Origin of the sequence: Salmonella enterica subsp. arizonae (assembly GCF_008692845.1) — a bacterium.
GTDB classification, from domain to species: Bacteria; Pseudomonadota; Gammaproteobacteria; order Enterobacterales; family Enterobacteriaceae; genus Salmonella; species Salmonella arizonae.
The window spans coordinates 1-57,671 of sequence record NZ_VXJW01000005.1; the positions used below are offsets into that span (position 1 = coordinate 1).

Genomic DNA, 57,671 nt, shown 5'->3' on the forward strand with positions numbered 1-57,671 from the left:
CCGGACATGCTGAGCTTTTTGCGTGGTGGTGTGGTGAGTGGTCATGTTATTGCCTCAGGGGATAGACATGACCACGATGCTACAGGGCTGAAAAAATTTGAAAATGTGAGTTCACCGGAACGTTACGGAACGTTACCGTTATCATTGCCTATTAATTAATAGTGGGTTGATAGGTGTTAGGGTGATGCCACTGGCATCACCCTTTTGCCTATTAGTTGGTGGGGATTGATAGGTCTTAATATGATGTCAGTGGCATCAAAGCGGTTTCCTCACCTCAGCGTAAGGTTAACAACCAGCCTGCTTTCGTCTGGCGTCTTGGCGGTTCCAGTCATCAGTAATGAGTTGTTATATTTTGAGAGCTTTCATCGGTTGATTTTCAATCTTTCGGCGCAGAGAATCCTTATAAAATGGAAGGATAAGGATTCCGCATGTTTCGACTTTACCGGTCTCATGATTTAACACGGCAATTAGACCCTGAGGATTTTCAATACATTCTCACGCCAGCAGGCTCGCTGAGAGAGGCGTGTATACATTATGATCTATCTTATGAAGCGAACGGTCACAGTCTCACTTTTGGTCTTCCCAAAGAAAAATACAGCATATCCCCACATCAACGACCGTATGAGCGGAGGCATCGCAGCTACGCAGATCCCATTTATGATGAGGTAGAGCACGAGCTGCAAATTGGTTGGCTTGTTGGTGTGGATACCTCCAGGCGCTGGAGCAGCGACAGGAATCCATTTTACATTGACGACAACGGCGATCTGATTTTTACCCCTACAGCTTCATCGTGGCATGCATGGTATAAGGACGAAATCACGAGCGCCTACCAGCACGCAATTGCCGATCGGCAAGGCAGGAAGCCTGTCCCCACTCAACGTATACACCACGATTATTTCGCTCCAACAACCGTACCGGCGGGGAAGACACTGAACAGTAAAGCTGTTGGACGCCTGCTAGCCGCCGGCGGTGTATATAACGGCAACATTGAAGGGTTTCATGAAACCGCGCAGCAGCTTGGTGGGGATGCTCCAGCGGGTTACGATCAAGTCATGAACAACAAAGGGCTAATCATTGCGGGTGCCTCCGTTGCGGCAGGATTGACAATGGGCAGGTTAAACCCTCTCAGTGAACTAGATGAAATATCGAGTCTGAGTAAAATACCAACTTTTGAAAGCCCATATGTAAAAGGTTTCACATCTGAGAGCGGTACGTTAGTGAACGCCGAACACGCCGTTATCGACCCGAAAAAACTCGCGGCTTATGCTTTAGATTCAACACATCCTACAGGTGGGCACAAAGCAAGGGTGTTTGAGTCAGCGCTGGGATACAACCCAACTAATGCGGATGTTTTAGCAGCAAGAATTCAGGAAGGCGTATTATCGGCCCCAGCAAAAGTGTTACAGGCCAATAATTACGGTCAAACAATGGCTGTCGATATGCCCATTTTAGGAGTCAACGGTGAAACAGTGATCGTGCGTACAGGCTGGATGTATGAAACAGATGCGCTAGTTCCTCGCCTGACAACCATATTCGTTAAATGAGAAAACAAAAATGAAAAGAGCCGAATTAGACGTTGTGGTTTTAGGTGAGGATTTGCCGGATGAAGGGCTGGCTAAAGGGACGGTGGGTACGATTGTTATGGTTTTTGATACCCCAACACTGGGCTATCTTGTTGAGTTTTGCGACGAGAAAGGAAGAACAATAGCAATGCCTGCTTTGCTACCCGCTCAGTTAAAGAGTTATTTCACTCCTGGTATCCTCAAAACACTGCTGGTTGACAATAATTATCCGGTAGCCAACCCAGTAGACCCAGATGTAATGGCGGACCTGATGCGCGAAGCAGCCCCTGCAGAATGGGATGCTCAGAAGAGAAGGGTTTATGAGGATATCCAGCGCCTGATGATCAACCGGCTGGACTACTCTGATATGTTCAAAATCATGGATGGGCTTGAGTACAATGGTTTGACTCTGTACAGCATGGTGCAAGCGGAAAACGGCGAGCCAATATGGTCGAATATCTACATCCGCAACTTTGAAACACGCGACAACGATATTTATGTCGATCCGAACCTCTCTGACAAGATACTGATTGGTGAAGATGGCATGTCCGTGTTTGCCTACAGTTTCACAGATGACTGTTTTGAGATCCGCGATAAAGCATCAACGGATTACGTCATTGAGTCACACGCCTACTTCAGCGAATTGTTATCCGCGCTAGTTGATACGGTGAACTGAAGATACTGCACTTCGGCGTGACGCCTTAATGCTGCTATGGTTCGCCATCCCATCCAGGCTGGGAAACCGTTTTTATGAAGTGGCATCATCGTGGTTTCCATATCGATGTCGTGTATCTGGATAGTTTAAATTATTTCGTTTTTAGGTACTAAAAGTACCTGTATTGTCATTTTTTTAAACTATGCAGCTGAAAAGCATGAAGGCATCGACTTTTACAGCTTGTAGGGTGTAATGTCTAAAAACAGCCTGCAAGCTGTAAAACATCAAAAATGGGGTACTGCTTATCCATTAATTCATACTGACAACGCCGGGCATCCCAAATCAAGCATCTGGAAATATGTCGATAAAATGCATTTTTTTAAACATATGGCCGAAATATGTTTATGGCATCGACACGTTCCGACCATATGTCGATAAAAACGGTTTTTATAAACATATGAGCAGGAATCGATAAAGCCGCCACAGTATCAGGCATTCCCCTGACATTGCGCCCGAATCTCCGCAACCAACTTACTGATATCCCGTTTTTTACGCGGCTCAACCGGTATTTTCGGCTCTGAAACCACAGGCAGTACAAACTCCGGTACCGTCACTTTGCCGCGCCGATACTGATTAAACTCACCGTCCTGCGCTTTGCGCAGCGTCGCCAGCAGATAGGCTAACGGGTTTTGTATGCCGCCACGGGCAACGCGATGGGCTGCATCATCAAGCACTTCCTGGCGCAGTGGGGGCGGCAGGTTCTGCATGACCTGCAAGACCAGCTGTTTTTCAGGATGGGTTAACGGAATTTCAGGTGGCCAGTTCGGTGGCGAGCTGTTCACGCGCGCGGTAGTACTATTACAAAGATCTGTAGATACAGTACGTACAGAAGCCTGGCCCTGATTTGAGACTAAGCCGCCAGGTCCCGGTTTCCGGCTTAGTCTCGATTCGGTACCAGGTGAAATTTTGCCTGGTACCGTATTGAGACCGGACGTTTCTGGCTTAGTCTTCTCAGGAGACTGGCGCTGCTGCCAGCGGGCGCGTTCTTCCAGCACCTCTATACGCGATGCTAAATAACGCAGGCTGGTATCCTGGCGAATGTCGTACAGAATGCCTTGCGCAGTGGCGCGGATGGCCTTGTTTTCATGTCGCGAGCACTGCTCCAGCAGATGAAGATAGCTGGCATCGAAACGCACGGCATCCAGCACGCTCAGCGGTTCATCGTGCAGCGCATAGACATTCCCCAGGATACGCCCGGATACCCGATCCCGCGCCTTATGGCACAGGCTGAGCCAGCGCGTCAGGCGCAGCATCAACAATGCCCGGCTGACGGTACTGCGCGAGGCTTTTTCATCATGCGGGCGGTTAGATAGCTGCACCTGCAATTCGCTGTAGGAGGGGAACACCGCGCCGCCGTTGTCCTGCGCCTGCATTCGGATCACCTGCCAGGCGAATTTATCTCTGGGCGATAACAGCGGATCCTGCAAAAGGCGACGCGGAACCGTGTCATGTTGTTTGCCCATAAACAGTAGGCTATCGGAAGCGGCTGTCGGATCCTTTTGCATCCGTTGCTGGAGTTTGTCGCCGGTCATAGCGATCAGCGCCTGGATATACGGTGTCATGATCTTCCCCTCGGTCACTCAGCTTTTTTCCCACTGGCGGATCAGATTCCAGACTACGGTCAGCGAGAGCGAACGTTCCTGTGCCAGCAGCATCATGGCTTCCAGTGCCGGTATAGAGTCGATGTTGTCCACTTTGATCTCCTGCCAGCGATTCCAGAGCGCGGCTTCCTCTTCTTCGCCGGGAACCTGGTTGCGCCCCTGACGAACGTGGATCCCCATCAGCCGACGGCGGGCGCTGATTTCAGCAGTCGATATCCCGAAGTAGTGGCTGATTAACGCTATTGAGCCGCCAAGCTGCACCGCCTGGCTGACCAGTTGCTGGAATTTTTGTTCCTGGCGTACCTGAACCAGCATTTTGCGCAGCACGTCATGGTTGATGGTGATTTTTAGGAACTGCGCCGAGGTGTTGCCCATGTGCATTAGCTCTTCAAAGGTCAGGGCGTTAAGTTCGTTTAACTCTTCGCGGTCAAAGCCCAGCGCTTCGCAACAGCGCACATTGCCGTCCTTCAGGGCTTGTATCACCTGTGACAAAACGGCCTGATTAATCGTCGGCAGCATGTTGTGCCTCCTGCTGTAATTCTTTGATTCGGCGGACAATACGGATCAGCCGGAATGCTTTAATAAGAAATTCATCGCTGAAGAAGAAGCCGTCTGCATCACGTTGAAAAAAGAGCCCAGGCGTCAGTGCAGAGGCCAGATCTTCCGTTAGCGGGATCTCGTTGAGCGCCGCCAGCAGCGCCCAGCAGGCGCGTGACTGTGGCCGGGTGAACATGGGGTGATCTGATGCGAATGGCATCACCTGGAAGCCAATGCCATTTATGTCGGCGTCAGAAATCACCCGATCATCGATGGCGTAATGTTCCGCCAGATCCCACGCCAGACGATCGCTGGCCGATCGTAAGGACTCCGTGGTGTCCCACAGTTGTGGGATGCGCCAGATATCCGTAACGGGTTCGGTCCCTTCACACAAGAGCGATGGCGCTTCTTCTGGTTCAGGCAGAGGGACTGGCGCGCCAACGTCCTCTTCCTCTGTTTCAGGTTTACGCCTGCGCGTTATCGGGAGCGGTTCGGGGTCTTCCGGTGGAATATAGGGCGGCGGCTCTGGCGTGGGGCCGAGCACGGCCTGGCGTTTTTGCTCAGAAGGATCAACGTCCAGCAACAGCAGGTTGTAGTCAACGTTTAGCTCCTGGCTCATCAGCCCCAGCAGCTCATCCTGCACCCGCTCGATGGCAAAGTCTTCAGGCTGGTCGTTGAACAGCGACAGCGCAGAGGAAAAGAGATTATCAAAGGAACCGACGTCTTCGGCGGAATGACGCTGCCAGAGATGTAATGATGCCGCCCGCAATGACAGCAGTTTTTCCACCTGCGAGCGGCCCATCCCGGCGTACAGTACTTCGGGGATACAGGGCAGCAGGTACTCCAGCGCCTGTTCCATTCGGCTGATGTGTGACTGGTTGATCGGATAACCGTCGTTCTTCAGATGCTCTGCCAGCTCTCGTTGCGAAAGCTGACACTCTTCCACCTGCTGGTACAGCTCCCGCGCCTTGTTGATCCCTAGCGCCCGCTCGATGAAGCTGAGTTTGCCGTGCATATCGTTTTCCGCCAGATGGCCGATCAGGCAGCGCAGTTCGCCCAGCATGGGTTGATCGGATGTACCGGCCCACGGCTTGTACAGACACTGAATGCGCCAGAACCGCTCGTCATGCGTTTCGCGCCACAGTTCGTTGAGGATCGACAGGCGGGTATTGCCGCCGTTGGCGATGATGAACCACTCCTGATCGGGACGACGGGTGATCGGCGGCGGCGTGTCCAGCCCGCGACGACGGATCGATTCCTTGATGTCGTCATAGTTGGGGTTGCGCATCAACCGGGGGTTGAGATCGTAAGGGCGAAGCTGCTCCAGCGTGACGATCATCGAGGTTTCCATCTGCGGATCGGCAAATCGCTCATCGGGCGATCTTCCTCGATCGAAATTGCCCTGTAGCAGGCGGGACTGGAGTTCCGTCGAAGTCAGCTTGTTGTTCATGACTCCACTCCCTGGTGGCTGAGCGATTCGAAGCGGGTTTGATCGCTGATAAATCGGGTTCGCACCGTGCCTGTCGGGCCGTTGCGCTGTTTGCTGACAATCACTTCGGCAATGCCCCGATCCAGCGTGTTGGGATCGTACAGCTCGTCGCGATAGAGGAATAAGATCACGTCGGCATCCTGCTCAATAGAGCCGGAATCGCGCAGATCGGCATTGCAGGGGCGCTTGTTAAGGCGTGATTCCAGCGCCCGGTTAAGCTGCGACAGTGCCAGCACCGGGCAGTGTAGTTCCTTAGCCAGCGCTTTCAGCGAGCGGGAGATCGTCGAGATCTCCTGATTGCGATTTTCCGCGCCACCGCAGCGCATCAGTTGCAGATAATCAACCACGATCAGCGAGGGAATTCCATGCTGGCGCATCGATCGTCTGGCCCGACTGCGTAGCAGGGATGGGGTGAGGATCCCGGAATCGTCGAGCAGCAGGCGATCTTTCCATTCTGTCATCAGAACGTTGGCGCTGAGGCCAATCTGCTGCCAGTCGTCATCACCGAGATCGCCGCTGCGTAGCCGGGTTTGCGAGACGCGGCCAATCAGAGAAACCAGCCGCAGCAGTAGTTACTCCGACGACATTTCCATGCTGTAGATTTGTACTGGCTGGGTGGGGCGCAGCATTAGCGCGTTGACACACAGCGTCAGGGCGAAGGCGGTTTTGCCGACCGAGGGACGAGCGGCGGCGATAATCAGATCGGCAGGCTGGAAGCCACAGGTCAGGGCGTCGAGCTGTTCCAGGCCGGAAGGCGTGCCGCTGAGGCTACCGCGTTCTGCCTCGTAGCGTTGGGCGATGCCTGCCAGCACGTTGTCAAAGCAGGCGCTGATGTCGGTCAGGCCGCCATCCTGATACGACTGCGCAATGGCAAACAGCTTTTGTTCGGCGAAGGCCAGCACATCGGCCACATAGTTGCGCGGCTGGCCTGCCATATCGCTCAGTTCATTGCCCAGTAACATCAACTGGCGCAGCTCGCCGTAGCTGGCAATATATTGCGCGTAGGGAATGATATTGGCGGCGCTGGGCGTGTTTTTAGAAAGCTCCGCCAGATAGGCGAAGCCGCCCACCTGTTCGAGCTGCTCCTGCTGTTCCAGCGATTCGCTCAGGGTGATCAGGTCGATGGGGTTTCCCTGTTCGACCAGGGTCTGCATATGGCTATAGATAGTGCGGTGCGCGGAGATAAAGAAATCCTGTGCGGAAATCTGCGTGGCGACGTCATCCCAGCGATCGTTATCCAGCATCAGTCCGCCGAGTACCGATTGTTCCGCTTCGACAGAGTGGGGCGGCTGTGGCCGTTTGCGCTTATTCATCGCGATTTCCCTCCTGACAGGCCAGAAAGGCTTCCCACAGGCGGGTTTGCTGATGCGGTGGCAGCAGCAATAGCGGTAAATCGCTGGAGTAGAGTGGTTTATTGCGGGACCAGCCGATTTCAAACAGCGGCCAGTCTCTTGGGGTAGTCTCCGAGCCGGAGTTATCACGCAGCTCGTCTTCATCCTCCAGATTGTAGCAGTCCACTTTTTCCGGTGGGATATGCCAGAGTAGCGACATTAACACCGGTAGGGTTTCCCGCGCCTCTTCACGATCGGCGGCTTCAAAGTACACGAGTACTTCGTCATCTTTCTCAAAGGGGCGTTGGGCGTAATAAGAGCAAAATGCCCGCCAGATTTTCCGTTTCATGCGATGCCCTCCCTATTCAGGGATGGCAGAGCGATAAGTTGCGGAAACAGCTCCTCGGCCAGCGAGCGCATAGTTTCGGCAGCGCAGGGGGTTGTGCGTCCTTTCGGTCTGGCAGCATCCAGCCGATGCACCGGCATGCCCAGCGATGCCGCCCGGCGGTAAGCCACGCTGGCGTAAACCGGGGTCATCAGGATGTCGGTAGGAACCAGCAGTTCCTGCTCCTGTTGTTTATGCTGCAATACCTGGAGCAGGTTGTGGTGGATCTCGCGAGCGTCGTTGGTGTGGTCGAGTTTATTAATCACAGCCTTCAGTGGCGGTAATGGGATGCCGTAGCGGGTAAAGGGCTGGAGATCCTGATACATTTGCAGCGTACCGCGCAGGAACTCGCGTGCGGAGAGCATTTCCGGCAGCACTGGAGAGACCACCAGATCGCTTGCCAGCAGGACCATTTCCAGCGCGATAGTGCGTGCGCCGATGGTATCGATCAGGATGATGTCGTAGCCGGGGATCTGGCGTACCAGATGGCGCAGACGGATCACACCGTCCGGCGCGGCCTGAAGCAGGTTCATCAGTTCGCCGCGCGGATCGTTGGAGATGATGATATCCAGTCCGGGAATGGTGGTGTGTGAGATGATGATGGCTGGATCCAGCTCGTTCTGCGCGATAAGCTCGTAAATCCCGCCAGGGGCTTCGTTATCAAGAGGGTAATAGCTGCTGAGCGTCGGCTGGCGGATATCGGCGTCAATCATCAGGACTTTCAACCCCTGATCGGCCAGGTAGCCGCCGAGGTTCGCCGTATCGGTGGTTTTCGCCACGCCGCCTTTGGTGGAAAGAATAGCGGCAATGAGTGTTGGTAAATCAGGTGCATCTGCGTTTTTCATAACCAGTGCCTTTTTCGTTGTTTGAAAAGGACTTCACTGTAAAAACGCTGATTTGTTAGTAGGTTAAGTTACCCGATCGCTTTGATTCAAAATCAACCGTAGAAATACGTGCCGGTTCGAGTCCGGCCTTCGCACCAAAAGCATGTAAATAGACGTCAATTGACGTCTTTTTTATGCCCAAAATCCGTGCCACACAAGGCTTTATCCGCTTTTTCCCTCAACTGAAGTCAACCTAACTCAACCCACATCAACAAGCTTGTGAGTATACTAATGAGTATATTTGCCGATTCGATATTGCTTGTATACTCACGAGATACCAATCGAAGGAGGACCATTATGGCCCTAACGGATACTAAAGTTCGTTCTGCGAAACCTGAGGAGAAAGAGTATTCACTTGTTGACGGCGACGGCATGTTCTTACTTGTAAAGCCTAACGGTTCCAGGTATTGGCGATTTCGTTTCCGTTTTGGTGGTAAACAGCATTTGATGGCGTTCGGCGTTTATCCGGATGTTTCGCTGGCGGATGCCAGGAAGAAAAGGGAAGAGGCCAGAAGGTTGGTAGCTGCTGGTATCGATCCTCGTGAGCATAAACGTGCTGTGAAAGAAGAGCAGGCGAAAGAGATTATTACTTTCGAGAAGGTTGCCAGAGAGTGGCTCGTGACCAACCAAAAATGGTCGGAAGATCATGCTAATCGCGTAAAAAAGAGCCTGGAGGATAATATCTTCCCGGCAATTGGTACTCGCAATATTGCTGAACTGGGTACCCGCGATCTGTTAATTCCCATCAAAGCCGTAGAGACATCTGGACGTCTTGAGGTGGCTTCCCGTCTTCAACAGCGCACCACGGCCATCATGCGTTATGCAGTGCAAAGCGGGGTAATTGATTACAACCCGGCGCAGGAGATGGCGGGGGCGGTAGCTTCCAGTAATCGGCAGCATCGTCCGGCGCTGGAGTTAAAGCGCATCCCTGAGTTACTTGAGAAAATAGACGGCTATATCGGCAGGCCGCTGACCCGCTGGGCAACGGAACTCACTCTGCTTATCTTTATTCGCTCCAGTGAGCTGCGTTTTGCTCGCTGGTCAGAGATCGATTTTGAAACGTCAATGTGGACCATCCCGCCTGAGCGAGAGCCTATTCCCGGCGTGAAACATTCTCAGCGAGGATCAAAGATGCGTACACCTCATCTGGTGCCGCTTTCAAAGCAAGCGCTGGCGATCCTGAAGCAAATAAAACAGTTCTGCGGCGAACATGAACTCATTTTTATTGGCGATCACGATCCGCGTAAGCCCATGAGTGAAAACACCGTGAACAGTGCGCTAAGGGTGATGGGATATGATACTAAGGTTGAGGTTTGCGGCCACGGTTTCCGCACAATGGCCTGTAGTTCGTTAATTGAGTCAGGACTATGGTCGAAGGATGCGGTGGAAAGGCAGATGAGCCATATGGAACACAATTCGGTGAGGGCGGCGTATATCCATAAAGCGGAACATCTGGATGAGCGCAAGTTGATGTTGCAGTGGTGGGCTGATTTTTTGGATGCGAATCGGGATAAAGGGATTACGCCGTTTGACTATGCGAAGATCAACCGGGGGAATGGCGTATGAGTTGTTTTACATATTTGTTTAATTTGATTCATTCGTCCAGTCTTATAGTTAAGGCTAGTAGGTGACTTCTTCAAATTGTATTACTAGTAAGAGCACCGCATTCACTTGTATCATCGGTAAGAACGATCCACGAGATCTTTAACAAAGTAGATGGTTAGTCAGATTTCTGAATTTTGTACTCAATTAACCCTCAATGCTCTTATATAACGGTTAAGAATTAAACTCGGTTGTCAATAGTGTGAGCCTCTTCAGGAAATTAAAACGTACTATCAACGTATCTCTAGGGGTACCTGAAAAGTACCCCTCACCCTTTATTCAGGTTACTCTGAAATTGACCTTGCGATTAAATATTTTTACTGTTTTGGTTAGGTTTTTTTCGTTCTGCTCTCAATTTTTTAATAATGGTGACTGTTGAAAAAAATGTTTTTTGAGAGAGTGTTACGCATTTTATTAAGATACGCTTTATAAATCTAAATGCTGTCAAAATAATAAATTTAATTCTATGCTTTTCAGATGTGACACGATTGTCTACATTGCCTATTTTTGTCATTACATTAGCAATTTTTCCACCAATAAAAATAGACATAGCAATAAACCACATCCATCTATAATGAGGGGCGTTTTTACTTAAGGATAAACGAGCTTGTTTTTTCAATAAAACTTGGCGGTACATTAACAATGATGTAATTACACATTCATTGGCGACAGCGAAACGGTCTGACATGCCTGTTTTAAATTTTCCCTCTTGAATGGCATTACAGTACGCTGGGGGGGGGGAGTCTGGCACCATCGAGAAGGTGGTGGCAATTGTGTTATTGTTTTTGAAAGAGCCTTATTTGGACATAGTTTTTTATTGTAGTCTTGAAATTCCTGTCTGATTTTATCCGGAGATACTTGATTGTTATAGTACTCAGGGATTTTGTAGAAGGTATCAATATTTTCAGGTATTACATATTCAATCACAGATGATTTTGTACCGGCAATGTTTTCTAGTGTTTCTTGAATGTACGATGCCCACTGACAAGATGACATTTCGGAAAGCCTGTTATTATCACACATGTGGCTATAGTCTTTCACCTGAACAAGAAGATATTTTGCTGCATCATTAATGTCCGTAATTGTTTCCTCATATGCTGTTTTACCGACAGCAACCTCTCTATCTGACACCCAAAAAATACCGTTACCAACTGCTGTCAGAATGAGAAAAATATCTGTCCACTGTCTGAATTTCTCTCCTGTAGAAAAAATATCACAAATGATTACGGCTATGATCCAGCCACACAATAGCCCAATGAATGAAGTGGCACACTGAATTTGGCCACCTGAACAGAGGTGATATGCTCACCTCAGAACAACACAGGTGCTCCCATGAAAAAAAGAAATTTCAGCGCAGAGTTTAAACGCGAATCCGCTCAACTGGTTGTTGACCAGAACTACACGGTGGCAGATGCCGCCAAAGCTATGGATGCCGGCCTTTCCACAATGACAAGATGGGTCAAACAACTGCGTGATGAGCGTCAGGGCAAAACACCAAAAGCCTCTCCGATGACACCAGAACAAATCGAAATACGCGAGCAGAAGAAAAAGCTACAACGCAATGAAATGGAAAACGAAATATTAAAAAACTGTCCATGGGGGAAACCCCGTCCTGAGTCTCAGAAACTCCCCGGAAAAGTTGGCAGGCTAATTTAGCGAAGGAAGCAGCCGTCGGCCTTTTGGTGGTATGACCCCGTAAAAAAACATGGTTCAGGGACTGTGGCGGATCCGACAGTGGTGACTTTGTTCCCGTTCAGGAAGGTGATTTCTCCGTCGTCCCCTCCTTCGTTCATCGAAAAATGAGCAAGGAGATTTCCATGAAAAAATCCTCCCGAATGTCTGTTATCCATCCTCATGCTGCTGGCGTTGATATTGGCGCTGAATTCCACGTTGTCGCCGTTCCACCGGATGCTGACGCCGCGCCGGTCAGAACTTTTCAACGTTTCACTGCCGACCTTCACCGGATGTCCGATTGGCTCAAAACCTGTCACATTACGACCATTGCCATGGAGTCCACAGGCGTTTACTGGTTGCCTGCTTTTGAGATCCCTGAAGCTGCGGGTTTCAATGTGATCCTTGTTAATGCCAGAGATGCAAAAAATGTTCCCGGTCGCAAGACTGATGTCAATGACGCACAGTGGCTGCAGAAGCTGCATTCATTTGGCCTTCTCCGGGCCAGTTTCAGACCTGAACACGACATTTCCGTACTCAGGTCTTATTTGAGACAACGGGAACGCCTGACTGAATACCGGGCTGCGCATATCCAGCATATGCAGAAGGCGTTGATGCAGATGAATGTTCAATTGCATCATGCCGTATCGGATATTACTGGCGTTACCGGTCTTTCAATCGTCAGAGCTATTGTCAGTGGTGAGCGCGATCCTTCAGTATTGATCCAGTATCGTGATGTCAGATGTAAAAAGACGCCAGAGGTTCTTCAACAGGCACTGACAGGGAACTGGCAGCCTGAACATCTTTTTGCACCTGAACAGTCGGTGGCATTTTTCGATTTTTACCAGGAAAAAATCCGTGAGTGTGATGATCAAATCGAAACTTCATTATTGCAGCTCAGCACCGGAACTGAAGAGCCTGAAGGAGTATTGCCCTCCGCCAGACATCGTACAAAACAGCCCAATCAGCTTTCCTTTGATGTCAGACCATTACTCTGGAAAATTACCGGAGCAGACCTGACACAGATACATGGGTTTGGTCCTTATCTGGCACTAAAATTCGTTGCCGAATGCGGTACTGACATGAATCGCTGGCCGGATGCGAGCCATTTTACCTCGTGGCTGTGTTTGTCCCCGGGGAATAAGATCTCCGGTGGAAAAGTACTGTCCTCGAAAACACGGCGTTCATCCAGTCGAATTGCTGCTGCACTAAGACTGGCAGCCACAACAATTGGCCGGAGTGATACCGCGCTGGGTGCTTTTTATCGTCGATTATCATCCCGTATCGGGAAAGCAAAAGCAGTCACTGCAACGGCAAGAAAACTGGCAATACTGTTCTACAATGCCCTTAAATATGGTCAGAAATATGTCGATCCTGGCGCGGATTATTATGAAGAGCGCTACCGTAATCGCGTACTCGACGGGCTTAAACGAAGGGCAAAATCACTGGGTTACTCTCTCCAGCAAGATCCTGAGTTATGCGTGTGAACCGGGAGTTTCTCAGGAAAGCCACGGCGTACTTCGCAAAGCTGTCCGACTGAGGTACGCCTTTATCCGTGACAACAGCAGTTGCTGGCCTGTTCGTCTGCTCTGTCGGGTGCTGAATGTTCATCCCAGTGGCTTTTACGCCTGGCTTCAGCAGCCGCATTCTCAGCGCCACCAGGTAGATCGGAGACTGACGGGACAGATCAAACAGTTCTGGCTGGAGTCCGGTTGCGTTTATGGTTATCGCAAGATCCATCTGGACTTGCGGGACAGCGGGCAACAGTGCGGAGTGAACAGAGTCTGGCGACTGCGGGATAAAGGCTCAGGTCGGGTACCGGAGCCCGCGGGCACGCAAAGACGAGGCCTGTATCGTATCGCCCAACAGGCTCCAGCGACAGTTCAATCCGGATGCGCCGAATGAGCGTTGGGTAAAGGACATAACCTACATCAGGACTCACGAGGGCTGGCTGTATCTGGCCGTGGTTGTTGACCTGTTCTCACGTAAAATTATCGGCTGGTCAATGCAATCCCGGATGACAAAGGACGTTGTCCTGAACGCACTGCTGATGGCTGTATGGAGGGGTAATCCGCAAAGAAAGTTGCTGGTTCACTCGGACCAGGGCAGTCAGTACACAAGCCATGAGTGGCAGTCATTCCTGAAATCACACGGTCTGGAAGGGAGTATGAGCCGTCGCGGTAACTGTCACGATAACGCGGTTGCAGAAAGCTTTTTCCAGTTACTGAAACGTGAGCGGATAAAGAAAAAGATCTACGGAACGCGGGAAGAAGCCCGCAGCGATATTTTTGATTACATCGAAATGTTTTATAACAGTAAGCGTCGGCATGGTTCGAGTAATCAGATGTCACCAACAGAATATGAAAACCAGTATTATCAACGGCTCGGAAGTGTCTGGATTATCCGTGGCGATTCAAGCCAATTAAAACAGAAGAGTGTAGTAGAGGTCTATATCTATTCCAGACATCCGGTGTCCGCGTTGGGAATGGGTAAATCGTCAGATGAGGTTGAGGTATACATAGAATAACTGTTTGTATGATAAAGGTTTATCAACCCATGGCAACAGAGCGAATGTTGTTGTCATTAAACGGCTTATTGATTTTGTCTGTCAGGATGATTTTGCGGTTGAGTAAGTATGATAATGGGTAAAATAATAGAATCGTTCTCAATTCATTAATGGTATCTAACGTTTTATCTGACAAGAAGACTCCGGCCTCATCGTCATAAATATGCAAGGTTCTTTACTTTGTCTATCATCTGTATTGAATATAAATACCCACTCAGCACGATTAAAAAATCAGAAAAAATTACCTATTGTTGAGCTGATGTTAACGCCTGAACCGCTGAAGTAGAGTAATGTGGCACTATTTAGCGTAATATCCGTTATGTTGCAGGGGGAGGAATGCATACCTTTAGACCATACTCACTAAGGCATAGCGACCTGTTATATGAAGATATTCCGTTAGAAATACGAGAGCAGATTATTTTGTTGATTATTAATACGTTAGGGAGTTGTTCCTCTTTTTATGACATGACATTATACTGTTATCATAACAGTCATTCTGACGAAGTTTATCGAAGAATATGTAAGACTCTGCGCAAAGAGTACGGCTTATTCACCCTCTATGAGCATTCAACGTCATATCTGGATGAAATTAGTAATTTGTTGTTAAAAACAGATGATAAAAGAAAACATATTGATACAGTTGAGCTTGCTTTTAAATATATAGATACCTATCTTCGGGCCTATGAAATCACGCTTGGGTTAGAGCCAGATAAGGCGATTAGTGATTTAAATAATATATTTCATGAGCATAATTTAAAATATCGATTTGAAAATAATAGAATAGTAAGATTACGCAGAATAAAACGACTTAAAAATATACGTTATTATTTGTATTCCCCTGGGGAGTATGGCTTTGTCGAATACGATCTTATGGAGGCGTACAATCGCCTGATGCTTAATGATTTTGCTCGCGTCGTAAGTGAATGCCACGCTGTCTTCAGAAGAGTTCTAATCAGAATTCATGAGAAAAAGGGTATTTTATATCACGAGAAAGATAATCTAAATACACTCATGGCAAGTCTGATGGCGAGAGACGTTATCTCTGCTGAATATGAGCGTAAATTTCAATTTTTAAGTAACGTGTTGGAGTCAGAAATATTTCCACTAATTGCTCAAGAAAAGTCGCATCATCACTACGTAATGATGCTCCGAATCTCTGAAGAGTTGGCCTGTAGTATCTATTATCTTACTGAGCGGAGTATATTTTTCCTTACCCAGCAGGCTGAAGAAGATGATGTTGTACCATAATAATTATCACGCTGTCGCTTAGAGCTTAGCCCATCAGGCTATTTTATTTGCCAGTTTGGCCCAAGGCTGTGTTCAACATGCTCACGTACTACGTGTATGCTCTGGTTTTTCCACACTGTCCATGTCCAGCCTGCCTGCAACAATTACGTCTGATGAACCAGGCGGCTAAGTCAGAATGTATTATCTCTAATTAAACTTGTTCAGTCGTCTGATTTTTTTGTCTTGCTGTCGGCTTTTTTAGTGGTGAGATGTTTAATGTAATAATAAGCGGTACAGTGCGATTATTGATTTTTTAGCCTGTATATCGTCTGTGTCGCATTTGCTCATGGGGATTGGGTTAGGGAGAGAGAAGAATGAGTACTATTTTAAAGCCTTTTTTACTGGCGATAACGTTGATGTTAACTTTAATAAGGCCTGGATTTGCAACAGAGGACGGAGCGATAACCATGGTTAAAACATACAGCGCTTATGACTATCCGCAGACCCGGTTGCGGTTGATGAAAGCTGTCGCTGATAATGGTCTGGTGTTATTTGGGGAATTTGACCATGCCAGAGCGGCACAAAATGTTAACCTGAAAATGCCGCCGACAACGGTTCTGGTTTTTGGTAATCCTAAAGGCGGAACTCCTCTAATGCTGGCGCATCCCGAACTGGCGCTGGATTTACCGTTTCGGGTTCTTATTCGTCAGCAAGCCGATGGGCGAACGTTAGTTAGTTATCATCCGGCCGAAACGCTGCAGCGTTATGGTCTTGATGCCGCAGCCATACAGGCTTTGAAAAAGCTGGAAAAGCTCGTAGAAAAAAGTATCCACTAAAGGTGAAAAGCCGGTCTCAATCGGGCGATGTGTTTGCACTGATGAGGTCGCGAATAAATGTAGTCACCAGGTCCATTACCTGATGGGATAGGGCTGCATCAAAGGTTGCGCTATCAGCATCGCAAAAGCCGTGCCGCGCATCGTACATTTTACACCGCACCCGTGGGAGCTTTTCCAACGCCTGACGCATGGCGAGGGGATCAAACGCTGGCTCATAGCGCGCGATAATAACCAGCGTCGGGCAGCGAGGCGCAAGATGGGTGTACTGGCGTATACGGGAACCGTAATAGCAAATTACGCCATCGCATAACCCACTGGCCGCGCTTAGCCATGCGAGCGTGGCGCCGACGCTATATCCAACGACGATCAGCGTCTCGTACTGCACTCTGAGATCATTGAGTAACGTGGTAACGACGGCGGAATCAAAACCAATCTTTTCTGAAAAGTGATGGTAAGCCTCCTCCTGTTGCTCATAGCGAAAAGGGGTATGGTGAGGAAACAGCGAGGGGGTATAGACGTCGAATCCGCGTGTCATCCATTCATGGCCTGCGCGCTGGATATGAGCGTTAATCCCATAAATTTCATGCAGAATAATCGCTGCCCGGCGATTGCGGATCGACAGACTGGAGGCGTTGCTGGCTCCGGAAATACCTGGGACGAAACACACAGTGTTTTTTATCATAATGCGTTCTGGATACAAAGGGGACAGGCTGGATTCTCGCCGATCACGTTATGTCAGGTGCTTTGTGCCTGTCAATGTACAAGCACATTTGGTGGTCTTTTTTGTGGTTGATAAATTATTTATTGGTAAACCAATAATGATTTTCATATTCAGGCGACGAGGTTAAAGATATATCATCAGTAAGAGTTGTCTGTTATTTTTATATTTATCTGGTTTCGCTGGCAAAACCAGGCGGATGACAGTTTTTTTGGTTAACCAGTTTCGCGTTTTTGGTATGCTAAGCGTGCTATCCTTCTTTACAAATGCTATAGTCTGACACTGGGAAATCGCATCGGACGGGCACGAGCAATATGAAATCAAACACTTCTCAGCAAAGACCCTATCAGGAAGTGGGCGCCATGATACGCGATCTGATTGTTCAGACGCCGTATCGCCCCGGGGAGCGCCTGCCGCCGGAGCGAGAGCTCGCTGAGAGGCTCAATGTGACGCGCACCGTCGTGCGTGAAGCGCTAATCATGCTGGAGATTAAAGGTCTGGTTGAAGTTCGGCGCGGCGCCGGAATTTACGTGCTCGACAGTGTGGGTGATGACGGAATTGGAGAGGCTGACGTAAATCACTGTAATGACGCCGGGCCGTTTGAACTGTTGCAGGCGCGTCAGTTACTGGAAAGTAATATTGCTGAATTTGCCGCTCTGCAGGCCACTCGTGAAGACATCATTAAAATGCGCCAGGCGCTACAACTGGAAGAGCGAGAGCTAGCTTCCAGCGCGCCCGGCGGCTCAGAAAACGGTGATATGCAGTTTCATCTGGCCATAGCTGAAGCGACCCATAACAGTATGTTGGTAGAACTCTTCCGCCAGTCCTGGCAATGGCGTGAAAATAACCCGATGTGGCTCCAGCTTCACAGCCATCTGGGCGATACGCTTTACCGTAAAGAGTGGCTGGTAGATCATAAACAGATCCTCGCGGCGTTAATTAAAAAAGACGCCCGCGCAGCGAAGCTGGCGATGTGGCAGCATCTGGAAAACGTAAAACAGCGTCTGCTGGAGTTTTCCAATGTTGATGATATTTACTTTGACGGCTACCTGTTTGAGTCATGGCCGTTGGACAACGTGGACGCCTGATTATACCTGGAAAAACGTTGGCAGACGAAGTCAACGCTTCACTTCCTGTAGCGTCTTTTACGTGACTTCATGCAGCCCGCCAGCTGCTTTTTTCAGCAATTCCATTAGTTCTCCCTTATTATCAATAAATTTTGCTCGCCGTTCGTGTATTGGTGCGATCAACTCTTGCAGACAAGTCTCCAGGTCATTTTTACAAACACGATCGCCTGACCCGCCTTGTTGATAATATGCTTTCATCACCACGACTTTGGTTTTATCCGGATGGAACGCATCCAGCCACGTAAAGACAACGTTACTTCTATTTTTCCCGAATCGCTAATTAATGGCCGAGGTGCAGCGCGCCGGTGGGACGATCATCTGTCAGAATTTTGGGAAAGACGTCCCGAAACAAAGTAGCTGCCGAAAGGCGGCTACTTAAAGAGGAATATTGATCCGTTCCGCCTTCAGGAAGGCAGACGCCGGCGGAGATGACGTTGCGTAGCATTGGAGCGTTTTATGTTCATGTCAGCTAACGTATCACGACTAAATGTAAGGGTAAAGCGGCTGATGTATTGTCCAGGCGCAAAATCATATGGCCTTACCATAGAACGTGCCGCTTACTCTGGAAGGTGACTTTATAAATTGCCGCCGAATTATGTGACGCTGAAACGCGCATTTTTGATGCAAATCATTTATTACTGTGATAACTCAGCGCGGGATAAAAGCATTAAATATATTCACATGCTAAATATGTTCTATTGGAATGGTTGTTATTGATATTATAAAAGCCTAAAAAATCCATTAATGTGAAAAGGAATAAGAATTGTCTATATTCTGCTTCTGTATAATTAAGAAATTTCTCACATAAAAATAAGAGATGATATTGATATTTGTTTTTTGATATGGTTCTTATAATAGTTATGGTTATTCATAAAACGATGTTCGAATGCCAGACGTAATAGATTTTACGTCAGTCACGCTATTGCAAAATGGATTGTTTATGGCAGAAGGTATTTAGCAAGAATCCAGTCTTATCAGATCGTTGGACATTTAACCTGGTATGTAGGGATACCAGCGAGATGACTGGAAAATGGAACGTTTTTTCATTGTTGGCGTTCTGTCCTTGTCAGCCTGCTTTGCCGCCTGATAATCACGGAGGGGGGATGGACGCCATCTATTTAAAACTGGACGGTATTGAAGGCGAAAGCTTGACCAAAGGTTTCGAAAAACAAATAAGACTTATTGCTTACAACCACAGCCAGGCGAAGTGGGAATCCGGCGAAGCGAGAGGAACATATATTGGTGGATTGACGCTGACGAAGCCTATCGATCTTGCGACGCCAGGGCTCTATGAGCACTATCGTAACGGGAAAACGGTGAAAGAAGGCGTGCTGACATTATGCCGTAATGATAAGGGCGCAATGCAGCCATTCATTATTTATACGCTCACCAATGTGCGGATTTTACGCATGAGCAATCATGGCCATACCGAAGACAGCGCCACGGAAACCGTGGATTTGGTTTATAGCCATATTCGTTGGGATATACCCGCATTAGCGCCAAAAAGCAAAACACGGCTGCCACTTCACCGACAGGAATTGTGGAGATAAGGACAAAACAGGCTAGCGGGTTCACTGTGGGGCCTCTCGCGTGACGAAGCAACGTTTAGCGTCTTGCAAAGGCAGGTTAGCGCTCGTATAGCTAATTGAGTACTTAAAAATGCCATAACGCGTGATCCTGACACCCGCTATGATTTTTACGCATAGCCGCTAATAAAACGGCATTTTTTATATACACATCAAGTTGATAGTGTGTTTCTGACCTTGACGTAAATAAGCGGGAAAAGCGATGAAACACACCATTGGGATACTGGGGGGAATGGGACCTGCGGCAACGGCGGATATGTTGGAGAAATTTGTTGAATTGCGACATGCCAGTTGTGATCAACAGCACATCCCGCTTATTGTCAGCTCTATTCCTGATATTCCCGATCGTACTGCATATCTGTTATCCGGCGGGCCTTCGCCATACCGTTATCTGGAGCGTTATCTGCATATGCTGGAAGATGCCGGGGCGGAGTGTATCGTTATCCCGTGTAACACTGCGCATTATTGGTTTGATGATTTACAGAACGTTGCGAAAGCGCGAATGATCAGCATTCTGGACGCTACCCTGGAAGACATTCCGCCATCGGCGCGGCATGTTGGGCTGCTGGCGACAAATGCGACGCTGGCGACTGGGTTATATCAAAAGAAAGCTCAGGCGCATGGGTTGACGTTAATTCAGCCGGAAGACGCGGGACAGGCGCTGGTGATGCAGGCTATTTATACGCTTAAACGCGGCGATAAACCTGCGGCGCAAGCGCTGTTGCTGCCGCAAATCGATAGCCTTGTTGCCCGCGGCGTTCAGGCAATTATTATGGGCTGTACCGAAATCCCGCTAATTGTGGCCGGATATGAAGATGCGGTAGCGTGCCCGATGATTGACTCCACGGCGTCGCTGGTGCGCGCGGCGATTCGCTGGTATGAGTCCTGGCCGGACACTCGCGCCACTGTGGCCGGGGAACAACGCCTTTCCGCCTGATGGTCTACAGCGCGGCCTGAAGCCCACGCAGGTCGCGCCAAAACGTTTCGGCCACCTGGCTCATGCGGGTATTCATGCGATAGGCATAGGCCTGAATCGGGATAACCAGCTCGTCGGCATCAAGCACAATCAGGCGTCCGTCGGTAATCTCCTGACGGATAGCATACTCAGGCAACCAGGCGATTCCGCAGCCGTCCATCACAACCTGTTTTAATAATTCACTCATCGAAGAGACGAAAAACGTACTGAAACTCAGTTCAGCATGGCGAGTCAGAGTACGATTTATCAGCCGGCCCATATAGGAGTTCTGGCTGTAATTGAGCAGCGGAAAGTGCGGCTGCTCAAGCGTATAGCGCGGCTCGCCCTGTTCACTGCTGGCGCAGACGGGAAACAGTCGCGACTCAAACAGGCGGATATTATCAAACGGCGTCTGTTGCAGATTTTCATCGTGATAAGAAAAGATAAAATCGCTTTGCCCCTCACGTAACATATCTACCGCCTGGTCGACATCTATCGCCTCAACGGAGTAGGTAAACTGTGTGGGCATCTGCTTAACGATGGTCGGCAACAGGCCGAGGGAGAGCGAGTGGGCGGCGGCAATTTTGATTTTATGCAGCGTATAATCGCTGCCGCCGCGCAGTTCGGTCAGATTACTTTCCAACTGCTGTAATAGGTGGCGAACCTGGGAATGAAATATTTTACCCTGCTCGGAAAGCTGTAGCGGCGAGACCTGCCGGTTAAACAGTTCAACGCCAACGGCATGTTCCAGGGCGCGAATACGCCGGCTAAAGGCGGGTTGCGATACGTTGCGGATAATAGCGGCCTGAGAGAAATTGCGACACTTCTCCAGCGTCAGAAAATCATACAGCCATTTTGTCTCAATATTGTGCAAACCTGCTCCAGTTACATCCATTTACCGTTATCCTGTCAGCCGCCCGAAGGGGCATTCTACGTCCATTCGGGCGGCTGACAACTGCTTATCCCGTCCTCTTTCAGAATGCCGTGACGGGGCAGCCTGAAGTTAGCGGGAATTACGCTGGCTCAAAGGTACCTTTCACGCAGGCTTTACCCTCATTGACCATGCGTTTGCCGCGCGCATACACCTGTTCAATGCGTAAATCTGCGCTAAAGACGAGCAGATCTGCATCGTTACCGGGACGAATCTCGCCTTTTCCGTCCAGACTGAGGAAAGCGGCTACGCTGGTCGTCAGCGGGCGCAGCGCATCGGTCAGGCTGAATCCGTAGCGGTTAACCAGCGTCTGCAACGTCTCCAGCAAACTTTCGAAGCCAGCGACGCCGATACCGGTCAGATTTCCGGCTGCGTCAAACAGCGGCTGGCTGCCGTTGCCATCCGAACTAAGCGTAAGCCGGGAAAGCGGGACGCCGGCTTTTACCGCTCTGACAATGCCCTCCGCCGGCGCGACGGGATCCGGAATACTGGTGGTAATGTCGATTACGCCACCTTTAAGCGCGAACGCCAGCGCCTGTTCGAAAAGAGACTCGCTACGGTTGACGTGGGTAGGCAGCAGTTTACCGATCGGCACGTCGCTGTTTTCCAGGATGTCATACAGCGGCTGTAACCCTTTTTTGCTGCTACCCATATGAAAAACGCTGACACCGGGTTTACCGCCCAGCAGGCCGCCAACGCGTGACTCTGCGGCCATGCTAGCGAGTTGATTACCCGCGGGCGCGGCGGAACGGTGGTCGGAGACCGCGCATTTCACACCGATGACGCGATCGATAAGCGCGACGTCTTTTTCTACCGAGCCGGTAATGGTCGGCGACGGAACGTGATAAGCGCCCGTTAACATCCAGGCGGTGATCCCTTCCTCATTTAATGCTCGCGTTTTAGCTAACAGCGAAGCGGGATGACGGCTGACGGAGTCGGTGCCAAGCAGGCCGATAACCGTTGTGATACCGGCTTCCGTCAGACGGCTCAGGGAGACTTCCGGCGTCCGCGTTGTCGGTCCCGCTTCGCCGCCGCCGCCGATTAAATGAACATGTTGGTCGATAAAGCCCGGACACAGCATACGACCGCTAAGATTGATAACCGTACAGTTCGGTACGATATCGCCGGGGATATCAGCGTCGACGGCAATAATTTTGCCGTTCGCGAGTAGAACATCGCAGATGCCCCGTTCTTCTGGCGCAAACAGGCGCGCTCCCTGCAGCAGCGTAAATTCCGCCGCGGATAAATCAGGCATAATAACTCCTTGACTCAAACAATAAGCTGCATGACCCAGATAGACAGTAGCGCATTGATGGCGCAGACTGCGATAATATGCGGGTAATATTTGGCATTGACTTCGGCAGTACCGAGGCAGCGGCCGACATTCTGTACCGGGTTTCCCATCAGGTAAATGGCTGGCAGCAGCACGGTAACATCGTGGCCGCTCAGCGCGCCGGCAGTAGCCAGACTGGCAGCTACGCCAACGGCGCCGCCCATACTCATCAGCGAGGCCAGAAGCACCGTAGCCGCTTCACCAGGAAGCCCCCACAGCGCCATCACGGGCTGGCAGATATGGCCTACCCAGTCGAGCAGACCGGTAATTTTCAGCGCCTGAATAATGACAAACGCCATGACCACATTGGGTAACAGGTTGGTCGTGGCGATAGTAAAACCGCGACGTGCGCCATCGATAAACATATCCATGACATTTTTACGTACCTGAGTCGTCATGCTTGGGCTCCTTGCGCAGGGTGACGGCGTTCTTCGATGTTAATCCAGATGCGCAAAAGGTTTGCGCCGATAAATTTGAATAGCAGAATAACCACCAGAGGAATGATGACTGACGTTCCCAGAAAGGCGAATACCGCGACGCCGGAGGAGAAATAGTTGGTGATGATAGCGCTGCCGCTGGTCTGCCAGGCGGCGAAAATCACTTTATCACGTTCTGTGATTTCGCCTTCCTGCGCCAGCTCTTTGGTCATGCCCGCCGCCGCGTCGGTATTTTGCAGGTTGGCGATCAGCGCCAGCGAGCAAATGCCGGGAATACCAAGCAACGGTTTCAGAATCGGCGTCATCAACTGCTGTGCAGCCCGCAGACCGCCCATTCCATCCGTAATCGCGATAATACCCAAAGAAAGGATGACCGACGGCGCCAGCTCCAGCGCAAAAAGGAAGCCGTCTTTTGCGCCCGCTCCGCCCGCGCCGCGAAAGGTCTGCGTACCGGTCACATGACCGAATGACCCGTTGAGTACGGTAAAATCAAAAACGCGCCACCAGCCATCGCTTCCGGAAAACACGCCGGAAAAGAAAATGATAGTGAGAAAAAACGCCAGATATCCCTTTACTCCGGCTTTTTCTGTATCAAGCGGCATGGCCGCCTCGTCCACTTGTTGCGCCATAGCGATCCCCGAATTTTTTTGATGATGTGTTGGTTGTGGCCACAGGCCAAAAAGCCCGAAACAGAAAGACCTTATCAGTCATGTGGGTAAGGGCAAAATGCAAGTATGTATCGTGCTATGCGTTTTTTGCATAGTAGCGCACTAAGTCACCCTCATCGGATCTGCTGTCGGAGCGGGGGAGCTGAGGACGGTATAACGCGAGGTAAAAAAGCGAAAGAAACGGATGTTGACGCAGGCCAGATCAGGGGGCAGAAAAAAGGGTAATAGATTTGACGTTAGTCAAATTTACGTCACTTAATTATTTTTGCTAAAAAACAGGCATTCTTAACCGAAATTTTACTTTTAACTATAATTTTTTACACCTGACGCCGTATTGCTGCAACCAGCCAATGGCCGCTAATTTGCCAGTTTGCCACCAAAAAGCATATGGGCAGGTGATAAAAAAGCGAATAATTGAATTAATTTCATTATGTAATTTATTTATATTGATTATGATTAAAGGAGGAAGATGAACATAATGGGATATATAAGCTAATATCTAGTTTGATGCCATTAAAAACCATAAAATAATTATGGTTGTTAATGTCATCTTCACATGAAATAACGCGTTGAGAATTTTTAACGGCACGGCATCGCGCAGTAAATAGCGTTAAAGATATCACCCGTTGCTGATAGCGTGAGTTTAATAAACCGTTTATTCACGTATCACAATCCGTTTTTGTTTCACTTGCTGCGCCGCGCTGATCAGCGCGGCAAAAAAGAGTGCCGCAGCGCCGCAAAGCGTGGCGTTGATAATTGCCGACGCGCCATTGCCTGACAGACTGGCGGCTAGCGGACCGAGAATTTGCCCAATGCCATACGTTAGCGTAACCAGACCTAACAGATTGATATTACCCGGCGCGCTGAGCTGCCGGGCAAGTGGCATAACCAGCGAGGTTGTACCCATAAATGTGGCGCCAAAACCAATACTGCTCAGTATTAACAGCAATAATGAGCCGCTGGCGAGAGACAGCAGCACGCAGGCGCTCTGGATCAACAGATTTGCGGTCAGGCATGGCAGGACGCCCCAGCGTTTTGCCGACCACAGCCAGCCAAAGCAGCCGGGAATGATCGCCAGGCCGACCAACGACCAAAGGTGCGCCGTGAGCAGCGGAGAACCCGCGCTTTTCGCCATCAGAGGTAAATAGGTGGCGACAATGATGTAGCCGAATCCGGCGAGACCGTACAGTAGCGCCAGTTGCCACCAGAGCATTGGCTGATTTTCGATTCTTGCTAAAGGCGCGGGCGGCAGTGCATGAGCGCGGGGCGGAATCAACATCGCCACGATTGACAGCAATATACCGGCGAGCGCCCCGGCCCCCAGCCATAGCGAATGGGCCGAAAGCGCATAACGTAGACCGCCAGTGACATATTCATTACCCAGTACAATCCCGGCTCCGACGCCGGAAAAGAGGGCGGCGATAACAAACGGGTGGCGGGTATGATGCAACACAATCATCGATCCAAAAATCATCATTCCAGCGCTCGCGACGCCAGCCAGAAAACGCACCAACATGACGGCGGCGGGTTGGGTAAATATCGCCATGGTCAGAATAAGCATACCGGTGGCGGCTGCCGAAGCCAGCAGCATGGGGCGTAGACGAGAGGGGAGATGAAAAAGGCCAAAGGAAAACAGTAAGCTTCCCGCCAGATACCCTGCATAATTGGCGCTGGCAATCCAGGAGAGCTGATTAAACGTTAGCTGCTTTTCCGCCAGCATTACCGGCAGCATGGGGGTATACAGAAAGCGGCCAATTCCCATCCCCAGCATTAATACCATCATACCGAAAAGCGCTGTAAAAACTGGATGACGAGGTGAAGCGCTCTGACCCTGAAACATGGTTTTTCTCGTTGCTAAATTAAGGCAGGAATGCCGGATTAGTGCTAAAGATGATAACAAAAAGTAAAATTAATGTTTATTTTTTGAAAAAAATAAAGTGAAAAGCAGGGCGAATAACGGATTATATTGAGGGTTAAGGGCATTAAGTGCCCACCGCGTGCGTTAACTTGGGCGAGAATGATAATGTGATCTGCGTCTTCTCTACCTTAAAGACTGACCAGTGCAGGTATTTGTGACAGTAAATATAACCCTAGCCCAATAGCGCCGCCGACCAGCGTGCCGTTCACACGGATAAACTGCAAATCTTTACCGATATTCAGCTCAATTTGCTGCGACATATCGCGCGCATCCCAGCCTTTTACGGTATCGCTGATATGTCGAGTCAGGAAGACGGCGAATTCCGGCGCGACCCGATGCGCGGCCTGTTCCAGATGGCCATTAAGCGATGCGCGTAACGCATCGTCGGCGATCAGCGTCTCGCCGAACCATTGTCCGGCATGGGCGATGCGTTGCTTCACCTTCGAGTCTTCGGCGTTGATATCTGTCTTTAACCACTGGCGTAGGTCCGCCCAGATCTCGCCGAGATAACGGTTAAACGCCTCATCTTCTTTCAGGTAGCTTTTGATGTGTTCTGCCCGTGCGGACATTTCCGGATCATGTTTAAGTTTATCGATCAGCTTATACGTAGCGCGATCGAAGGCATAACGAATCTGATGCGCGCGGTCGTGGCTGATATCATCCAGCAGAGAATTCACCGCGTCGGAAACCAGTTCAGCGCTGTGTTCTCCCAGCCATTCGGTCGGCAGAATCTTCGCCTTTAACGGATGCTCAGTTTCCAGCCAGCGTACGATTTGTCTGGCGATAAATGTTCGTGAGCTGTCACGCTGTAACAGGGCGATAAGCTGGGCGATCAGCGTATCGAGTAACACCTGGTGACGATCGTTTTTGGTCATGCTTTCCAGCATCAGGGCGCTGGTGCCGGAAAGATCCACTTTATCAATCGCCTTATGTACCGCTCGCTTGAGCAGCCGCTGAATACGGGCGTCATCGGTCAGTTCCAGAAAGCCGCTCATAATTTGCAGCAGATGCTGCCCGACCCGGCTGGCGTTGTCCGGCTGGCTGAACCAGTTTCCGATAAGCAGCGCGGGTTCATGGCGGCGGATTAGCGCGATCAGCGACTGCGTATCAAGGAACTTTTCCTGCACAAATTGCCCAAGATTTTCGCCGATGCGGTCTTTATTACGGGGAATAATCGCCGTATGTCGCGAAATAAATGGAATGGGAATACGGCGGAACAGCGCCACCACGGCAAACCAGTCCGCCAGCGCGCCAACCATCGCCGCTTCGGCAATGGCTTTCACGCCCAGCACCCAAAAATTGGGCGGCAGGAAAAGTGTGGTCACAAACGTCGCGGCGGCTATCAGCAACAGTGAGAGCGCCAGGCGTTTGGCGCGTTTGAGTTCGGCGATTTTATTCATAGGGTTAAGGATAGAGCCAGACAGAAGGAACGTGCAAAAAACATCAGATTATCCTGTGCCGGATAAGCCTCTATCCGGCAGAGTGTTTACTTCTCAGCGGCCAGTTCTGCTGCCTCATGCTGGCGCACGCGCTGTAATAATGTCGCCAGGGTGAAGACCACAATCACCCCGGCCACCGCCGCCAGCAGGTGAAACGGCAGTCTCCCGCCGTGAAACCACAGCCAGCGGCCAACTTCGACCGACACTGCCATCACCGTCAGAATCACCATGTTCAGCGAGGCCGAAACTGTCCCTTTTGGCAAGTTATTGGAGAAAAGCGTGAAGCGAAACAGCGTCGGGAAAATCATTCCAATGCCGAACGCGTACAGGCTGGTGCCCAGCACAGACCAAAGCCAGACGTGCGGCAGAAGAAGATTACCGAGGAGCAATGTCGCCAGCCCGCTTAACTGGATTGGTACGGCGCGCCAGATAAAACGCGGGCGGGTCGGGTCTTTCACCAGGCGCACAACGATCATATTGGCCACGATTACCGCGCCGAATACGGGCACCTGCGCCCAGGCGAATTGCGAAGTACTCATCCCGCCGGCATCGATCAGGATCACCGGCGACACCGCCACCCAGCTCATCATCGGGATGTAGCTCAACGACAGCGTCGCCGCCCCGGTGAGAAAAATCGGGTTGCGAAACACATTACGAAAATCGCGCAGTACGCTCACCGCGCTGAACGGCACCGCGCCGCGTTGAACCGTTTCTGGCATCGCCAGCAGCAGGCCGCACAACGCCAACAGTCCCATCACCGCAATAATACCGAACAGCACCTTCCAGTGAACGAAGTGCATCAGCGCGGCGCCGGAGAGCGGGCCGATAACCGGAGCGACCAGCACAATGGAGGTAATAATCGCCATCAGCTTAATGGCTTTAGTTTGACCGAAGGCCTCCTGTACCGTGACGTAGCCGACCGTTGCGATAAAGCAAATGCTGGTGCCCTGCACAAAACGGGCAACCAGAAACTGCGTCATTGAGGTCGTCAACAGCGTTGCCGCGCAGGCGAGAGTAAAAATTAATGCGCCTGCAATCAGCACTGGCCGGCGGCCAATCCTGTCGGATAGCGGCCCCAGAAGCCATTGTAACGCCATTCCACCCGCCAGATAGAGGCTTACCGAGGCCGGCGCAAGGCTGACATCGGCATTAAAATCGCGCACGACGTTAATAATGCCAGGCTGAATCAGATCCGTCGTCAGATAGGCGGCAAAATCGTACAAAATCAGCGCCATCGGGAAAAATAACGTTGTGGCGCGTTGGGAGAAAAACTGAAGAATCCGTTGCATAAAAAATGCACTCCGTGTCGGAGAACCCCATGATGGGAACAGCGAAACTCAATACCGTCATCGTGACGTCAGGCAGGCGATGGATATAGCGGCTGCGGATGTACTGAATTTCATGTAATCAAAAACGCTGCCGGTGAAAACACAGACAGGAGGAGACGCGTTCTGAACCTCGTCAGAACGTGTGGCGATTACAGATAACAATCAGCACATCACACCTCGGGAAATTTACGTAGCACAGAAAATATACACATTAAGTGTAATTAAATTTTGATGTTAATCAAAAGAGTTTGCCCGGTTAACAAAGATAAAGGCAGGGCGCGCAGACTGGCGTTTTGCGTGTTCAGTTCCGAAAATGCATGTGCATTACAGATAACAGGATTTATCTTCCGTCGCGCCTCGCAATGCTGAAAAGGTACGGATGAGAAAGGAATTTTCAGGAGGTAGAGTCGCAGCATCCTGGCTTGGGGTGACGGAGCGCCATGAAAAAATCGACGACCTCAACACCGCATGATGCGGTGTTTAAAACCTTTTTGCGCCACCCGGAAACCGCCCGCGATTTTATGGAGATTCATCTGCCGGTGTCGTTACGCCAGCTTTGCGACCTGGGGACGCTAAAGCTGGAGCCCGGCAGTTTTATTGAAAAAATCTGCGAGCCTATTATTCCGATGTGCTTTGGTCGCTGAAAACGCGCGAGGGCGACGGTTATATCTACGTCGTGATTGAACATCAGAGCACGCCGGATGCGCATATGGCGTTTCGGCTGATGCGGTATGCGATGGCGGCAATGCAACAGCATCTGAGGCGGGGCATAAGCATCTTCCGCTGGTGGTGCCGATGCTGTTTTATCACGGTGTTGATAGCCCGTATCCTTTTTCGCTGTGCTGGCTGGATGAGTTTGCGAACCCGGAAGTGGCAAGAAGACTCTATGCCGCCGCCTTTCCGCTGGTCGATATTACGGTGGTATCGGATGATGACATTATGCAGCACCGCCGCATTGCGCTGCTGGAGCTCATCCAAAAACATATCCGCCAGCGCGACCTGCAGGGACTGGTTGAACGGATTGCTTCGCTGTTAGTTACTGGTTGCGCTAATGACAGGCAGCTTAAAGCGCTGTTTAATTATCTTATGATTCAGCACGGACACACGCCTCGTTTCACCACGTTTATTCGTGATGTGGTAGGGCATGTCCCGCACACTAAGGAGAGACTGATGACGCTGATAGAGAGGATCCGCGCAGCGGATCGCAGAAAAGGGGAACGGCAAGGAAGACAGGTCGGTCTGGAGGAAGGATTAGAAAAAGGGCTGGAAAAAGGTCAGCACGTTGCCGCATTGCGTATCGCCAGACAGATGCTGGTGGACGGACTTGACCGCGAGACTGTCCAGCGGTTCACCGGCCTTACGGCTGAAGAGCTTCAGGATGTTAGCCATTAACGCGGTTCCAGTCTGAATGTTGCAGGCCCGGTGCCCACCGGGCAACGCTCTCTATAACTATCGCTGATAACCGCACGAATATACCGAACTTTACCGATAGCCCCAGCCATCTCTACTACCCTTATTGTTCTAAGCGGCATTTATGGCTGCCTTAATGACGATAACAAGGAGACATGTGATATGGCTTACCAGACAGTGAATCCTGCCAACAATCAGCTCATTAAAGAGTACCCCCCGCACACGGACGCGGATATTGAAGCCGCGCTGCAAAAAGCCGACGCGCTCTACCGATCCGACTGGTCAAAAGGAGACATTGACCAACGTCTGCCGGTACTGCATAAGTTGGCTGACTTGATCGACAGCCGTGTCGAAGAACTGGCAAAAATCGCCAGCCAGGAGATGGGTAAGCTCATCGAACAGAGCCGTGGCGAAGTCAAACTGTGCGCGCAGATTGCACGCTATTATGCGGATAACGCGAAGCAGTTTCTTGCTCCAGTGCCTTATAAAACGGTGTTTGGCGACGCGTGGGTAGAACATCATCCGATTGGCGTCATTATGGCCGTTGAACCATGGAACTTCCCGTACTATCAGCTAATGCGCGTGCTGGCGCCGAACCTGGCCGCCGGTAATCCGGTGCTGGCGAAACATGCCAGCATCGTTCCGCACTGCGCCGAGACGTTTGCCCACTTGGTACGGGAAGCCGGCGCGCCGGACGGCGCGTGGACCAACTTGTTTATTTCCTCCGATCAAGTAGCCAACATCATCTCTGACCCGCGCGTGCAGGGTGCGGCGTTGACTGGATCTGAAAAAGCGGGGGGCGCCGTGGCGGCGCAGGCGGCGAAACACATTAAAAAAGCGACGCTGGAACTGGGCGGTAACGATGTGTTCGTCGTCCTGGATGATGCCGATATTGAGAAGGCGGTGAAAATTGGCGTGCAGGCGCGGCTCACTAATGCGGGGCAGGTGTGTACGGCGGCGAAGCGCTTTATCCTGCATGAGAAAATTGCCGATCGGTTCCTTAGCCAGTTTACCGAGGCGTTCAGCAAGGTGAAGATGGGCGATCAGATGGATGCCGCTACCGAACTGGGGCCATTGTCGTCGAAAGATGCGCTGGAAACATTGACCAGACAGGTGAATGAGGCGGTAAAAAACGGCGCGACACTGCACTTTGGTGGCAAGCCGCTGGAAAGCAAAGGCAACTTCTTTGCGCCGACCATTCTGACCCAGATTACCCGTGATAACCCGGCGTATTTTGAAGAGTTCTTTGGCCCGGTGGCGCAGATTTATGTGGTGAAAGACGATGACGAGGCGATAAAACTCGCCAACGACTCTCACTATGGCCTCGGCGGCGCGGTATTTAGTCAGGATATCGAACGTGCGAAACGCATGGCCTCACGGATTGAAACCGGGATGGTTTATATCAACTGGCTGACCGACACCGCAGCGGAGCTGCCGTTCGGCGGCGTTAAGCGTTCGGGCTTCGGACGCGAGCTATCGGATCTGGGGATTAAGGAGTTTGTGAACCAGAAGCTGGTAGTGGTGCGCCGCTAATCCCTGTTGCCCCCTCTGAAAACGGGAGGGGCCTGGCTTTTTGCAGCGAAGGACGCGGATCTTAAATCAAAACGAAATAAGCGAACAAAACACCCTAAATCGCCCTCCTTATTTATCCACGTTGCACTAACCGTGCTTTTGATCCCGATATTGTTTGTACAGACATTCATGATGCCCGCATTTTCTGTTCTATGCGGAGGCTGGTATGGAATTTTATGAGAACCGCCCCAGACAACCATTTATTGGCTTTGTGCAGCTCAGACGGGCGCTAAAAAGGTGGTGGCTGCGTAAGCGGGCCTGTCAGGCGCTGCGACGATTGAGTGACGAGCAGTTAAGGGATATTGGGTTGGAAAGGAAGGATGTGGAATAACAGATAAGAGTCAGTAAAACTGGAAAGGCTGGATAATCTTATCTTAACCTCTCCAGTAGGCGGGTATCCTGGAACGCTAATTTTCCTGCCAGGCTTTCTCGATCAGCAGTTTGGCTTTATCCAGATCGTGTTCGTTACGCACAATCAATTCGACGTCGCCGGTTCCCCAGTGGCCAATGTTTGTGACGTCCCGGCTAAATCCTTCTTCAAGCTGGATATGCTGTGGATTGATTTTCAGCCACAGGCGTAGGTGTGGGTCGGTAACGGGATAAACGGCCACGCACAGAAAGTTACGAATGAGGCGGAAGGCGTCATAGAGCTTAAGCTCTTTAAACTGAACCTCATCACTGAGTGAGAGCACATAGCTTTTTAGCTGTTCATATAATGAAAGCAGCGCGGGTGAGGCCGAAGAGAGCTGTTCGCGCTGCGTGCGGGTATGGCGCTTACCGTTACCGCTGGTCGGGCCGTCCACAGTGATGTGCTGAGGGCTATTTTCGACCACGGCGTTAACTAGTTCCAGCATTAACAGGTCGTCGGCAAAAAGCTTGTAGCGAATTAGGTTGATATTGCGGTTGATTTGCTGAACGGCATGTTCGTCGTATTTATTAAAATCGGCGGCAATACAGATTAACCGTGTGCCGGACCAGTCGATGGCTTTGGCCGCGGTTTTACTTATTCTCTCCATCACCTGCAACTGAAATTCCGCTTTATGATCGAGCAGCCAGTCGAGATAAAACAGCCCCTGATTAATGACGTTTTCATTGCTGTGGCGCTTATATTCAATAATTACCGGGCAGTTATTTTCATCGAGGCCGAGGGAATCAATTCGCCCACGATGGGTTTTACCCGTGCGGTATTCGGTATCGAGAAAGCGGACGCCGAGAAATGTTTCCATATGGGATTCGATCAGCGTTTGCAGATCTTTTTCAATGACCGCAGCTTTGCCCGGCAGTTCTTGTACTTTCCCGGCGCCGTAGCGGAAAAGCTGGATATCGCTCATGGATCCCTCCTGAATTTTCTGCGCACTATCATACGTTATGTGAAAAGAGATAAAAGCGGAAATCGGGCTTTTGGAGGTGAGATATGTTATAAGCCCGACAGCAGGTGGTTACCGGGCTGCGGGCCGTAGGTCGGATAAGCGTTAGCGCCATCCGACGCTGTTACAGCAGTTTGCGCGTCTTACAGAAGAAAAGTCTAGCTGAAAATCAATGAAAATAAGCCGCTGGATGAGAGGTGATATTATATTTGGTGATGAGAATAAAGCGGCTATTTAGCCGCTTTATTGGTGTCCGAGAGCGGGTTAATTTATGGCGGCGTCGGCATTATAAGAAGGAAAGGGTTCGAATGATGCAGACCCTATTCATCTGCCCGGACAACGTTGACCACCGTATAAAGCTGCCCCTCATCGATTTAACTTGTGATGAACTGCCACACAATCCAGCTGCCAAAGGCGATCAGAATGCCGCCGGCGGCGCGTTCAATTTTCCAGACAAGATTACCCAGACGACGTTGAATTTGCGGCAGGGCGATAAGCGTTATCAGCAGCAGATCCCAGAGTAACACTACGCTGGTCATCCAGATTCCGCATATGGCCTGCTGTGTCACGGTCACGTTTGGGGCCAGCAGGGCGGTCATTAGCGCCAGATAAAACAGAGCATTTTTCGGATTCAGCAGTGATGAGCCTGGCCCCAGCAATAGCTGTTTTGCCAGTGACGGACATGCCGATGCGGCGTGCCGCCGCCACCCCAGCGGCCCGGCACGGCTTTTCAACAATTGACGGCCCACCCATAGCAGGTAGGCGGCACCGAACAGTTCGATGATGGTCAAGAGCAGCGGCGTCTGACGCAGTAGCCCTGACCCAATCACCACCAGCAGAATGTAGAGCCCATTTCCCGCCGCAATGCCGAGGCACAGCCCAACGCTGCCGCGTAGCCGGTAGCGTATGGCGTAACCGACCAGTAAAAAGAAGTCTGGCCCTGGGCTGAGCAGCGCCATAAAATGCGCCAGTGCGGGAAATGCCGTGGGAAATAGCGTTGTAACCTGTTCCATAGCAACCTCTGTGATGATACTGAGGTCAGCCTATACCTGCTGATGCGCTATTTATTGTCGGATATTGATCTGTTCCGCGCGTACTGACGCGGCGTCGCCGCCGTGTAGCTGACGAAGGTTTTGTGAAAATGACTTTGATCGGCGAAACCAGTCTGGTAGGCGACATCGGCAATACAGTCCCCGGCACGCAATCGGTGTCGGGCATACTCAATGCGGGCCATATTGATAAAGCTGGCAGGAGTCAGGCCGGTATCCTGCTTAAAGGTGCGAATCAGGGTCTCCTTACGGAGCGCGAACTCCTGCGCCAGAGTGTCCAGCGTCGGTGGTTCCTGAAGGTTGTTGGATAAACGGGAGAACAACTGGCGGCTGGTGGCGCGCGGTGGCTTTGCATCGGTGCTTTGTAGCGGCAGGGCGTGCAGCATGTGGATGATAAGCGCCGGAAGTTCGGTGGTTTGTTGCTGGATAATAGACGTTATAATCTGCTGATAAAGCTGGAAAAGCTGTGGGTCCTGCAACTGTGGCTGCGCGGTATGCAGGCGGCTATCCGCCGGCAAATGGTGAAGCTGTGCCAGGCACCAGTCGGCATTGAGATACAGCATATGATAGCTGCGTGGTCGCCCGTTGCGCGGGTTACAACTGTGTGGAGATTGCGGGAGATCAGGATCAGCTCGCCGGGGCGTAACAGATACTCTTGCCCGTTGCTGATGCAACGGGTTTCCCCAGCGATGATCGCGCCCAGCGACAGTTGCGGGTGGCTGTGACGCTTATAAGCCTGACGGCTTTCACTGGTAGTACGCAGCTCCAGCCACGGCAGTTGTGGAGAATATCTCGGATAAGAGGCATAAAGTCTCCTGTGCGGTCCCCGGTTTTTCTGCGCCCGTTTACTTTCGCAGCCCCGCAAACGCCGATCTGATTTCCGCTTCCGGCAACTGAATCCCGATAAACACCAGCGTACTGCGCGGCTGTTCATCGCCCCACGGTCTGTCCCAGTCCGCGCTGTACAGGCGCTGCACGCCCTGGAACAGCAGGCGGTTGGGTTCGCCGTCGATCCACAGCATCCCTTTGTAACGCAGCAGTTTATCCGCCGATTCCAGCAGCAGATTCTCCATCACGCGCGACACGTCGCTGATATCGACCGGGTAATCCAGCTCTACCACAATCGATGACACATCATTCTGTTTATCGGCAATAAAGTGGAAGCGCGGTTGGCTTGCCAGCACGTTCTCTTCCAGCATAAAGCCGCTGGTATTAAATAATTTATTCAGGTCGATATCACCGTGTACCACGGTGTAAACCGGGGCGCGGGCGTTGATGCGCGCCAGCCGCTCGCGCAGTTTTTCGCTGTCGCCTGCGACGTCGGTTTTGGTCAACAGGATACGGTCGGCGTAGCCTACCTGCGACTGCGCGATGGTGAACTGGTTCATCTGCTCGTTAGCGTGTACCGCATCGACCAGCGCAATCACCCCATCCAACAAGTAGCGTTCGCATAGCATATCGTGAGAGAAAAACGTCTGGATAATCGGACCGGGGTCAGCCATGCCGGTACACTCAATCACCAGACGGTCGAAGTCAATGTCACCGCGATCGCGGCTGTCGAGCAGGTCTAACAGCGCATCTTCCAGCTCGTTGGAGCGGGTGCAGCAGATGCAGCCGTTGGTCAGGGTTTTGATCTGCGTGGCGCGGTCGCCAATCAGTTGGTCGTCAACGGAGACTTCGCCAAATTCATTTTCGATAACGGCGATTTTAAAACCGTGTTGTTCGTTAAGAATGTGGCGCAGCAGGGTGGTTTTGCCGGCGCCAAGAAAACCGGTAAGTAGGGTAACTGCAATCGGGGTCATAGTCTCTCCATTAACAACAGCGCATACCGCCTTTTCCATCGCCGCCGTAGCGTGCTTGCTGGCGTTCGCGAAAGAACGCTTCATAGGTCATGTACGGCTTGTCGGGATGGTTGGTTTTCATGTGCTCGACATAGTTGTCGTAGTCCGGAATACCAATCAACATTTTTGCCGCCTGGCCGAGATATTTTTTTGCCTGGCCTAACGTATCAAACATTGCTTCATACCTGTAATGATTAAAGCCGGATGACGGCTAGCGCCTTATCCGGCCTACATTAATACACATTCAGTAGGCCGGATAAGCGTAGCGCCATCCGGCAAGAGGTTAGTGGTGTGATGAGATCTTCACGCCGCCTTCCGGCACGGGTACATACGGTGTTTCTTTGTCGGTACGTTTATCGCTGTTGCGTACCGTCATCCAAGTGGTGAAACCGTAGAAGATAATACTGTAGACCACGACCAGGAACAGAATACTCAAACCTGCGTTGGTGTAGTTGTTCACCACGATATGGTTCATGTTGGCAATCTGTTCGGCGGTCAGATTGGCGCCGTTGGCAATCTTCTCTTTATACAGGTTTGCCATGTAGAAGAAACCTTCCATCTGTGGATTGGCGCTGAACAGTTTCAGGCCCAGCGCCCAGGTGGTGCAGATCAGCAGCCATACCGCCGGGATCACCGTCACCCAGATGTATTTGGTGCGCTGCATTTTGATCAGTACCACGGTGCTGAGCACCAGCGCCACGGCGGCCAGCATCTGGTTAGAGATACCGAATAGCGGCCACAGGCTCTTCACGCCGCCCAGCGGGTCGACCACGCCCTGATACAGCAGATAGCCCCACAGACCGACGCAGCCGGCAGTACCGATGATACCCGCGACCAGAGAGTCGGTTTTTTTCAGGAACGGGACGAAGTTACCCAGCAAATCTTGCAACATAAAGCGGCCGGAACGGGTGCCCGCATCCAGCGCGGTCAGGATAAACAGCGCTTCGAACAGAATACCGAAGTGATACCAGAAGCCCATGTCGGCCATCGGCAGCACTTTGTGGAATACATGCGCGATACCCACGGCCAGTGTCGGCGCGCCGCCTGCGCGGTTCAGGACTGACGGCTCGCCGATATCTTTCGCGGTTTGCAGGATTTGTTCCGGGGAAATCACAAAACCCCAGGAGCTGACGGTCGCCGCCGCATGTGCGGTGACATCTTTCAACTGCGCCATAATTAGCGGCGCGTTCTCGCCGCCCATCTCATGTAGGTTTGGCATGGTAATGCCCAAGCCCGCAGGCGGGGTGTTCATCGCAAAGTAGAGACCAGGCTCAATGATCGAGGCCGCCACCAGCGCCATCACCGCAACAAAGGACTCCATCAGCATCGCGCCGTAGCCGATAAAACGCGCATCGGTCTCACAGGCCAGCAGTTTCGGCGTGGTGCCGGAAGAGATCAGCGCGTGGAAGCCAGATACGGCGCCACAGGCGATGGTGATGAACAGGAACGGGAACAGAGCGCCTTTCCACAGCGGGCCGGTACCGTCGACATACTGCGTCAACGCCGGCATTTTCAGTTCCGGGTTGAGGATCACAATCCCCAGCGCCAGGCCAACAATCACGCCGATTTTCAGGAAGGTGGCGAGATAGTCACGCGGGGCGAGGATCAGCCATACCGGCAGCAGCGCGGAAACAAATGCGTAGCCGATTAGCGCGAAGGTAATGGTGGTGTCTTTAAAGGTCAGCGCCGGACCCCAGTACGGGTCGTGGGCAATCACGCCGCCGAAGTAGATAGACGCTACCAGCAGCACGATACCAATGACCGACACTTCCCCTACGCGTCCCGGACGGATAAATCGCATATAGATGCCCATAAACAGCGCGATCGGCACAGTTGAGCAAACGGTGAAGACACCCCACGGGCTTTCGGCCAGCGCTTTCACCACAATCAGCGCCAGTACCGCCAGAATGATGATCATGATTAAGAAGCAACCGAATAGCGCGATGGTGCCCGGAACGGTACCCATCTCTTCTTTGATCATCTCGCCAAGAGACGCGCCGTTGCGGCGGGAAGAGATAAACAGCACCATAAAATCCTGCACTGCGCCTGCGAGCACCACGCCCGCCAGTAGCCACAGAGTACCCGGCAGATAGCCCATCTGCGCGGCCAGTACCGGCCCGACCAGCGGCCCGGCGCCAGCGATAGCGGCGAAGTGGTGACCAAATAGCACGTAGCGGTTAGTCGGCACGTAGTTCAGGCCGTCGTTATTGATGACCGCAGGCGTGGCGCGCGTGGGGTCGAGCTTCATCACCTTCTGGGCGATGTACAGGCTGTAGTAGCGGTAAGCTACCAGATAGACGGAAACGGAAGCGACCACGATCCACAGGGCGCTAACGTGTTCACCCCGACGTAGGGCAACTACCGAGAGGCAGAAAGCACCGATGATTCCGAGAATCACCCAGGGTATGTGCTTGAATATCTTTTTCGTATCCATAGTAAAACCTGGTTGTAAGTTTAATTATCAGCCGAAGCTGGGTGGACATTGAGTTCGTGTTTGAGGAGGTAAATTGACTGCTATGCTGGAGGGATCTTGCCAGATCATCGCGCGCGTAAAGTTCGGTAAATCAGTGAGTGGTTGTATGGCAGTTTAAGCGGTCGAACGTACCGGTAAGCGGTTTCGCAGTGGGGACGCGAGCGATTTTATGTGATTGAGATCACGATATAAAATCGGGCGTCCTTTTTTGCTCAGGAGAGAATAACGACCAAACTGAGCTAATAATGATATTAATGGCGCGAATCCCATAAAGTTTTCCCTTTGCAGGCCGAAAATTCAGGTATCTGTCTAGCGGAAAGAGAAAACATGTTAAAGCGAATTAAAATTGTTACCAGCTTACTGCTGGTATTGGCGCTATTTGGCCTTTTACAACTGACATCAGGCGGGTTGTTCTTCAACTCCCTAAAGAATGACAAAGAAAACTTCACCGTATTGCAAACCATTCGTCAGCAGCAGTCTGCCCTGAATGCAACTTGGGTGGAGCTGCTGCAAACGCGTAATACCCTGAACCGCGCAGGCATCCGCTGGATGATGGACCAGAGCAATATAGGGAGCGGCGCAACTGTCGCTGAACTGATGCAGGGGGCGGCCAATACGCTGAAGCTGGTGGAAAAAAGCTGGGCGCAGTATGAGTCGTTACCGCGCGATCCACGTCAGAGTGAAGCGGCTTTCCTTGAAATCAAACGAACCTATGATATCTACCACGGCGCGCTGGCGGAGCTTATTCAGCTTCTTGGCGCGGGTAAGATAAACGAATTTTTCGATCAACCGACCCAAAGCTATCAGGACGCCTTTGAGAAGCAGTACATGGCCTATATGCAGCAAAACGATCGTCTGTACGATATTGCTGTTGAGGATAACAACAGTTCCTACAACCAGGCGATGTGGGTGCTGGTCAGCGTGCTGATTGCGGTTCTGGTGGTCATTATCGCCGTCTGGTTCGGCATCAAACTGTCGCTTATCGCCCCGATGAATCGTCTGATCGAAAGCATTCGCCATATCGCCAGCGGCGATCTGGTGAAACGTATTGATGTCGAAGGCTCCAACGAAATGGGGCAACTGGCGGACAACTTACGCCATATGCAGAGCGAGCTGGTGCGTACCGTGGGCGATGTACGCAATGGCGCCAACGCGATTTACAGCGGCGCCAGCGAAATCGCGATGGGCAACAACGACCTCTCCTCCCGTACTGAACAGCAGGCCGCGTCTCTGGAAGAGACCGCCGCCAGTATGGAACAACTGACCGCCACCGTGAAACAGAACGCCGAAAACGCCCGTCAGGCCAGCCACTTGGCGCTGAGCGCCTCTGAAACAGCGCAGAAAGGCGGCAAAGTGGTGGATAACGTCGTACAAACAATGCGTGACATCGCCTCCAGTTCGCAGAAAATCGCCGATATTATCAGCGTAATCGACGGTATTGCTTTCCAGACCAATATCCTGGCGTTGAACGCGGCGGTAGAAGCGGCGCGCGCAGGCGAGCAGGGGCGCGGGTTTGCAGTGGTGGCCGGTGAAGTGCGTACTCTGGCAAGCCGTAGCGCGCAGGCGGCACGGGAGATCAAGAGTCTGATTGAGGACTCCGTGAGCCGCGTTGACGTGGGTTCGACACTGGTCGAAAGCGCCGGTGAAACCATGGATGAGATCGTCAATGCAGTCACCCGCGTGACTGATATCATGGGTGAGATTGCCTCGGCGTCCGACGAGCAGAGTCGCGGTATTGACCAGGTTGGTCTGGCGGTAGCGGAGATGGATCGTGTAACGCAGCAGAACGCCTCGCTGGTGGAAGAGTCCGCCGCCGCGGCTGCGGCGCTGGAAGAACAAGCCAGCCGTCTGACGCAGGCTGTCGCGGTGTTCCGTATTCAACAGGAACAGCAGCGCGCGCGTGACGTTGCGGCGGTAAAAACCTCAGCAGCCGTGCCGCCACGAAAAGCCGCCGTGGCCGACGACAGCGATAATTGGGAAACGTTTTAAGAGCGTATTGGCAAATGCCGCCGCCGGTCTGCCTGGCTTGATAAGCGCGCGCCATCAGGTAAAACAATGCCGGATGGCGGCGTAAACGCCTTATCCGACCTACAGGTATTTAAACCAGCATCAGGCGCATGGCGCAGCGTGATTCATACGCATGCCGTGCGCCGCCTCTTCCTCTCTTTTCTGACGTAACGCCAGGCAGTAGCGCTGTTGCCGTTGTTTTTGCTAACCCCGCGTTGGGCGAAGGATGTGCGGTGATCCACAAAAAATGAATAAAGCGGAAGATTGCGCGACAGGAACGCCTCGTTTCGCGGCATCATAATTGCTTATGTGGTAATCGTGAGAGGATACGATGCGCAAAGATGCCCTGCTTGCTTTCCTGATGAACCAAACGGATTTTTTTGATCCGGAAAATGTCAGCGAGGTATTTACCGCGCGCTATCTGGCGCAGCGTTTTAATATGCAGCGAAACACCGCCAGCCACTACCTGAACCAACTGGTGGCACAGGGCGTGCTCTGCAAAATCAACACTCGTCCCGTCTATTTCCTGCATAAGCAGGCATTTAGTCAGCAATTTTTTACGCTTTCGCGCAATGAATACGCTAGCATCGCGGAACTGTTAGCGCATGGGGAACAGGAGTGCGTGCCGGACGATCATTTTTCCCTGTTGATTGGCCATAACGAAAGCCTGAAGCGCCCGATTGAGCAACTGAAAACCGCGCTGTTTTATCCCGACGGCGGACTGCCGCTACTGATGACCGGCGAAAGCGGCACCGGGAAAAGTTATCTGGCGCGACTAATGCACGAATATGCCGTCACCCAAGCGCTTCTGCCGCCGGATGCGCCGTTTATCAGTTTTAACTGCGCCCAGTATGCGAGCAATCCCGAACTGCTTGCGGCGAATCTTTTTGGTTATGTGAAGGGCGCGTTTACCGGCGCGCAGAGCGACAGGCCGGGCGCGTTCGAGGCGGCTGACGGCGGCATGTTATTTCTGGATGAAGTCCACCGACTGAGCGCCGAAGGGCAGGAGAAGCTCTTTACCTGGCTCGATTGCGGCGAAATTTATCGGGTAGGCGATACCGCGCAAGGGCATCCGGTTTCTGTACGTCTGGTATTTGCGACTACCGAAGAGATCCATAGTACCTTTTTGACGACATTTTTGCGGCGCATCCCGATTCAGGTCAACCTGCCGGATCTCCAGCACCGCAGCCGCCAGGAAAAAGAGGCGCTGATCTTACTGTTTTTCTGGACGGAGGCGAAAAAGCTCTCGGCCACGCTTATCCTCAGGCCGCGTTTGTTGCAGATCCTCAATCAGTATGTTTATCGCGGCAACGTCGGCGAGCTGAAAAATGTGGTGAAATATGCGGTGGCGACGGCATGGGCGAAAAAGCCAGGGCAGGAAACCGTTACCGTGTCGCTGCACGATCTGCCGGATGCCATGCTGTCGGCATTGCCGTCGCTGAATGAACCGCTGACGGACGACGCGCCGGTGAGCATCACGCCCGACACGAACCTGACCTGGCTACTGCGCGCCCGTGACGAGATGCAGGGCATGATCCATGATACGCAGTGTCATGTGCTGGCGCTGTACGAGTTGGTGCGTAGCGGGAAGGAGGGGTGGGAGACGGTACAAAAAAGAATGGGCGATGAAATCGAAACTCTCTTCGATCGCCTGATTTTTACCGGCGATGATAATGTGCATTCACAGCGGTTGCTGTTAATTACAAGCCAGGTGCGGGAAGAGTTTTATCGTCTGGAGAAGCGCTTCAATATGCAGCTTAACGGCAACTGTATTTATGCGCTTAGTCACTATCTAATCCATCGTACCGCACAGGCGCCTTCTCGTCTCAACAGTGAGCAGATCCGCCAACTGGACGCCTTTCTCGCCCAGAAATATCCGCTACTGTATAGTTTCTGTTTACAGATTCTGGAGACGCTGAGCCAGAAGCTGGATCTGGAGCCGAGACGCATTGATATTCTGCTGCTGGCGCTTTGGCTGCATAAACAGGGGGTCAACAGCCAGAAACAGGTGACGCACGCGGTGATTCTGGCGCATGGCTATGCCACCGCCAGCAGTATCGCCAACGTCGCCAATCGGTTATTGAAAAATACGATTTTTGAATCGTTCGATATGCCGCTGGATGTCACCCCGGGGGCGATAGCGCAGCAGGTGATGCGCTATCTGGAAGGGCATCCGCTCGCCTCTGGCCTGATAATTCTGGTGGATATGGGATCGCTCAAGGCCATTCATCGTCATTTTGATCGCGCGCTCTCTACGCCGGTGACGATTATCAACAACGTCTCGACCAGCATGGCGTTGTATGTAGGCGAGCGCATTTTACAGGGACATTTTATTGAGGAGATCGCCCGCGATATCGCCCGGGATGTACCGGTTGAGTATCAGCTCTACTGGCCGAAAAGCAACAAACCACGCGCCATACTGACCACTTGCGCGACCGGTATCGGCGTGGCGACCAATCTTTGTTCATTACTGAGCGCCAGTATTCCACAGGCGCTGGAGATTGACGTCGTTGCCTGCGATTACGCGATGCTGGCGAATAATAAAACCCAGGAGCCGGTATTTATTCGCTACGACGTACTGGCGATTGTCGGCACTCTGGACCCGCACATCGCCAGCGTGCCGTGGATTTCGCTCGACTCGCTGATTTCCGGCGAGGGGAACCAGTACCTGATGCGGCTGTTTGGTTCGCTGACCACGCCGGATCAGGTAGCGGAGATCAACAATCTGCTGCTGAAAAACTTCTCGCTCCGACGGGTAATCGAATCCGTCACCATCCTTGACACCAGTAAAGTCATCAATCACGTTGAACAGTTTCTGCTGCGCTATGAACATCTGGCGGGCGTTACCGTCTCAAATGAAAGAAAGGTGGCGCTCTATGTGCATATTAGCTGCCTGATCGAGCGTCTGATCCGTCATGCGGGAATAACGACCTGGAGCGGGCAACAGTGTCCGGAACACGAACTGAATCGACTACGGGAAGCGTTTAGTGTCATTGAGAGTAACTACAGTGTCAAAATCCCCACCGCCGAGCTTGGCTATATCCATAATATCCTGACCTTCGAAACAGATTTTATCGAGCAAGATCAACAGTTTTAACGATTTCCCTCTGTTAACCCGATCTTTTTTCGGCGCGCCACTTTTTCTGGCACGCCGCTTGCTCTCTTTTATCACAGTGGAATGTGTTTTAGAGGTCAGGATGAAGAGACATTATATTTTCGCCAGCCACGGCACGCTGGCCAGCGGGGTTTTAAACTCCGTGGAGCTGATTTTAGGCAAACGGTCAAATGTATGGACGCTGTGCGCTTACGTTGAAGAGGACATGGATTTAAGCCAGCAGGTAGATATGTTGATCGCGCAGATCCCGCCGGAAGATGAAATTATTGCGCTGACCGATATCTTTGCCGGCAGCGTGAATAACGAATTTATACGTTATTTATCGCGCGCTAATTTTCATTTGCTGGCGGGGATTAATTTGCCGCTGGTTATCGATCTCTTTATGTCAGAAAACGATGGCAATACAACGCATACCATTATCACGGCGTTAGAGGATTCAAAAGAAAATATTCAGTACTGCAATCAAACTATCACCAGCGCCATGCAAAGCGATAAAGATTTTTAAGGGGAGGGAGAGTCATGATTGTTTTTTTACGGGTGGATCATCGTTTATTACATGGACAGGTCGCCTTTTCCTGGACGCAGTACGTTGGCGCCGACTGTATTTTAATTGCCAACGACAGCGTACCTAATGATGACCTGCGTAAAACCACCATTAAAATGGCGAAGCCGCCAGCGGTGAAGCTGGTTATTAAGAATATTGCCGACTCGATTGAAGCGATAAAAAGCGGCGTTACCGATAAATATAAACTTTTTATTGTTGTTGAGTCCGTGGCGGATGCGTGTCATCTGGCGCGCGAATTGCCCGACATTAAAAGCATTAATTTAGGCGGCACGAAGGTGCGCGAAGGGAGCCAGAATATCGCTAAAGCCATTAATCTGTTAGCGGATGAAATGACGCAACTTCGGGAACTGGCGGCTGGCGGAGTGGAGGTAGAAATTCGTCTGGTGCCTAACGATCGTAAACAACTCTTCGCCTGAACGGATACATTCCTGAGGATATAGTATGGTAGAGGCGCTTTTACTTGGGCTGGTGGCGTTTATCGCCCAGTCGGAATATGCATTAGGGACATCGCTGATCTCCAGACCTATCGTGACCGGACTCTTAACCGGGTTGGTGCTGGGCGATATGGAAACCGGAATTGTGATGGGCGCGACGCTGGAGCTGGCGTTTATCGGTTCCTTTTCGGTGGGCGCGTCGCTGCCGCCGGATGTGGTCACTGGCGGTATTTTAGGCGTGGCGTTTGCTATTAATTCCGGTGCCGGAACGGAAACTGCGCTGTTATTAGGTTTGCCTATCGCGACGCTGGCGTTAATTGTGAAAAATATCTATAACGGAATGTTTATTCCGTTACTCTGTCATAAAGCTGATGCTTACGCTGAAGTCGGTAATACCAGGGGCATCGAGCGTATGCATTTAATCTCCGGTATTGGGCTGTCGCTGACGCTGGGGATTATCGTCACGGTCTCTTATTTAGCGGGCGTGAATGTGGTTAAAGGTTTTCTGGATGCCATTCCGGAATTTATTAAACATGGTTTAAGTGTTGCCACCGGTATTATTCCCGCGCTGGGTTTTGCCATGCTGGCTCGATTATTAATTAATAAAAAAGTTGCCCCGTATTTTTTCCTCGGTTTTATATTAATGGCGTATTTAAAAATACCGGTGACGGGTATTGCGATTCTCGGCGCGATTGTCGCCGTCGTGATGGTCAATATGCCAAAACTTGCGGCCTCACAGCCAGCCCCCGCGCAAGGAGCGTCTCATGACGATGAAGATGATTTCTGATAAAGACCGCCAACAGGCGGAAAACACAGAGCTGGTCACCGCGCGTGATTTACGCCGCGTCTTCTGGCGTTCTTTCCAGATGGAGTTTTCCTGGAACTATGAACGGCAAATGAACCTGGCGTTCGTCTATACGCTTATCCCAGTATTAAAGAAACTGTATAGCCGCAAAGAAGATCTTGCTGAAGCGTTAAAACGCCATCTGGCTTTCTTTAATACCACGCCGCACATTGTGACGTTGATCCTCGGTATTACCGTGGCGATGGAGGAGAAAAATAGCCAGCAGAAAGAGATGGACGCCAGTTCTATCGATAACGTCAAAGCGTCGTTGATGGGGCCGCTGGCGGGTATTGGCGACTCTTTTTTCTGGGGAACATTACGCCTTATCGCCACCGGTATCGGCACCAGCCTGGCGCTGAAAGGCAATGTTCTGGGGCCGATTTTATTTCTGCTGGTGTTTAACGTGCCGCATATTCTGGCCCGCTGGTTCTTTACCCGCTGGGGCTATGTGCTGGGAACCGGCGTGCTGCAACGTATTCAGCAAAGCGGAATGATGGAGAGCTTAACGTATGGCGCGTCGATTATCGGTCTGATGGTTGTTGGCGCGATGACAGCCTCCATGATTGATATCACCATTCCCATTACGTTTGGTACAGGAGACGCGAAAACCCATGTTCAGGACATTATTAACGACATTATGCCTTGTCTGCTGCCGTTAATTAGTTTCGCCATTGTGTACTGGCTGTTGGGGAAAAAGGTCAAGCCGTTAACCATTATTGGCGGTATTGCTCTGGTGGGGATTTTCGGTTCCTGGATAGGGTTATTTTAAGAGGGATAAATCATGTCACCAACCATGCTGACCTATATCAACGAAGAGGCTGATGTCTTGGCGAATATTATTTGCCGCCATCGCCAGTCGCTGGACGAAGTATCGCGGTTCGTCAGCCAAAAACCGTTACGACGAATCCTGATATTAGCCACCGGCTCGTCGTTGAATGCCGCATTTTGCGCGCGATATTTTTTTGAATATTGCGGCATCACTGTTGATATTAAAGAGCCGTACACTTTTAGCCATTACGAAAATAGCGATCCGCAAGCCGATATGGTTATCGCTATCTCTCAGAGCGGGAAAAGCGCTTCTACACTGGAGGCGATGCGTAAAGTCCAGGATCTGGGGCGTCCGGTATTTGCTCTGACCGCTGATCCGCAAAGTCCGCTTGGCAAGGCCAGCGATTGTCCGCTGGATATTCTGACCGGGATTGAGTCTGTCGGGTTTGTCACTCGTGGATTTAGCGCGACGGTACTGAATCTGTTGCTTATTGCGTTGTTAATTGCCCGTCGGCAGCAGTGTCTGACTGAATCACAGGTCGAGGAGTATGAGGCGCAGCTTCAGCGCATTGCGGCGACCCTGCCGTTGGTTATCGCGCGCACGGAAGCGTTTATTCGTCAACACCGCGCTGTTTTGCAAAACGGGACACGCTTTGTGGCGATAGGTTATGGCGCGCTGGTCGGGGTGGCAAAAGAATTTGAAACCAAATTTACCGAGACGGTGCGCGTTCCCTCAAGCGGGTTTGAGCTGGAGGCCTATATGCACGGCCCGTATCTGGAAGCCAATGCGGAACACGTGATGTTCTTTTTTGAGGACCGGCCCGACGCGCGTTCCAGAGCGCTTCGGGAGTATATGACGCCTGCAGTCGCCAAAACCTTTACCCTCACGCTGGCGAAGGCGGCGCAAGATGACCAGACGCTCGCGCTGGATGTGGCGGTTGATCACCATTTTTCACCATTGCTGTTGATTGTGCCGGTACAGCTCATGGCGTTTCATATCGCCTCGCTGAAAGGCATCGACCTTGCCGTGCGCATTTTTGACGATTTCGATCGCGTTTTAAAAAGTAAAATCTGAACAATCAGGAGAAAAATATGTTGGGTTTTAATCAGGACGAGTACCTGACGAGTGCTCGTGAGATCATCGCTGCGCGCCAGAAGGCAGAACAGGTTGCTGACGAGATTTATCAGGCCGGGTTCAGTTCTTTATTTTTCGCTTCTGTTGGCGGTTCACTGGCGCCAATGATGGCAATTAATGAATTTGCCAAAGAATTAACGACACTGCCGGTTTATATTGAGCAGGCGGCAGAATTAATTCATAAAGGAAATAAACGGCTTAATAAAGATTCTGTGGTTGTTACGCTGTCTAAATCCGGCGATACCAAAGAATCGGTAGCGATCGCCGAGTGGTGTAAAGCGCAGGGAATACGCGTGGTCGCCATTACCAAAAATGCGGACTCTCCGCTGGCGCAGGCGGCGACCTGGCATATTCCGATGCGCCACAAAAATGGCGTGGAATATGAATATATGCTGCTGTACTGGTTATTTTTCCGCGTGCTGTCGCGCAATAACGAATTCGCCAGTTACGATCGCTTCGCCAGCCAACTGGAAACGCTGCCGGCGAATCTGCTTAATGCCAAACAAAAATTCGATCCACAGGCGGACGCTATCGCTAGTCGTTATTTCAATAGCGAGTATATGATGTGGGTTGGCGGCGCGGAGATGTGGGGTGAAGTCTATCTGTTCTCCATGTGCATCCTGGAAGAGATGCAATGGAAGCGTACACGCCCCGTCAGCTCTGCGGAATTTTTCCACGGCGCGCTGGAACTGTTGGAAAAAGACGTCCCGCTTATTCTGGTGAAAGGAGAAGGAAAATGCCGCTCGCTGGATGAACGCGTTGAGCGCTTTGCCAGTAACATTACCGAAAATCTGGTGGTGATTGACCCGCAAGAATACGCCCTGGAAGGTGTTGACGAGGCGTTCCGCTGGATTATGGCGCCGTGCGTTGTTTCAACGTTGTTAGTTGACCGACTGGCGGCGCACTTTGAGAAGTATACCGGCCATAGTCTGGATATCCGCCGCTACTATCGCCAGTTTGAGTATTAACCCCTGTGCCGGATGTCGGCGTAAACGCCTTATCATGCCTACGTTTGTAGGCATGATAAGACACGTCAGCATCTCCATCCAGCGTTGGTTTGCGCAGTTTAACTTTCCGCGTTCACCACTTTGATTTCCACCATCCCGATCCCCAGTTTGCGCGGTGAATGGCCCAAAATATTACCCTCGTTGGTGGAGACGGGAACGGGCGGCGCAATCACTAAGGTACTGGCGTCCGTCGGGTTGTTGAAATGCAACGTGGTGGTAGACACGTCATGACCCAGCACCAGCGTCTGTTCTTCGTTGCCTACGCGTACAGGAATCGGGCGATTCGCATTGTCGCCGAAGGCTTTGGCGGTGATGACCAGATCAAATTTTTTCGGCAGCGGCGCTTTATATTCGATTTTGACTTCATCGCCCAACTGCGCGTTTGACCAGCGTCCCCAGGTCTCCGGACGGGAAATGCCGCTAAACTGCTTCACTTCCTCCGGCGCGCCTGCAACATTAAAGATAAAGCTGTCAGCTTTATAACGAATATCGTTATCGACAATCTTTAAGGTGTCGACGTTGCCTTTATAGCGTTGCATATCAATCACCGTATCTTTAAACGCGGTTTTGCCTTTCCACTGCGTTTTATCGACATGCTGTACGGTTTGCTGGCCGCCAAGCTGCCCCTGTGAGACGCACCAGTCGGTAGATAGCGCCAGCTCCGGTGCCCATAGCTGCGCCATTTTGTAGCAGCGATCGACCCAGACGAAATTATCGCGCGGGGCGAAGTCGGCCAACTGGAACCGCAGCGGAGCGGAGTATTCGCTTTCCGGTAACGGCTCAACACGCTTATCCGACACGCGCAGCAGCAACGGCAGACGGAAGTGACTGCCGGAAAATGCGATCATGTTTTTGTCCTGATCGATAGTGAACGCTTTCATCTCTTTCGGGAAATTCCACAGTCGAACAATATCCGGTTTCATCGCCAGCACTTTCTCTTTTACGTTCAGGAACACTTCCGACAGCGACTGTCCAGAAAGGCTACTGCGTCCCAGACCGATAAAATTATCGCCGCCGAGAATATCCAGCACCGTTGCGCCGTTGTCCATCGTATTGCGTTTGACCGCCAGCGTTTCCTGTTGCGGTTTATCGCCGCGCAGAATGAAAAACAGATTGTTGCGATCCTGCTTATTCAGGTATTTCCATGCCGTATTATTCATCGCCAGATGGTCGGAAGAGACGACGATAACGGTATCTTTAAACCACGGCGACGCTTTGATTTTGTTGATAAACCTGGCGATGTTTTCCTGACTGCAACTTACGGCGCTAAAGGATTGGTTGGGCTTGCTGTCGTAATCGTAGCGTTTACGGTTACAGGTGCGTGAAATAAACCCGTCCGGATGGTGAGTATCCACGGTCAGCGTAAACAGCGAAAACCGCTGGCCGGAGCGGGAAAGCGCTTCAAATTTCTTCCATGCCTCATCAAGCACCGTATCGTCGTAGAAGCCCCAGTCATTACGATAAGACGGGTCCGTCACCACCGTTTTCAGCTCTTCGGCGCCGTACAGATGATCAAATCCGTGTGATTTCAGGAACACATCTTTCCCGGCAAAACGCAGGTTAGCGCCCTGCACGAAATAGTTCTGGTAGCCGGCGTTTTTCAGAATGTCGCCAAGGCAAATATTCTGCGGAAAGAAGCTGGACACTGACGCTGAGGCGTTGCCCTCAAACGGCGCAAACAGCGGAATACCGCACTGGGAAGCCACCATTCCGGCGATGGTGTAATCCGTTCCCGGCAGTTGCATGGTATGGCTGAAATCCAGTCCCTCATTTTTCAGCGCGCCCAGTTCCGGCGTAAGATTGGGGAAGGCGTCATTATCAAAATAGGTCCGTTCCAGACTCTCGCCATAGATATAGACCAGATTGAGCTTTGGATTAGGAATGGTTTTTGCCGGTTCTTTATAATAAACGGCAAAGTCCGGATCGCCATCGCGCGTTTGTGATTTTACCAGTTCGGTGATCTGGCGAAACGCCGGGCTGGCGTCGACCGAACCCAGCGCCAGCAGTAACGCCAGCAGGCTGTAACCAACATGATGAGGATGGTGACGGCGGCGGCGTAGTATCCATCCCAGCGCGCCGAACACCCCCACTAACGCAAGGACAATGCCGATTCCCGGCAGAATATATTTGCCGACTCCCGCTCCTGTCAGGCTATTCGTGAGCGTATAAAGCACCGCGTCGTTGATCCCGTCGCCGGTAAAATAGTCGCTGGCATACCGGGTAATATTCAGAATGACAAAAAGCCCCAGCACCGTGAGAGTGGCGGCAAACCACCAGGTGTTACGGCCCGCCTTCCAGGCATATACCAACACAGAGGCGAGAAATAAAGCGACGGAGAGCAACTCGGACAACTGACGATCCTCAATAAACCAGGCTTATGGCTGGCAGGAAAATTTTTCTGACAATGTAATGGCGATGCCATATTGCTGCAATTCTAATAACAATACATGGCGCTGTGATTCAGAATTAGTTTAGAACGTTGGTTTTTTGATCGGCATCACTTCCCAGCATAGCGGCGAATAACCGGAAAAGATAAAGAGTTAAATCAGGTTAACGCCATACAGGGCGATAAAGCGCCAAAACATGGCGTTTATCCGGCGATCCGGGCGCGTGTCGCCAGAAATGACCTGACGCCTCGCCCAGAAAGGAGTCCTAGTATTCTTTACCCGTAACCCTACTGCGGTAACTGTCCCAGGTAAAATTGACCCATAAACTGTTGCCGAGGCGCATACGGTCCATGACGCGTTCTCCGAGCATTTTCGTCATCTCTTCCATATTGCTGTTCGTCAACATGCCCGTGGGACGTTTTGACGAAGAACGACGATCGACAATCTGATTGATGATCACTTTTTCATAACGGGATTCGGTCTGCACGCCGATCTCGTCGATCACCAAAAGATCAACGTTACTGAGATCGTTAAGCAGTTGCTCTTCGCTGGTTTCCCGATTGCTGAACGTGTCTTTCATCGCTGACATAATATCCGCCACGGTGATAATCAGTACCGATTTTCCGCGCAGCAGCAGCTCATTACAAATAGCTGCGGCGAGATGATTTTTACCGGTTCCCGGCTTTCCGGAAAAAACAAAACTGGCGATATTGCCGTCAAATTCATCAACGTACTGCCGGGCTTTGCTCAATGCGTTCATTTGCCCGTCGCACTCAACCCGATAATTATCAAACGAACAGTTCTGATGCAGCGGTCGAATGCCGGAACGGTTAAATGTGCGCTGCATTTTCATCGCCCGGTTTTCCCGCGCCAGCGCCGCCGCCCGGATCTCACCTTGCGCTTTCTGCCACGCCAGCAGCTCTTCGCCCGTTTTAAACGCCGGTGTAATATGCGCAGGCATCATTTTTTGTAGACGCTGCATCAGGTCGCCAACATTTTTCATCGTTACCCCCTAAAACCTGGTGGAATATGATTGTCAGGTTCGCTGACGCTATTGATGTCGCGCTGCGGCATTCCGCCATTGCTGGAACGGCTGATTTGTACGCTACGCGCCAACTTTTGCTGCCACTGAATATGGTGAAAAACCTTACCCTCCGCCTGCCAGTAGGCGATAAACGCCGCCAGCTCTTCTGCGGTGACAGGATCCCGGAGCGCCACGCCCCAAAGTGCGGCCTGGCGTTGAAAATCCGCATCCGGTTGCCAGGCGGGATACATGGCGAATTTTCCGCAGGGAATTGCAACGTGGGCGGTTTCGGGTTCTTCATAAAATTGCGCGTCTAACGCCACATCGCTTCCCGGATGTGATAACTTTTCTTCAAGCGCCAGCAGTTCCGCCATACGTGCAGGCGTCACGGCATAAAACGCAGGCGCATTATTAGCGAATACCGCCACCGCGCCGCCCGTTGACTTAGCCAGCACGGCATGATGATCGTGTAAAAGGGCGTCAATACCGATGACGTCCGACGTTAAGATTCTGGAAGACATAATGTTTCTCAATATGGAACAACAACCGAGAAGGGCGATTGTTTTTATAGTACCACACAGACCTGCAAGAACAGCAGGAAGGCGTTCCACTGATTACACGCGGGGACGTTTGCGGTACAGCCATAAACCCGGTACAGAGAGTCCAATTGAGAGCGCGCCAACGATGGAAGAGGCTTTCAGGAAATTTGTCAGCAGGGTAATCATCATCGGTTCGCTGTAACCCAGATGGCTAATTTTTACTGCGGAAATCATAGCGGTATAGGCGGAAATCCCTGGAAACATCGGGATCACGGCTGCGACGGTAAAAACTTTAGGGTGAGCGAGGTACCAGCGTGACCACTGAATACCAATACTGCCGACTAACAGCGAAGCCATAAACGTCGACCATTCGATATTAAAGCCAGCGCTCATCATGAGCATACGTGAGCCATGACCCAGCGCCCCCAGTAGCGCGCACCACGGAAGCGCCCGGTGGGGAACATTAAAGACCATCGCAAACCCGACGGCGGGGATCGCAGACAGGATCATGTCCTGCATTAGCGCCATGAAAAAGTCGATTATACCCATCCTCGTAGCCCCCATACTGTCATTGACATCACAACGCCGATGCAGGTGGCCAGCGTCAATAGGCTGGCGATAGCCCAGCGAGCCAGCCCGGTATTAATATGCCCTTTAAACATATCTGCGACAGAATTAATCAGCGGAAAACCCGGTACCAGCAGAAGTACGCTCGCCGCCATGGCGATAGTCGGCGTCTGGCTAAAGGCAGGAAGGGTGAGCATCAGCCCGGAAATCGTGGTGGCGATAAAAGCGGTGATGCAAAAATTGATCTGCGGATGTAAATGCCGTTGCGCCAACATCTGACGAATGTACATGGCTATCATACTGGCGAAAAAGGTGATCAACGCGCCATCCCAGCCGCCGTTATTCAGCTTACAAAAGCAGGCGCAGGAGAGGCCAACCATAACTGCTACCAGCCAGCGCGGATAACGCAGCGGCCGGAGCTGGCTAAAGCGTTTTTCCACGCCTTTGTAATCCAGCAGGCGATGTTCCGCGAGTATGACGATATGCTGAACCTCCGTGACGACGTGCATATTAATGCCGTGATCCTGGTTTTTACGTGTCGATGTCAGGCATTGTCCGTCTTTGATGGTAGTCAGTACAATAGCGTTAGAGGAGATAGCGCTTTCGACGCTATCCATACCGAGCGCTAAACCGAGGCGGGTAGAAAGCTCATCGACCAGCGCGCTTTCCGCTCCGTGCTGCAATAAAAAAAGTCCGCATTGAATACATAATCGTGTTACCGTTCGTTGAATTGACTGTTCTTCTTGCATGACTCGTCCTGTCCGAAAAGACATTTTATGCGCCATCACTATGACGGAAACTTTCTTTTTAACACGAAGCGCAGGTGTGATGGCGTTGGTTAAGATCAATTTTTTGTTGATGAAAATGCTACCCACAATGCATAAGCCTCTTGAGGTTTGCGCCACGTCGCAGGCTGGATACCTTCATGGGCGGCTGTTCTCGTATGTCCGTTTCCAGAATAGAGACATTATGACAGCCGGGCCGTTCATTTTTGAATCAATTATATGGTGAATTTTATTAACGATATGCATGAATCGTTTAACAACGGCGGTATGAGCGATAGGTGTAAAATAGGCATCATATAGAGGAATTCGCAGGTATAGCGCGGGTTTTTATGGGTAACTGTCGACATTATTGGGCTTTTATTTTAGGGGGCCGCAATATGAATGAATGGCGAATCTATATTTTAAATTTATTAATATAATAATTTGCGTTAGAATTACTAATGTGCAAATTTAGCTAATTTAATTGTTTTGTTTCTATTTTTATGAGTAACTATGCGATAGTGATTTCATGTTTTGTGCTATGTGGATTGTAGCGCAATCAATGTTATATCTCTAAAAATAAAACGAGGATAATTAATTCACTCGGCCAATATTTCTTTGTGCTCATTATTAATGATGGTTTTTATTAATGGAACAATGAAAAGAGGACGTGTGGGTGTGGAGGAGTTATGCTGCCAGGATGCTGCAAAAATGGACTTATTATCAGTAAAATCCCCCTTATACAGGAAGGCCTTAAAGGGGCTATAACAGGTAATTTCCCCGATTATAAACTGGCGTATTGCCGTACGATAGAAGAACTGACGCTGCTACAGATACGCCGAAGCAATTTAGTTATCGCTGATTTAGCGGTTAACAATGCCTCTCCCCGTGCTATCTGCGAATATTTTTATAGCTTACTATCGCAGTATCGTGACATACATTGGGTATTTCTGGTTCCTAAACCCTGCTATCCATATGCAGTTGATCTCCTGATGGGCCCCGTCAGCACGCTGCTTTCAGACGAAGAACCGATCGACAATCTTATCAGCGTTATCCGTGCGGGACATGCTTATTCAGAAAGAATAAGCAAAACGCTATTATCGCCTCAAGTACCGTCTGAAATTCAGGAGCACGGCAGCAAACCTATTATCCTTACGCTATCTGAACGAAAAGTATTACGCCTTTTAGGGAAAGGGTGGGGCATTAACCAAATTGCGGCATTACTTAAAAAAAGTAATAAAACAATTAGCGCCCAAAAAAATAGCGCCATGCGACGCTTATCAATACACAGTAATGCAGAGATGTATGCATGGATAAACAGTTCTCAGGGAGCCAGAGAATTGAATCTACCTTCGATATATGGAGAAACCATGGAATGGAAAACAGAATCAGCAAGAGAAATGTTGCGCTCGTCGAAAAATGTGTGATGAGCAACGTTGGTTTTAAAGGGTTATTTGATGCAATGCCGGATTGCCGACATACGCTTCATATTTTTTCAAAACCGTCCGCATTTTATAAGGCTGCGCTAAAGACACCGTTTTCTGCCGTTATTTTTTCTCTCTCTGCGTTAAGAACTGAACGCCGGACAGGATTAGCTTGCCTGACGGAGCTGGCGATAAATTATCCCCACATGCGGCGTCTGGTGATTGCAGATGATGATAGTGAAGCTCGCTTAATCAGCGCTCTATCTCCCTTGCCGCTGGATGGGGTTATCAGCAAGGCATCGCCATTGGATGTTTTACAGGATGCCTTATTCACATCGCTTAATGGTGCCAGGCGGACGACGGAGCGCACAGACAGTCTTTGGGAGTTTCACCAGAATTGTATGCTGAGTCCAACCGAGCGGGAGATTTTGCGTTTTATGTCGAACGGCTACTCAATGCCGCAAATCGCCGTCCAGTTGGAACGTAATATTAAGACTATCCGGGCGCATAAGTTTAATGTTATGTCCAAACTGGGTGTGAGCTCTGATGCCGGATTACTCGATGCGGCGGATATTCTGGTGTATCTACGCGTCGGAGATGGTACCGCACTCCAGCACCGGGTATAACCCGCGCCAGGGCACGTTATTGACACACGTCTACCCAGGTCGCTGATGTCAGTTCAGCCATTCTTTGTGGTGCGATGCGTACCGCGCTATGCGTGGAGCCAGCGGCAGGCAATACTTCGCTATACCCCTTCAGAGAGACGTCGCAGTAAACGGGCAGCGGGTGTTCCAGCCCGAAAGGGCATACGCCGCCGACAGGATGTCCGGTTGCATTGACCACTTCATCGCTGTTCAGCATACGGGCTTTTGCGCCGAAGGTTGTTTTGAGTTTCTTATTATCCATGCGGGCATCGCCTTTAGCGACCACAAGGATAATCGTGTCTTTTACTTTAAGTGAGAGCGTTTTGGCTATCTGCCCGGGCTCAACGTTATGCGCTTTTGCTGCCAGTTCGACAGTTGCTGTACTTTGATTTAATTCTATAATTTCAATATCGGGAGCGTGATCGGCCAGAAATTGCCGTACAGATTGCAGACTCATTCTTCTCTCCTGAGACCTTATCAATAGCCGCGGTAGGCCCAAAAATGGCAAAACGTAATTTGTCATAAGGAGAGCGTTGCTGTAAATATAATAATGTTACAGGTCAGCAACAGTAAGCAGTGGAAGGAACCGCGACGATAACTGAAAGCAACGTAAAGCGGTTTATTTTAGCGTGCAGTCGCCGCACTGCTGTACGTCTGGTAAGCGGTAACGTTGGCAGCAGGTTCTGCGTACCAGAAGACCGTCGCGCATCACGACAGTTCGCCAAAGCGGGTTATCCTGACCATTAGAGAGCCGCTTTTCAAAAAAACAACGCTGACGTAGCGTTGCCAACAGGGCTTCGCCAAGCAGCGGCTTCATCTCAGTCAGATACCAGTTGATTAAGTAACCGGTATTGCTCCAGATAAGTTTTGCGTTGATGTCGCCAGTCGTCTCCAGCGCCTGAACGACCGGCTGTAGTGCGGAGACGATCAGCGTTTCCATTCGTTCTGCCGGGGAACGCATTGTTGTCAGGTTATCCTGATGTACATCAAGCCAGAAACACGCTGCGCGTCCGGTTTCATGAAATTCAACGTGAATATGTTCTGCGGAGACATTGATAGCGCGCGCTTGCGTCAGTAATGCCAGCATCAGCGGCGGCGCCATCAGCCCGATATACCATTGCGCCCACAGGGAAAGTAATGGCTTATTCTCTCGTGGAAGACCTGGCGTGTTACGGTAGATGTGATCGGAATAGGCGGCCAGCAATGAACGGAACGTCGCTGGGCGTGTCCACTGCGCGAGAGTCATAGCTGTTGGCGGCGGCGTTTTATCAAGGCGGATGAAGTCCAACAGGTGCTCACGGGTGTTGGCGATCGCCTCGCGTACCGCTTCCGCCAACGAGCCGTCCTCCGGCTGAAGGGCGGCTCGCCAGATAATATCGTCAGCAATCGGTGCGGAACGGTAAGCCATAGCGCAATTTAAGGATGTTAATCTAAATGATAATTATTTCTAATAATATCGATAGAGATAAACGATGGCAAGCGGTTTATGGTTAACGCTGTCGGCGTAGTACGATTACGTCATCAGGATTCACATTGCGTGCAAGTCGCCGCTGACCAGAATGTGGTTACGTCCAAGATGCTTGGCTTCGTAGAGCGCTTTATCCGCTTTTTCGATAGCGTCCCCGATATTGCGATCCGCCAGTGGCGCAATGCCGATACTGACGGTGACATTGGTGGCGACGCTCTCATTAAACATATGCGGTATTTTAAGATCGTATACTTTCTGTCTAATACGTTCTGCGGTAGCGCGGGCCTGCTGTGGCTCAGTGGCGGTCAGTAACACCAGAAATTCTTCACCGCCAAAACGGCAGACAACATCGCGCGATCGCACGGCGTCCCGAATTGCCGCTGAGACGCGAATTAACGCCTGATCGCCCATCATATGACCG

General features: G+C 51.1%; 49 protein-coding genes, 1 tRNA gene and 7 pseudogenes (1 of these 57 running past the window's edge). 25 read left to right on the plus strand and 32 right to left on the minus strand.

Annotated features, from left to right (window positions below; all coding sequences use genetic code 11):
* Positions 1 to 428: 428 nt before the first annotated feature.
* Together F4V61_RS10845 and F4V61_RS10850 are read left to right on the plus strand one after the other, a co-directional pair.
* On the plus strand, positions 429 to 1,544 hold the full coding sequence (locus tag F4V61_RS10845) for a DUF6883 domain-containing protein (RefSeq protein WP_058820021.1): 1,116 nt from the start codon (positions 429 to 431) through the stop codon (positions 1,542 to 1,544).
* Between the two features lie 10 nt (positions 1,545 to 1,554).
* The gene (locus tag F4V61_RS10850) at positions 1,555 to 2,238 is read left to right on the plus strand and encodes a YrhA family protein (protein ID WP_058820020.1); all 684 of its coding nucleotides are present in this window, start codon (positions 1,555 to 1,557) and stop codon (positions 2,236 to 2,238) included.
* Between the two features lie 467 nt (positions 2,239 to 2,705).
* On the opposite strand, the gene F4V61_RS10855 is transcribed toward F4V61_RS10850, so the two are convergent.
* The 6 genes and pseudogenes from F4V61_RS10855 to F4V61_RS10880 form a co-directional block, all read right to left on the minus strand.
* Entirely contained in the window at positions 2,706 to 3,839 is a 1,134-nt protein-coding gene (locus tag F4V61_RS10855; RefSeq protein ID WP_058820019.1) for an STY4528 family pathogenicity island replication protein, read from the minus strand.
* Positions 3,840 to 3,857: 18 nt separating this feature from the next.
* The gene (locus F4V61_RS10860; RefSeq protein ID WP_080161330.1) at positions 3,858 to 4,397 is read right to left on the minus strand and encodes a DUF2857 domain-containing protein; all 540 of its coding nucleotides are present in this window, start codon (positions 4,395 to 4,397) and stop codon (positions 3,858 to 3,860) included.
* Positions 4,381 to 5,865, minus strand: a complete 1,485-nt coding sequence (locus F4V61_RS10865) for a ParB family protein (protein WP_058820017.1) — start codon at positions 5,863 to 5,865, stop codon at positions 4,381 to 4,383. Before F4V61_RS10865 ends, F4V61_RS10860 begins: the two co-directional genes overlap by 17 nt.
* Positions 5,862 to 7,217, minus strand: a pseudogene (dnaB, locus tag F4V61_RS10870) (replicative DNA helicase). Before dnaB ends, F4V61_RS10865 begins: the two are co-directional and overlap by 4 nt.
* Positions 7,210 to 7,584, minus strand: a complete 375-nt coding sequence (locus F4V61_RS10875; RefSeq protein ID WP_058820016.1) for a hypothetical protein — start codon at positions 7,582 to 7,584, stop codon at positions 7,210 to 7,212. Before F4V61_RS10875 ends, dnaB begins: the two are co-directional and overlap by 8 nt.
* Positions 7,581 to 8,465, minus strand: coding sequence for a ParA family protein (locus F4V61_RS10880; protein ID WP_058820015.1), 885 nt, complete (start codon positions 8,463 to 8,465; stop codon positions 7,581 to 7,583). Before F4V61_RS10880 ends, F4V61_RS10875 begins: the two co-directional genes overlap by 4 nt.
* A 46-nt stretch (positions 8,466 to 8,511) precedes the next feature.
* Between F4V61_RS10880 and F4V61_RS10885 the strand changes: the two genes are divergently transcribed.
* Together F4V61_RS10885 and F4V61_RS10890 are read left to right on the plus strand one after the other, a co-directional pair.
* A tRNA-OTHER gene (locus F4V61_RS10885) sits at positions 8,512 to 8,602 on the plus strand.
* 199 nt (positions 8,603 to 8,801) lie between these two features.
* Positions 8,802 to 10,070: a tyrosine-type recombinase/integrase gene (locus F4V61_RS10890; protein ID WP_058820014.1), complete on the plus strand. Its 1,269-nt coding sequence runs from the start codon at positions 8,802 to 8,804 to the stop codon at positions 10,068 to 10,070.
* Between the two features lie 343 nt (positions 10,071 to 10,413).
* Here F4V61_RS10890 and F4V61_RS22380 read toward each other — a convergent pair whose 3' ends face one another.
* The gene (locus tag F4V61_RS22380; protein ID WP_226998812.1) at positions 10,414 to 10,794 is read right to left on the minus strand and encodes a hypothetical protein; all 381 of its coding nucleotides are present in this window, start codon (positions 10,792 to 10,794) and stop codon (positions 10,414 to 10,416) included.
* The gene (locus F4V61_RS22385; RefSeq protein WP_012210593.1) at positions 10,758 to 11,354 is read right to left on the minus strand and encodes a hypothetical protein; all 597 of its coding nucleotides are present in this window, start codon (positions 11,352 to 11,354) and stop codon (positions 10,758 to 10,760) included. Before F4V61_RS22385 ends, F4V61_RS22380 begins: the two co-directional genes overlap by 37 nt.
* An 84-nt stretch (positions 11,355 to 11,438) precedes the next feature.
* Here F4V61_RS22385 and F4V61_RS10900 point away from each other — a divergent pair.
* From F4V61_RS10900 to F4V61_RS10920, 5 genes and pseudogenes are all read left to right on the plus strand, one after another.
* Positions 11,439 to 11,693 (plus strand): annotated as a pseudogene (locus tag F4V61_RS10900) (transposase); the annotation flags it as partial.
* Positions 11,694 to 11,923: 230 nt separating this feature from the next.
* Positions 11,924 to 13,264, plus strand: coding sequence for an IS110 family transposase (locus tag F4V61_RS10905; protein ID WP_211359253.1), 1,341 nt, complete (start codon positions 11,924 to 11,926; stop codon positions 13,262 to 13,264).
* A pseudogene (locus tag F4V61_RS10910) lies at positions 13,263 to 14,172 on the plus strand (IS3 family transposase); the annotation flags it as partial. The gene F4V61_RS10905 and the pseudogene F4V61_RS10910, both read left to right, overlap by 2 nt.
* Before the next feature lie 507 nt (positions 14,173 to 14,679).
* Positions 14,680 to 15,591 (plus strand): STM4504/CBY_0614 family protein, encoded by a 912-nt coding sequence (locus F4V61_RS10915; RefSeq protein WP_038397050.1) that lies wholly within the window; start codon positions 14,680 to 14,682, stop codon positions 15,589 to 15,591.
* 353 nt (positions 15,592 to 15,944) lie between these two features.
* Positions 15,945 to 16,406: a DUF302 domain-containing protein gene (locus F4V61_RS10920; protein ID WP_038397049.1), complete on the plus strand. Its 462-nt coding sequence runs from the start codon at positions 15,945 to 15,947 to the stop codon at positions 16,404 to 16,406.
* A 16-nt stretch (positions 16,407 to 16,422) separates the two neighbouring features.
* Here the strand turns inward: F4V61_RS10920 and F4V61_RS10925 are convergent, their stop codons facing one another.
* On the minus strand, positions 16,423 to 17,088 hold the full coding sequence (locus tag F4V61_RS10925) for a dienelactone hydrolase family protein (RefSeq protein WP_058818968.1): 666 nt from the start codon (positions 17,086 to 17,088) through the stop codon (positions 16,423 to 16,425).
* Positions 17,089 to 17,438: 350 nt separating this feature from the next.
* Between F4V61_RS10925 and uxuR the strand changes: the two genes are divergently transcribed.
* Positions 17,439 to 18,212, plus strand: coding sequence for a Uxu operon transcriptional regulator (uxuR, locus tag F4V61_RS10930; RefSeq protein WP_012210585.1), 774 nt, complete (start codon positions 17,439 to 17,441; stop codon positions 18,210 to 18,212).
* 57 nt (positions 18,213 to 18,269) lie between these two features.
* Here the strand turns inward: uxuR and F4V61_RS10935 are convergent.
* Positions 18,270 to 18,532, minus strand: a pseudogene (locus tag F4V61_RS10935) (tryptophan--tRNA ligase); the annotation flags it as partial.
* Positions 18,533 to 19,270: 738 nt separating this feature from the next.
* On the opposite strand from F4V61_RS10935, the gene F4V61_RS10940 reads away from it, so the two are divergent.
* Together F4V61_RS10940 and F4V61_RS10945 are read left to right on the plus strand one after the other, a co-directional pair.
* Positions 19,271 to 19,801 (plus strand): Hcp family type VI secretion system effector, encoded by a 531-nt coding sequence (locus F4V61_RS10940; RefSeq protein WP_072159089.1) that lies wholly within the window; start codon positions 19,271 to 19,273, stop codon positions 19,799 to 19,801.
* Between the two features lie 238 nt (positions 19,802 to 20,039).
* Positions 20,040 to 20,774 (plus strand): aspartate/glutamate racemase family protein, encoded by a 735-nt coding sequence (locus tag F4V61_RS10945; RefSeq protein WP_000683257.1) that lies wholly within the window; start codon positions 20,040 to 20,042, stop codon positions 20,772 to 20,774.
* A gap of 4 nt (positions 20,775 to 20,778) precedes the next feature.
* Here the strand turns inward: F4V61_RS10945 and hypT are convergent, their stop codons facing one another.
* The 7 genes from hypT to mdtM form a co-directional block, all read right to left on the minus strand.
* A complete protein-coding gene (gene hypT, locus F4V61_RS10950) occupies positions 20,779 to 21,687 on the minus strand; it encodes a hypochlorite stress DNA-binding transcriptional regulator HypT (RefSeq protein WP_000383505.1) in 909 nt (302 codons plus the stop codon).
* 118 nt (positions 21,688 to 21,805) lie between these two features.
* On the minus strand, positions 21,806 to 22,978 hold the full coding sequence (gene iadA, locus F4V61_RS10955) for a beta-aspartyl-peptidase (RefSeq protein WP_058818970.1): 1,173 nt from the start codon (positions 22,976 to 22,978) through the stop codon (positions 21,806 to 21,808).
* Between the two features lie 14 nt (positions 22,979 to 22,992).
* Complete coding sequence (locus F4V61_RS10960) at positions 22,993 to 23,454, minus strand: YjiG family protein (RefSeq protein WP_000211979.1); 462 nt, start codon at positions 23,452 to 23,454, stop codon at positions 22,993 to 22,995.
* On the minus strand, positions 23,451 to 24,122 hold the full coding sequence (locus tag F4V61_RS10965) for a nucleoside recognition domain-containing protein (RefSeq protein ID WP_000068746.1): 672 nt from the start codon (positions 24,120 to 24,122) through the stop codon (positions 23,451 to 23,453). Before F4V61_RS10965 ends, F4V61_RS10960 begins: the two co-directional genes overlap by 4 nt.
* A gap of 694 nt (positions 24,123 to 24,816) precedes the next feature.
* Entirely contained in the window at positions 24,817 to 26,001 is a 1,185-nt protein-coding gene (locus F4V61_RS10970; protein WP_038397043.1) for an MFS transporter, read from the minus strand.
* Between the two features lie 206 nt (positions 26,002 to 26,207).
* Entirely contained in the window at positions 26,208 to 27,479 is a 1,272-nt protein-coding gene (locus F4V61_RS10975; RefSeq protein ID WP_080160922.1) for a DUF445 domain-containing protein, read from the minus strand.
* Between the two features lie 86 nt (positions 27,480 to 27,565).
* Positions 27,566 to 28,807 (minus strand): multidrug efflux MFS transporter MdtM, encoded by a 1,242-nt coding sequence (gene mdtM / locus F4V61_RS10980; protein ID WP_001188949.1) that lies wholly within the window; start codon positions 28,805 to 28,807, stop codon positions 27,566 to 27,568.
* A gap of 479 nt (positions 28,808 to 29,286) precedes the next feature.
* Between mdtM and F4V61_RS10985 the strand changes: the two are divergent.
* Positions 29,287 to 30,238, plus strand: a pseudogene (locus F4V61_RS10985) (Rpn family recombination-promoting nuclease/putative transposase).
* A 180-nt stretch (positions 30,239 to 30,418) separates the two neighbouring features.
* Entirely contained in the window at positions 30,419 to 31,789 is a 1,371-nt protein-coding gene (locus F4V61_RS10990; protein WP_079799240.1) for an NAD-dependent succinate-semialdehyde dehydrogenase, read from the plus strand.
* Between the two features lie 98 nt (positions 31,790 to 31,887).
* Here F4V61_RS10990 and F4V61_RS10995 read toward each other — a convergent pair.
* Positions 31,888 to 32,028 (minus strand): annotated as a pseudogene (locus F4V61_RS10995) (hypothetical protein); the annotation flags it as partial.
* Between F4V61_RS10995 and yjiS the strand changes: the two are divergent.
* Entirely contained in the window at positions 31,995 to 32,159 is a 165-nt protein-coding gene (gene yjiS / locus F4V61_RS11000; RefSeq protein ID WP_000397914.1) for a DUF1127 domain-containing protein YjiS, read from the plus strand. The pseudogene F4V61_RS10995 and the gene yjiS sit on opposite strands and share 34 nt — an antisense overlap.
* Positions 32,160 to 32,235: 76 nt before the next feature.
* On the opposite strand, the gene F4V61_RS11005 is transcribed toward yjiS, so the two are convergent.
* The 6 genes and pseudogenes from F4V61_RS11005 to btsT all read right to left on the minus strand — a co-directional run bounded on the left by F4V61_RS11005 (position 32,236) and on the right by btsT (position 38,519).
* Positions 32,236 to 33,159 (minus strand): DUF5655 domain-containing protein, encoded by a 924-nt coding sequence (locus tag F4V61_RS11005; RefSeq protein WP_080160921.1) that lies wholly within the window; start codon positions 33,157 to 33,159, stop codon positions 32,236 to 32,238.
* A gap of 410 nt (positions 33,160 to 33,569) precedes the next feature.
* Positions 33,570 to 34,208, minus strand: a complete 639-nt coding sequence (locus F4V61_RS11010; RefSeq protein WP_079782280.1) for a LysE family translocator — start codon at positions 34,206 to 34,208, stop codon at positions 33,570 to 33,572.
* A 47-nt stretch (positions 34,209 to 34,255) separates the two neighbouring features.
* Positions 34,256 to 35,022: pseudogene (locus F4V61_RS11015) on the minus strand (helix-turn-helix domain-containing protein).
* Positions 35,023 to 35,089: 67 nt separating this feature from the next.
* Positions 35,090 to 36,046, minus strand: coding sequence for a GTPase (yjiA, locus tag F4V61_RS11020; RefSeq protein ID WP_000187847.1), 957 nt, complete (start codon positions 36,044 to 36,046; stop codon positions 35,090 to 35,092).
* Positions 36,047 to 36,056: 10 nt separating this feature from the next.
* Complete coding sequence (locus tag F4V61_RS11025) at positions 36,057 to 36,260, minus strand: YbdD/YjiX family protein (protein ID WP_000460613.1); 204 nt, start codon at positions 36,258 to 36,260, stop codon at positions 36,057 to 36,059.
* Between the two features lie 108 nt (positions 36,261 to 36,368).
* A complete protein-coding gene (btsT, locus tag F4V61_RS11030; protein ID WP_000379923.1) occupies positions 36,369 to 38,519 on the minus strand; it encodes a pyruvate/proton symporter BtsT in 2,151 nt (716 codons plus the stop codon).
* Between the two features lie 366 nt (positions 38,520 to 38,885).
* Here btsT and tsr point away from each other — a divergent pair, with 366 nt between their 5' ends.
* The 8 genes from tsr to F4V61_RS11070 all read left to right on the plus strand — a co-directional run bounded on the left by tsr (position 38,886) and on the right by F4V61_RS11070 (position 48,394).
* The gene (tsr, locus tag F4V61_RS11035) at positions 38,886 to 40,547 is read left to right on the plus strand and encodes a methyl-accepting chemotaxis protein (protein WP_000919503.1); all 1,662 of its coding nucleotides are present in this window, start codon (positions 38,886 to 38,888) and stop codon (positions 40,545 to 40,547) included.
* A gap of 349 nt (positions 40,548 to 40,896) precedes the next feature.
* Positions 40,897 to 43,662 carry a sigma 54-interacting transcriptional regulator gene (locus F4V61_RS11040; RefSeq protein WP_001224197.1) on the plus strand — a complete coding sequence of 922 codons (2,766 nt, stop codon included), beginning with the start codon at positions 40,897 to 40,899 and terminating at the stop codon, positions 43,660 to 43,662.
* 100 nt (positions 43,663 to 43,762) lie between these two features.
* A complete protein-coding gene (locus F4V61_RS11045) occupies positions 43,763 to 44,185 on the plus strand; it encodes a PTS sugar transporter subunit IIA (RefSeq protein WP_000820687.1) in 423 nt (140 codons plus the stop codon).
* Positions 44,186 to 44,199: 14 nt separating this feature from the next.
* Complete coding sequence (locus F4V61_RS11050; protein ID WP_000634724.1) at positions 44,200 to 44,661, plus strand: PTS sugar transporter subunit IIB; 462 nt, start codon at positions 44,200 to 44,202, stop codon at positions 44,659 to 44,661.
* Positions 44,662 to 44,686: 25 nt separating this feature from the next.
* On the plus strand, positions 44,687 to 45,466 hold the full coding sequence (locus F4V61_RS11055; RefSeq protein WP_038397034.1) for a PTS mannose/fructose/sorbose/N-acetylgalactosamine transporter subunit IIC: 780 nt from the start codon (positions 44,687 to 44,689) through the stop codon (positions 45,464 to 45,466).
* On the plus strand, positions 45,444 to 46,292 hold the full coding sequence (locus F4V61_RS11060; protein WP_000178061.1) for a PTS system mannose/fructose/sorbose family transporter subunit IID: 849 nt from the start codon (positions 45,444 to 45,446) through the stop codon (positions 46,290 to 46,292). Before F4V61_RS11055 ends, F4V61_RS11060 begins: the two co-directional genes overlap by 23 nt.
* A 12-nt stretch (positions 46,293 to 46,304) precedes the next feature.
* The gene (locus tag F4V61_RS11065) at positions 46,305 to 47,366 is read left to right on the plus strand and encodes an SIS domain-containing protein (RefSeq protein WP_000075412.1); all 1,062 of its coding nucleotides are present in this window, start codon (positions 46,305 to 46,307) and stop codon (positions 47,364 to 47,366) included.
* Positions 47,367 to 47,383: 17 nt separating this feature from the next.
* On the plus strand, positions 47,384 to 48,394 hold the full coding sequence (locus tag F4V61_RS11070; RefSeq protein WP_038397033.1) for an SIS domain-containing protein: 1,011 nt from the start codon (positions 47,384 to 47,386) through the stop codon (positions 48,392 to 48,394).
* Between the two features lie 98 nt (positions 48,395 to 48,492).
* On the opposite strand, the gene opgB is transcribed toward F4V61_RS11070, so the two are convergent.
* From opgB to F4V61_RS11095, 5 genes are all read right to left on the minus strand, one after another.
* On the minus strand, positions 48,493 to 50,784 hold the full coding sequence (gene opgB, locus F4V61_RS11075) for a phosphatidylglycerol--membrane-oligosaccharide glycerophosphotransferase (RefSeq protein WP_001292735.1): 2,292 nt from the start codon (positions 50,782 to 50,784) through the stop codon (positions 48,493 to 48,495).
* Between the two features lie 301 nt (positions 50,785 to 51,085).
* A complete protein-coding gene (gene dnaC, locus F4V61_RS11080; protein WP_000799920.1) occupies positions 51,086 to 51,823 on the minus strand; it encodes a DNA replication protein DnaC in 738 nt (245 codons plus the stop codon).
* 2 nt (positions 51,824 to 51,825) lie between these two features.
* Positions 51,826 to 52,365, minus strand: a complete 540-nt coding sequence (gene dnaT, locus F4V61_RS11085; RefSeq protein WP_000098571.1) for a primosomal protein DnaT — start codon at positions 52,363 to 52,365, stop codon at positions 51,826 to 51,828.
* A gap of 93 nt (positions 52,366 to 52,458) precedes the next feature.
* The gene (locus F4V61_RS11090; RefSeq protein WP_000511324.1) at positions 52,459 to 52,932 is read right to left on the minus strand and encodes a threonine/serine exporter; all 474 of its coding nucleotides are present in this window, start codon (positions 52,930 to 52,932) and stop codon (positions 52,459 to 52,461) included.
* Positions 52,923 to 53,699, minus strand: coding sequence for a threonine/serine ThrE exporter family protein (locus F4V61_RS11095; RefSeq protein ID WP_001154816.1), 777 nt, complete (start codon positions 53,697 to 53,699; stop codon positions 52,923 to 52,925). Before F4V61_RS11095 ends, F4V61_RS11090 begins: the two co-directional genes overlap by 10 nt.
* Positions 53,700 to 54,403: 704 nt before the next feature.
* On the opposite strand from F4V61_RS11095, the gene F4V61_RS11100 reads away from it, so the two are divergent.
* A complete protein-coding gene (locus F4V61_RS11100) occupies positions 54,404 to 55,141 on the plus strand; it encodes a helix-turn-helix domain-containing protein (protein WP_038397032.1) in 738 nt (245 codons plus the stop codon).
* Positions 55,090 to 55,764: a DNA-binding transcriptional activator BglJ gene (gene bglJ, locus F4V61_RS11105; RefSeq protein ID WP_077946372.1), complete on the plus strand. Its 675-nt coding sequence runs from the start codon at positions 55,090 to 55,092 to the stop codon at positions 55,762 to 55,764. Before F4V61_RS11100 ends, bglJ begins: the two co-directional genes overlap by 52 nt.
* Before the next feature lie 16 nt (positions 55,765 to 55,780).
* Here the strand turns inward: bglJ and F4V61_RS11110 are convergent, their stop codons facing one another.
* From F4V61_RS11110 to F4V61_RS11120, 3 genes are all read right to left on the minus strand, one after another.
* Positions 55,781 to 56,239: a YbaK/EbsC family protein gene (locus F4V61_RS11110; RefSeq protein WP_000058278.1), complete on the minus strand. Its 459-nt coding sequence runs from the start codon at positions 56,237 to 56,239 to the stop codon at positions 55,781 to 55,783.
* 162 nt (positions 56,240 to 56,401) lie between these two features.
* Positions 56,402 to 57,190: a siderophore-iron reductase FhuF gene (gene fhuF, locus F4V61_RS11115; protein WP_000331522.1), complete on the minus strand. Its 789-nt coding sequence runs from the start codon at positions 57,188 to 57,190 to the stop codon at positions 56,402 to 56,404.
* 120 nt (positions 57,191 to 57,310) lie between these two features.
* Positions 57,311 to 57,671: the 3' end of a GGDEF domain-containing protein gene (locus F4V61_RS11120; protein ID WP_024132026.1), read on the minus strand. Its footprint extends 704 nt past the window's final position; only the last 361 of its 1,065 coding nucleotides appear in the window; its start codon lies off the right edge, out of view — the gene reads right to left on this strand; it ends in the stop codon at positions 57,311 to 57,313.

What these genes read in the sequence shown, in the direction of transcription:
- iadA (WP_058818970.1), bottom strand. Translation starts at nt 22,978, where the DNA reads ATGCCTGATTTATCCGCGGCGGAATTTACGCTGCTGCAGGGAGCGCGC.
- F4V61_RS10990 (WP_079799240.1), top strand. Translation starts at nt 30,419, where the DNA reads ATGGCTTACCAGACAGTGAATCCTGCCAACAATCAGCTCATTAAAGAG.
- uxuR (WP_012210585.1), top strand. Translation starts at nt 17,439, where the DNA reads ATGAAATCAAACACTTCTCAGCAAAGACCCTATCAGGAAGTGGGCGCC.
- F4V61_RS10855 (WP_058820019.1), bottom strand. Translation starts at nt 3,839, where the DNA reads ATGACACCGTATATCCAGGCGCTGATCGCTATGACCGGCGACAAACTC.
- F4V61_RS10970 (WP_038397043.1), bottom strand. Translation starts at nt 26,001, where the DNA reads ATGTTTCAGGGTCAGAGCGCTTCACCTCGTCATCCAGTTTTTACAGCG.
- F4V61_RS10915 (WP_038397050.1), top strand. Translation starts at nt 14,680, where the DNA reads ATGCATACCTTTAGACCATACTCACTAAGGCATAGCGACCTGTTATAT.
- F4V61_RS11025 (WP_000460613.1), bottom strand. Translation starts at nt 36,260, where the DNA reads ATGTTTGATACGTTAGGCCAGGCAAAAAAATATCTCGGCCAGGCGGCA.
- F4V61_RS11005 (WP_080160921.1), bottom strand. Translation starts at nt 33,159, where the DNA reads ATGAGCGATATCCAGCTTTTCCGCTACGGCGCCGGGAAAGTACAAGAA.
- F4V61_RS10845 (WP_058820021.1), top strand. Translation starts at nt 429, where the DNA reads ATGTTTCGACTTTACCGGTCTCATGATTTAACACGGCAATTAGACCCT.
- F4V61_RS10940 (WP_072159089.1), top strand. Translation starts at nt 19,271, where the DNA reads ATGACTGGAAAATGGAACGTTTTTTCATTGTTGGCGTTCTGTCCTTGT.
- dnaT (WP_000098571.1), bottom strand. Translation starts at nt 52,365, where the DNA reads ATGTCTTCCAGAATCTTAACGTCGGACGTCATCGGTATTGACGCCCTT.
- F4V61_RS11060 (WP_000178061.1), top strand. Translation starts at nt 45,444, where the DNA reads ATGACGATGAAGATGATTTCTGATAAAGACCGCCAACAGGCGGAAAAC.
- btsT (WP_000379923.1), bottom strand. Translation starts at nt 38,519, where the DNA reads ATGGATACGAAAAAGATATTCAAGCACATACCCTGGGTGATTCTCGGA.
- F4V61_RS11040 (WP_001224197.1), top strand. Translation starts at nt 40,897, where the DNA reads ATGCGCAAAGATGCCCTGCTTGCTTTCCTGATGAACCAAACGGATTTT.
- F4V61_RS11090 (WP_000511324.1), bottom strand. Translation starts at nt 52,932, where the DNA reads ATGGGTATAATCGACTTTTTCATGGCGCTAATGCAGGACATGATCCTG.
- F4V61_RS10860 (WP_080161330.1), bottom strand. Translation starts at nt 4,397, where the DNA reads ATGCTGCCGACGATTAATCAGGCCGTTTTGTCACAGGTGATACAAGCC.
- F4V61_RS10880 (WP_058820015.1), bottom strand. Translation starts at nt 8,465, where the DNA reads ATGAAAAACGCAGATGCACCTGATTTACCAACACTCATTGCCGCTATT.
- F4V61_RS11045 (WP_000820687.1), top strand. Translation starts at nt 43,763, where the DNA reads ATGAAGAGACATTATATTTTCGCCAGCCACGGCACGCTGGCCAGCGGG.
- F4V61_RS10945 (WP_000683257.1), top strand. Translation starts at nt 20,040, where the DNA reads ATGAAACACACCATTGGGATACTGGGGGGAATGGGACCTGCGGCAACG.
- F4V61_RS11095 (WP_001154816.1), bottom strand. Translation starts at nt 53,699, where the DNA reads ATGCAAGAAGAACAGTCAATTCAACGAACGGTAACACGATTATGTATT.
- F4V61_RS11100 (WP_038397032.1), top strand. Translation starts at nt 54,404, where the DNA reads ATGCTGCCAGGATGCTGCAAAAATGGACTTATTATCAGTAAAATCCCC.
- fhuF (WP_000331522.1), bottom strand. Translation starts at nt 57,190, where the DNA reads ATGGCTTACCGTTCCGCACCGATTGCTGACGATATTATCTGGCGAGCC.
- F4V61_RS11110 (WP_000058278.1), bottom strand. Translation starts at nt 56,239, where the DNA reads ATGAGTCTGCAATCTGTACGGCAATTTCTGGCCGATCACGCTCCCGAT.
- F4V61_RS10925 (WP_058818968.1), bottom strand. Translation starts at nt 17,088, where the DNA reads ATGATAAAAAACACTGTGTGTTTCGTCCCAGGTATTTCCGGAGCCAGC.
- dnaC (WP_000799920.1), bottom strand. Translation starts at nt 51,823, where the DNA reads ATGAAAAATGTTGGCGACCTGATGCAGCGTCTACAAAAAATGATGCCT.
- mdtM (WP_001188949.1), bottom strand. Translation starts at nt 28,807, where the DNA reads ATGCAACGGATTCTTCAGTTTTTCTCCCAACGCGCCACAACGTTATTT.
- F4V61_RS10850 (WP_058820020.1), top strand. Translation starts at nt 1,555, where the DNA reads ATGAAAAGAGCCGAATTAGACGTTGTGGTTTTAGGTGAGGATTTGCCG.
- tsr (WP_000919503.1), top strand. Translation starts at nt 38,886, where the DNA reads ATGTTAAAGCGAATTAAAATTGTTACCAGCTTACTGCTGGTATTGGCG.
- F4V61_RS10965 (WP_000068746.1), bottom strand. Translation starts at nt 24,122, where the DNA reads ATGGCGCAACAAGTGGACGAGGCGGCCATGCCGCTTGATACAGAAAAA.
- F4V61_RS10905 (WP_211359253.1), top strand. Translation starts at nt 11,924, where the DNA reads ATGAAAAAATCCTCCCGAATGTCTGTTATCCATCCTCATGCTGCTGGC.
- bglJ (WP_077946372.1), top strand. Translation starts at nt 55,090, where the DNA reads ATGGAAAACAGAATCAGCAAGAGAAATGTTGCGCTCGTCGAAAAATGT.
- F4V61_RS10875 (WP_058820016.1), bottom strand. Translation starts at nt 7,584, where the DNA reads ATGAAACGGAAAATCTGGCGGGCATTTTGCTCTTATTACGCCCAACGC.
- F4V61_RS10865 (WP_058820017.1), bottom strand. Translation starts at nt 5,865, where the DNA reads ATGAACAACAAGCTGACTTCGACGGAACTCCAGTCCCGCCTGCTACAG.
- hypT (WP_000383505.1), bottom strand. Translation starts at nt 21,687, where the DNA reads ATGGATGTAACTGGAGCAGGTTTGCACAATATTGAGACAAAATGGCTG.
- F4V61_RS11050 (WP_000634724.1), top strand. Translation starts at nt 44,200, where the DNA reads ATGATTGTTTTTTTACGGGTGGATCATCGTTTATTACATGGACAGGTC.
- F4V61_RS11070 (WP_038397033.1), top strand. Translation starts at nt 47,384, where the DNA reads ATGTTGGGTTTTAATCAGGACGAGTACCTGACGAGTGCTCGTGAGATC.
- F4V61_RS22380 (WP_226998812.1), bottom strand. Translation starts at nt 10,794, where the DNA reads ATGTCAGACCGTTTCGCTGTCGCCAATGAATGTGTAATTACATCATTG.
- F4V61_RS11065 (WP_000075412.1), top strand. Translation starts at nt 46,305, where the DNA reads ATGTCACCAACCATGCTGACCTATATCAACGAAGAGGCTGATGTCTTG.
- F4V61_RS11055 (WP_038397034.1), top strand. Translation starts at nt 44,687, where the DNA reads ATGGTAGAGGCGCTTTTACTTGGGCTGGTGGCGTTTATCGCCCAGTCG.
- F4V61_RS10960 (WP_000211979.1), bottom strand. Translation starts at nt 23,454, where the DNA reads ATGACGACTCAGGTACGTAAAAATGTCATGGATATGTTTATCGATGGC.
- F4V61_RS11010 (WP_079782280.1), bottom strand. Translation starts at nt 34,208, where the DNA reads ATGGAACAGGTTACAACGCTATTTCCCACGGCATTTCCCGCACTGGCG.
- F4V61_RS10975 (WP_080160922.1), bottom strand. Translation starts at nt 27,479, where the DNA reads ATGAATAAAATCGCCGAACTCAAACGCGCCAAACGCCTGGCGCTCTCA.
- F4V61_RS10920 (WP_038397049.1), top strand. Translation starts at nt 15,945, where the DNA reads ATGAGTACTATTTTAAAGCCTTTTTTACTGGCGATAACGTTGATGTTA.
- yjiS (WP_000397914.1), top strand. Translation starts at nt 31,995, where the DNA reads ATGGAATTTTATGAGAACCGCCCCAGACAACCATTTATTGGCTTTGTG.
- F4V61_RS10890 (WP_058820014.1), top strand. Translation starts at nt 8,802, where the DNA reads ATGGCCCTAACGGATACTAAAGTTCGTTCTGCGAAACCTGAGGAGAAA.
- yjiA (WP_000187847.1), bottom strand. Translation starts at nt 36,046, where the DNA reads ATGACCCCGATTGCAGTTACCCTACTTACCGGTTTTCTTGGCGCCGGC.